Source organism: Pseudomonas sp. LBUM1664, from assembly GCF_059695895.1.
Genome location: NZ_CP166791.1, coordinates 5,021,392 through 5,079,062, shown reverse-complemented (window position 1 = coordinate 5,079,062; position 57,671 = coordinate 5,021,392). Strand labels below are relative to the sequence as shown.

At 60.2% G+C, this 57,671-nt stretch carries 38 protein-coding genes and 1 pseudogene (2 of these 39 only partly in view); 18 read left to right on the top strand and 21 right to left on the bottom strand.

Annotation, left to right across the window (positions count from 1 at the left end; translation table 11 throughout):
• Positions 1-609, top strand: partial view of a hypothetical protein gene (locus ACA047_RS23735; protein WP_497353523.1) — the final stretch only. It extends 789 nt beyond the left edge of the window; 609 of the gene's 1,398 nt are visible here — the last part of the coding sequence; its start codon lies beyond the left edge, outside the window; its stop codon occupies positions 607-609.
• On the opposite strand, the gene ACA047_RS23730 is transcribed toward ACA047_RS23735, so the two are convergent.
• Positions 581-3,709 (bottom strand): transglycosylase domain-containing protein, encoded by a 3,129-nt coding sequence (locus ACA047_RS23730; protein WP_497353521.1) that lies wholly within the window; start codon positions 3,707-3,709, stop codon positions 581-583. The two genes, ACA047_RS23735 and ACA047_RS23730, sit on opposite strands and share 29 nt — an antisense overlap.
• A 360-nt stretch (positions 3,710-4,069) precedes the next feature.
• On the opposite strand from ACA047_RS23730, the pseudogene ACA047_RS23725 reads away from it, so the two are divergent.
• Positions 4,070-4,531 (top strand): annotated as a pseudogene (locus ACA047_RS23725) (REP-associated tyrosine transposase).
• A 485-nt stretch (positions 4,532-5,016) separates the two neighbouring features.
• A complete protein-coding gene (locus ACA047_RS23720) occupies positions 5,017-6,438 on the top strand; it encodes an amino acid permease (RefSeq protein WP_497353519.1) in 1,422 nt (473 codons plus the stop codon).
• 107 nt (positions 6,439-6,545) lie between these two features.
• Here the strand turns inward: ACA047_RS23720 and ACA047_RS23715 are convergent, their stop codons facing one another.
• The 8 genes from ACA047_RS23715 to ACA047_RS23680 form a co-directional block, all read right to left on the bottom strand.
• A complete protein-coding gene (locus tag ACA047_RS23715) occupies positions 6,546-8,813 on the bottom strand; it encodes a glycoside hydrolase family 3 N-terminal domain-containing protein (protein ID WP_497353517.1) in 2,268 nt (755 codons plus the stop codon).
• Positions 8,814-8,847: 34 nt separating this feature from the next.
• Positions 8,848-10,488 (bottom strand): OpgD/OpgG family glucan biosynthesis protein, encoded by a 1,641-nt coding sequence (locus ACA047_RS23710; RefSeq protein WP_497353515.1) that lies wholly within the window; start codon positions 10,486-10,488, stop codon positions 8,848-8,850.
• Between the two features lie 113 nt (positions 10,489-10,601).
• Complete coding sequence (locus ACA047_RS23705) at positions 10,602-12,221, bottom strand: FMN-binding glutamate synthase family protein (protein ID WP_497353513.1); 1,620 nt, start codon at positions 12,219-12,221, stop codon at positions 10,602-10,604.
• Between the two features lie 264 nt (positions 12,222-12,485).
• Positions 12,486-13,892, bottom strand: coding sequence for an ATP-binding protein (locus ACA047_RS23700; RefSeq protein WP_497353511.1), 1,407 nt, complete (start codon positions 13,890-13,892; stop codon positions 12,486-12,488).
• Positions 13,889-15,691: a DAHL domain-containing sensor histidine kinase gene (locus tag ACA047_RS23695; RefSeq protein ID WP_497353509.1), complete on the bottom strand. Its 1,803-nt coding sequence runs from the start codon at positions 15,689-15,691 to the stop codon at positions 13,889-13,891. The genes ACA047_RS23700 and ACA047_RS23695 overlap by 4 nt, the downstream gene beginning before the upstream one ends.
• The gene (locus tag ACA047_RS23690; RefSeq protein WP_497353507.1) at positions 15,688-16,647 is read right to left on the bottom strand and encodes a cytochrome-c peroxidase; all 960 of its coding nucleotides are present in this window, start codon (positions 16,645-16,647) and stop codon (positions 15,688-15,690) included. Before ACA047_RS23690 ends, ACA047_RS23695 begins: the two co-directional genes overlap by 4 nt.
• A 43-nt stretch (positions 16,648-16,690) precedes the next feature.
• A complete protein-coding gene (locus ACA047_RS23685) occupies positions 16,691-18,565 on the bottom strand; it encodes an EAL domain-containing response regulator (protein WP_497353505.1) in 1,875 nt (624 codons plus the stop codon).
• Complete coding sequence (locus ACA047_RS23680) at positions 18,562-20,853, bottom strand: GGDEF/EAL domain-containing response regulator (RefSeq protein WP_497353503.1); 2,292 nt, start codon at positions 20,851-20,853, stop codon at positions 18,562-18,564. Before ACA047_RS23680 ends, ACA047_RS23685 begins: the two co-directional genes overlap by 4 nt.
• A gap of 229 nt (positions 20,854-21,082) precedes the next feature.
• Between ACA047_RS23680 and nosR the strand changes: the two genes are divergently transcribed.
• The 4 genes from nosR to ACA047_RS23660 all read left to right on the top strand — a co-directional run bounded on the left by nosR (position 21,083) and on the right by ACA047_RS23660 (position 24,241).
• Positions 21,083-22,447 carry a response regulator c-di-GMP phosphodiesterase, NosR family gene (gene nosR / locus ACA047_RS23675; protein WP_497353501.1) on the top strand — a complete coding sequence of 455 codons (1,365 nt, stop codon included), beginning with the start codon at positions 21,083-21,085 and terminating at the stop codon, positions 22,445-22,447.
• 214 nt (positions 22,448-22,661) lie between these two features.
• Entirely contained in the window at positions 22,662-23,084 is a 423-nt protein-coding gene (locus ACA047_RS23670) for an NUDIX hydrolase (RefSeq protein ID WP_497353499.1), read from the top strand.
• A gap of 24 nt (positions 23,085-23,108) precedes the next feature.
• Entirely contained in the window at positions 23,109-23,747 is a 639-nt protein-coding gene (locus ACA047_RS23665; RefSeq protein ID WP_497353497.1) for a LysE family translocator, read from the top strand.
• Positions 23,744-24,241, top strand: coding sequence for a GNAT family N-acetyltransferase (locus ACA047_RS23660; RefSeq protein WP_497353495.1), 498 nt, complete (start codon positions 23,744-23,746; stop codon positions 24,239-24,241). The genes ACA047_RS23665 and ACA047_RS23660 overlap by 4 nt, the downstream gene beginning before the upstream one ends.
• Positions 24,242-24,411: 170 nt before the next feature.
• Here the strand turns inward: ACA047_RS23660 and metR are convergent, their stop codons facing one another.
• Positions 24,412-25,329, bottom strand: coding sequence for a transcriptional regulator MetR (metR, locus tag ACA047_RS23655; protein WP_058546066.1), 918 nt, complete (start codon positions 25,327-25,329; stop codon positions 24,412-24,414).
• 108 nt (positions 25,330-25,437) lie between these two features.
• Between metR and metE the strand changes: the two genes are divergently transcribed.
• Both metE and ACA047_RS23645 read left to right on the top strand, forming a co-directional pair.
• A complete protein-coding gene (gene metE / locus ACA047_RS23650) occupies positions 25,438-27,750 on the top strand; it encodes a 5-methyltetrahydropteroyltriglutamate--homocysteine S-methyltransferase (RefSeq protein ID WP_497353492.1) in 2,313 nt (770 codons plus the stop codon).
• 306 nt (positions 27,751-28,056) lie between these two features.
• Positions 28,057-29,076: an alpha/beta fold hydrolase gene (locus ACA047_RS23645; RefSeq protein ID WP_497353490.1), complete on the top strand. Its 1,020-nt coding sequence runs from the start codon at positions 28,057-28,059 to the stop codon at positions 29,074-29,076.
• Between the two features lie 37 nt (positions 29,077-29,113).
• Here ACA047_RS23645 and ACA047_RS23640 read toward each other — a convergent pair whose 3' ends face one another.
• Complete coding sequence (locus tag ACA047_RS23640; RefSeq protein ID WP_497353488.1) at positions 29,114-30,043, bottom strand: AraC family transcriptional regulator; 930 nt, start codon at positions 30,041-30,043, stop codon at positions 29,114-29,116.
• A 329-nt stretch (positions 30,044-30,372) separates the two neighbouring features.
• Between ACA047_RS23640 and ACA047_RS23635 the strand changes: the two genes are divergently transcribed.
• Both ACA047_RS23635 and ACA047_RS23630 read left to right on the top strand, forming a co-directional pair.
• On the top strand, positions 30,373-30,726 hold the full coding sequence (locus ACA047_RS23635) for a putative quinol monooxygenase (RefSeq protein ID WP_497353486.1): 354 nt from the start codon (positions 30,373-30,375) through the stop codon (positions 30,724-30,726).
• 42 nt (positions 30,727-30,768) lie between these two features.
• Positions 30,769-31,014, top strand: coding sequence for a hypothetical protein (locus ACA047_RS23630; protein WP_497353484.1), 246 nt, complete (start codon positions 30,769-30,771; stop codon positions 31,012-31,014).
• A gap of 65 nt (positions 31,015-31,079) precedes the next feature.
• Here the strand turns inward: ACA047_RS23630 and ACA047_RS23625 are convergent, their stop codons facing one another.
• From ACA047_RS23625 to ACA047_RS23590, 8 genes are all read right to left on the bottom strand, one after another.
• Complete coding sequence (locus ACA047_RS23625; RefSeq protein WP_497353482.1) at positions 31,080-31,700, bottom strand: flavin reductase family protein; 621 nt, start codon at positions 31,698-31,700, stop codon at positions 31,080-31,082.
• Positions 31,701-31,897: 197 nt separating this feature from the next.
• Complete coding sequence (locus ACA047_RS23620) at positions 31,898-32,308, bottom strand: heme utilization protein (RefSeq protein WP_497353480.1); 411 nt, start codon at positions 32,306-32,308, stop codon at positions 31,898-31,900.
• 446 nt (positions 32,309-32,754) lie between these two features.
• The gene (locus ACA047_RS23615) at positions 32,755-34,074 is read right to left on the bottom strand and encodes an MFS transporter (protein WP_497353478.1); all 1,320 of its coding nucleotides are present in this window, start codon (positions 34,072-34,074) and stop codon (positions 32,755-32,757) included.
• A gap of 309 nt (positions 34,075-34,383) precedes the next feature.
• Complete coding sequence (locus ACA047_RS23610) at positions 34,384-35,724, bottom strand: sigma-54-dependent transcriptional regulator (protein ID WP_497353476.1); 1,341 nt, start codon at positions 35,722-35,724, stop codon at positions 34,384-34,386.
• Complete coding sequence (locus tag ACA047_RS23605) at positions 35,717-37,483, bottom strand: sensor histidine kinase (RefSeq protein WP_497353474.1); 1,767 nt, start codon at positions 37,481-37,483, stop codon at positions 35,717-35,719. Before ACA047_RS23605 ends, ACA047_RS23610 begins: the two co-directional genes overlap by 8 nt.
• A gap of 135 nt (positions 37,484-37,618) precedes the next feature.
• Positions 37,619-40,348, bottom strand: coding sequence for an RHS repeat-associated core domain-containing protein (locus tag ACA047_RS23600; RefSeq protein WP_497353472.1), 2,730 nt, complete (start codon positions 40,346-40,348; stop codon positions 37,619-37,621).
• A gap of 3 nt (positions 40,349-40,351) precedes the next feature.
• A complete protein-coding gene (locus ACA047_RS23595; protein WP_497353470.1) occupies positions 40,352-44,803 on the bottom strand; it encodes a SpvB/TcaC N-terminal domain-containing protein in 4,452 nt (1,483 codons plus the stop codon).
• A gap of 213 nt (positions 44,804-45,016) precedes the next feature.
• A complete protein-coding gene (locus tag ACA047_RS23590) occupies positions 45,017-46,540 on the bottom strand; it encodes a fumarate hydratase (protein WP_497353468.1) in 1,524 nt (507 codons plus the stop codon).
• A gap of 318 nt (positions 46,541-46,858) precedes the next feature.
• Between ACA047_RS23590 and ACA047_RS23585 the strand changes: the two genes are divergently transcribed.
• Both ACA047_RS23585 and ACA047_RS23580 read left to right on the top strand, forming a co-directional pair.
• Positions 46,859-47,965 carry a GGDEF domain-containing protein gene (locus ACA047_RS23585; protein WP_497353466.1) on the top strand — a complete coding sequence of 369 codons (1,107 nt, stop codon included), beginning with the start codon at positions 46,859-46,861 and terminating at the stop codon, positions 47,963-47,965.
• Positions 47,958-48,893: an iron-sulfur-binding ferredoxin reductase gene (locus ACA047_RS23580; RefSeq protein ID WP_497353464.1), complete on the top strand. Its 936-nt coding sequence runs from the start codon at positions 47,958-47,960 to the stop codon at positions 48,891-48,893. The genes ACA047_RS23585 and ACA047_RS23580 overlap by 8 nt, the downstream gene beginning before the upstream one ends.
• Before the next feature lie 147 nt (positions 48,894-49,040).
• On the opposite strand, the gene pyk is transcribed toward ACA047_RS23580, so the two are convergent.
• Entirely contained in the window at positions 49,041-50,492 is a 1,452-nt protein-coding gene (pyk, locus tag ACA047_RS23575) for a pyruvate kinase (RefSeq protein WP_497353462.1), read from the bottom strand.
• A gap of 262 nt (positions 50,493-50,754) precedes the next feature.
• Here pyk and ACA047_RS23570 point away from each other — a divergent pair, with 262 nt between their 5' ends.
• Positions 50,755-51,129 carry a tetratricopeptide repeat protein gene (locus ACA047_RS23570; RefSeq protein WP_497353460.1) on the top strand — a complete coding sequence of 125 codons (375 nt, stop codon included), beginning with the start codon at positions 50,755-50,757 and terminating at the stop codon, positions 51,127-51,129.
• Between the two features lie 279 nt (positions 51,130-51,408).
• Positions 51,409-51,768 carry a PilZ domain-containing protein gene (locus ACA047_RS23565; protein WP_497353458.1) on the top strand — a complete coding sequence of 120 codons (360 nt, stop codon included), beginning with the start codon at positions 51,409-51,411 and terminating at the stop codon, positions 51,766-51,768.
• A gap of 133 nt (positions 51,769-51,901) precedes the next feature.
• Here the strand turns inward: ACA047_RS23565 and ACA047_RS23560 are convergent, their stop codons facing one another.
• Complete coding sequence (locus ACA047_RS23560) at positions 51,902-52,270, bottom strand: DUF6124 family protein (protein ID WP_497360510.1); 369 nt, start codon at positions 52,268-52,270, stop codon at positions 51,902-51,904.
• Positions 52,271-52,728: 458 nt separating this feature from the next.
• Between ACA047_RS23560 and ACA047_RS23555 the strand changes: the two genes are divergently transcribed.
• The 3 genes from ACA047_RS23555 to ACA047_RS23545 all read left to right on the top strand — a co-directional run.
• A complete protein-coding gene (locus ACA047_RS23555; protein ID WP_497353456.1) occupies positions 52,729-53,469 on the top strand; it encodes a hypothetical protein in 741 nt (246 codons plus the stop codon).
• Positions 53,466-55,931: a hypothetical protein gene (locus ACA047_RS23550; RefSeq protein WP_497353454.1), complete on the top strand. Its 2,466-nt coding sequence runs from the start codon at positions 53,466-53,468 to the stop codon at positions 55,929-55,931. Before ACA047_RS23555 ends, ACA047_RS23550 begins: the two co-directional genes overlap by 4 nt.
• A 127-nt stretch (positions 55,932-56,058) precedes the next feature.
• Positions 56,059-57,671, top strand: the 5' portion of a protein-coding gene (locus ACA047_RS23545; protein ID WP_497353452.1) for a Tc toxin subunit A. 1,960 nt of this gene lie beyond the right edge of the window; the window shows 1,613 of its 3,573 coding nt (coding positions 1-1,613); it begins with the start codon at positions 56,059-56,061; its stop codon lies off the right edge, out of view.

The following is a 57,671-nucleotide window of genomic DNA, read 5'->3' as shown; positions in this document are numbered from 1 at the left end:
AACCCCCTGAAGATGTCGACCGGTCACTACATGGGGACGCTGAACTACACCGTCGGGCCGGGACAGGACTTTGACCTGGGCGATGTCATGATCGCCAATGATTCGGTCATCACACTGAATTTCAACCTAGAGGTTCAGCACACGCTCAAGGTCGAAATTCCCCCCGGCGGCAACCGGGTGGTGCTCGAACCGCAGGGCGGCTGGCAGGCCTGGTTGAACCAGGGGCGCAAGCCGACGCGGTTGTTTCGGGACCAGATGTTCCATATCTCGGCCTCGTCGCGTTTCAAGATGGACCTCGAATGCCAATACGCCGGCGGCGGTAATACCTGCTCGCTGTGGGATGCCGACACCGGTCATCTCGTACCGGTGGAGATCAGCGTCACCTTGCCCCCTGGGTTGACGGATGGTTCGGGCCAATCGGTCAACCGCCGCCGGTTATACCGCGACGGCAGCGGCACCGAGCTGTTCGAGCCAAGCCAGTATTTGGATCGCAAGCCGGGCACCCTGCATTTCGAGATTGTCCGGGACCAGGTAGAGGAGATGCTGCAGGGCGAGGGCGTCAGGACCTACACCGGCAATGTCACGGTGATCTGGGATTCGGAAGTCTAGCTGCCAGCAACGGCTTGCACTGGGTATTGCTGCCCGGTTGCAAGTACGGCGAGAGAAACGGCGCCATGCCTTTGAGCACCTGCACCGGCAAGGCCGAGGTGAATTTGAAGTTCTGCGCCGAAACCCCAGGCACATAGGCGGTGAGGGTGCCGAAATGGCTGTCGCCGATGTAGAACACAAAGGTGGCGGTGCGGTTGATCGACTTGGAACTGAGAATGCGCCCACCCGCGCCGATGGCCTCGATGCGGTTGTCGCCGGTGCCGGTCTTGCCGCCCATGGCCAGCGGTGTGCCGTCGGCCAGTTTGAAACTGCCGGCCACCCGTTTCGCGGTGCCGGCGTCGACCACCTGGGAGAGCGCACCGCGCAAGGCCTGGGCCACTTCCACCGGCATCACCCGCTTGCCGTTATCCGGGTTGCTGACCAGCCGCGTCTCGTAGGGTGTACCGACGGCAAAGTCCAGGCTGTCGACGCGCAGCGCCGGTTGCCGGATGCCGTCGTTGAGGATGGTGCCCACCAGTTCCGCAAGCGCAGCGGGGCGGTCGCCAGAGCTGCCGATGGCGGTGGCCAGCGAAGGCACCAGGTGGTCGAAGGGGTAGCCGACTTTCTGCCAGCGCTGGTGGATATCCAGGAAAGCCTCGATCTCCAGCATGGTCCGGATGCGACTGTCGCGGGCGCTCTTGTGCCGGCTCTTGAACAGCCAGCTGTAGACCTCCTGGCGCTCGAACTCACTGGCTTTGACGATCTGGCTGAATTTGGCATCGGGGTTGTTCAGCAGGTAACCCATCAACCACAGGTCCAACGGGTGGACCTTGGCGATAAAGCCCTGGTCCGGTAGGTCATAGGCGCCGGGGCCGTAGCTCTGATAGAGCCGTTCCAGGCGTTCGTCGGTGAGTTTTTCGGAGCTCTTGACCGATTTGAGGTGCGAGCGCACGAAGAGGTTGAAACTCTCCTGACTGTCACCAGGAAAGAAGTAACGGTGTACGGCGGCCAGCCGGATCGCCGTGGGGTGCATGCTGTCGAGGAAGGTTTCGAGGCGCTGGCCAGTGTCCTTTTTCTGGTACTTCTTCCAGAACTTGAGCAGGAACGAAGTGCCTTCGCGGTCAGCGAACTGGGCCAGGTATTCCTGGCGGCGCGGGTCATTATCGTCCTTGAGCAGCTCGGCGCTGTTGCTGGGACCGGCGTAGGTGGCGTAGCGCACCAGGTCACGCATCAGGCGGATGAACGGCAGGTTGATCGATTCGCGCAGGGCGTCGCGCAACGTGGGGATGCGGCCGTTGTCTTCGTTGCGGAAGTTGTGGAAGGTGTGTAGCCCGCCACCGGTGAAAAACGACTCGGCGGGGCTGGCCGAGTAGGTGCGATCCAGCGCCGCTTCAAGCATTTTTGGCAGGCTGCGGTCGGTGTTCTGAAGCAAATAGTCGACGGCCCAGCGGGACAGACGGTCCTGGTCGGAGATCTCGGTTTTTTTCAACGCCGCCGGGGTCTGCTGGGCATAACGGTCGTGCAGTTCGGCAACGATCTGCAGGTAGGTGGTGAGCACCCGCAGCTTGGCGGTAGAGCCCAGTTCCAGTTTGCTGCCTTCGTTGATATCGAAGGGCTGGTCGGTGCTGTCGGTTTGTACCCGCACGCGCGAACCGTCCGGGGTCAGTTCCAGCAGGGTGAAGCTGTAGCGCACCTGGGTGGTGCTGGTGGGGGTCAGCAGACGTTCGCCCATCAGGCCGATCTCGGCAGCGAACGCCGGGTCGGCCAAGCGCTTGAGGTATTCGGTGGCTTGGGCCTGCAAGTCGCTTTGCAAGGTGCTGGTGGCGGAGAGGTCCAGGCGATCGAGGTCGTACAGCGGACGGTTGAGCAGCGTGGCGAGGCGACTGCGGGCGGCGCTGATGCCTTTGTTGGTTTCGTTGGGCTGGATCGTCGGTTGCTGCACCCAGTCGCGATAACTGACCTTGCTCGCCAGTGTGGCATCGGCCAGGGCGGCATCAATCACACCGTTTTGTGCCAACAGCCGGACGTGGCTGTCGGTCAGGCTTGCCAGTTCATCGCGGCCCTTGGACAGGTAGTGCGACGGGCGGCGCTGGGCGATCATCAGCGACAGCATTTCCCGCAGGGCCAGGCCTTTTTCCGCCAGGCTTTTTGGGTCCGTCGCGGCGCCGGACAAGCGTTCATTGGCCCGGTTGAAGTCGGCGCCGTACCAGACCCGCAAACCTTCAGCCATGCCATGAACTTCACCATGGCCCGGCACGGCGGAGAGCGGCACGCTGTTGAGGTAGTCGCGGATGACCCGCTGCCGCGCCTCGAGGGTTTGTGGGCCGGCCTGATAGGCGCGCACGCTGGCGGAAATCATCTGGCGGATTTTTTCCGCACCCGACACGGTGAGGCCCTCGGGGGAATGGCGATATTTTTCCAACTGCGTCGCCAGCGTGCTGCCCCCGGCGGATTGCCCCGGCAAACTCAACAGCTTGGCCACTTGCGACCACGCCGCCATGCCGAAACGCGGCCAGTCCACCGCCGGGTTGGCCTGAGGGTGCTGGGGGTCGAGCAAAAAGCGGTTCTCGATAAACAGCAGGCTTTGCACCACCACCGGAGGGATCGTTTCGAAACTCGCATACAGCTGCTGCGGGTACTTGAACTGATACACCGGCGCGGCGCGGCAATCGGTGATGGTCAGCCCGGCCTGGATCTTTTCCGTGTAGGGCACGAACAGGCCTTTTTTGACGTAATCCATCAAGGCAGGCGAGAAACGGGCCTGGGCCTGGATCACGTAATCGTGCTTGAGCAACCGCGGCAGGAATTCCCCCAGGGAGCTATAGCCCAACCGCCGGTCGAACGGACCTGCCCCCGGGTAGACGATGGCATCGCTGGGACCCGGTTGCACCGAGTAACTCAGGGACGCGGCGTAATGGCTGATCTCCTTGGCCTGAAACCTGGACGTGCGCATTTCCTTGGCCACAGCCAGACCGACCACCACCACGATAATCAACAGCAACAACCAGAACGCCCGCCAGCCATGCCGCGCGCGGCGATTTTTTTGGGGTAAAGGTGCTTCTTCCATACGTTCAGTCGGGCCCACAGGTTTACTCGAATCGGTTTGCCACAAAGCGCCCATAGTCGACTGATCCATTCACGCAGATTGATCGGACTTGCTTGAAGCTTAGACGGTGGTTGGCGCTGGGGGAGGGGAAATTGTCGGGCAGCCCCATACACGAGCACTTGTTAGATGCCATTGGCCGATGAGCTTTTGTGGCGAGGGAGCTTGCTCCCGCTCGGCTGCGCAGCAGACGCAGGTGCCGCATGGCTGGAGAATGTTCAGCGGCTGAAAAGCGGGGGCGGCTGCGCCACCCAGCGGGAGCAATCTCTGGCCACGGGTACTACGTTGTTTTCGGAAAAGTCGCTCAACCATCATCGCGTCGGATCGTCGCGGGCAGAGCTACCGTAAGTAGGTGCCCCAACCACAGGAAGCCACGGAATGCATCCTCCACGCCCAAACTCTCATCGCTTGCGTCGCGGACGCTCTTCGGAACAGGGGCGAGGCTACCTCGTCACTACGGTCGTTCATCAACGGGCACCTATCTTTAACGACTGGCAACTGGGCCGCCTATTGGTTGCAGAATTGCGCCTGGCTCATGAGCGAGGCCAAGTCAATTCGCTGGCCTGGGTTGTAATGCCGGACCATCTGCATTGGCTGGTACAGCTGGAGCAGGCCCAGCTCACTCAGGTGATGCAAGCGGTCAAATCCCGCAGCACCCTGGCAATCAATCGAGCAAGAAACAGAAAAGGCGCCTTTTAGCAAAGCGGCTTCCATGACCGTGCGATTCGCGATGATGAAGACCTGCTGCCCTTCGCCCGCTACATCATTGCCAATCCGCTTCGGGCTGGGCTGGTGGAACGTATTGGCGATTACCCACTCTGGGATACGACATGGCTCTAGCTGCTCTTGTGGCGAGGGAGCTTGCTCCCGCTGGGGGGCGAAGCCGCCCTCGCTTTTTCAACCAAAAAAAGTTGTCTGTCTGGCCATTGGTGCATCTGCTGCGCAGCCGAGCGGGAGCAAGCTCTCTCGCCACAGGGGGCAGCAGTACCTGGAAGCCTTGTGCTAGAGCCATCGCCCGGTACCCAGGCATGACGCTGCACCATCACTGTGCAATACTCGGCAACGCTGTGAAACGTCTGTAATTCTAGACAAAACATCCCATAAACAGCGCTTTATCTGAGGCTTATCCCTGAATTTACCTGGTTTTACAGTGAGTCTCTCTATCCCTGGCTTTTTATACTGCACGGCCCGCTGATCTTTAGGACTTGTCCTACAGGACGGTCTGCCAACAAGGCAGGCCCGGTTTCGGCAAGGCGACAGGCTTATCGGCCTGTGGCGTTGGAAACTCGGCGGTTAATCCAATAACAAGACGAGGTTGTATCCCTATGCCTGTCGGCAATCATCTGCCCCATGGCGAGACCGCTCAGGGTGGTCCGCTCAAACGTGAGCTCGGTGAGCGGCACATCCGCCTGATGGCGCTCGGCGCCTGCATCGGCGTCGGGCTGTTTCTCGGCTCGGCCAAGGCCATTGAAATGGCCGGCCCGGCGATCATGCTGTCCTACATCATTGGCGGCCTGGCGATTCTGGTGATCATGCGCGCCCTCGGTGAGATGGCGGTGCATAACCCGGTGGCCGGTTCATTCAGTCGTTATGCCCAGGACTACCTCGGCCCGCTGGCAGGTTTCCTGACCGGCTGGAACTACTGGTTCCTGTGGCTGGTGACGTGCGTGGCGGAGATCACCGCGGTGGCGGTGTACATGGGCATTTGGTTCCCCGACGTACCCCGTTGGATCTGGGCCCTGGCGGCCCTGATCAGCATGGGCTCGATCAACCTGATCGCGGTCAAGGCCTTCGGTGAATTCGAATTCTGGTTCGCCCTGATCAAGATCGTGACCATCATCGCCATGGTCATCGGCGGTGTTGGCATCATTGCCTTCGGGTTCGGCAACGACGGCGTGGCCTTGGGCATTTCCAACCTCTGGACCCACGGCGGCTTCATGCCCAACGGCGTGCAAGGTGTGTTGATGTCCCTGCAAATGGTGATGTTTGCTTACCTGGGCGTGGAGATGATCGGCCTGACCGCCGGTGAGGCGAAGAACCCGCGCAAAACCATCCCCAACGCCATCGGCTCGGTGTTCTGGCGGATCCTGCTGTTCTACGTCGGTGCGTTGTTCGTGATTCTGTCGATCTACCCGTGGAACGAGATCGGCACCCAGGGCAGCCCGTTCGTGATGACCTTCGAGCGCCTGGGCATCAAGACCGCCGCCGGTATCATCAACTTTGTGGTGATCACCGCGGCGCTGTCGTCCTGTAACGGCGGTATCTTCAGCACCGGGCGGATGCTCTACAGCCTGGCGCAGAACGGCCAGGCCCCGGCCGGTTTTGCCAAGACCTCGGCCAACGGCGTGCCGCGCCGCGCGTTGTTGCTGTCCATCGCCGCGCTGCTGCTGGGCGTGTTGCTCAATTACCTGGTGCCGGAGAAAGTCTTTGTCTGGGTCACCTCCATCGCCACCTTCGGCGCGATCTGGACCTGGGTAATGATCCTACTGGCCCAGCTCAAATTCCGTAAAAGCCTGAGCGCTTCGCAGCGTGCGGCCCTGACATACCGCATGTGGCTGTACCCGGTCAGTTCGTACCTGGCGCTGGCCTTCCTGGTGTTGGTGGTGGGCCTGATGGCTTATTTCCCGGACACCCGCGTGGCCTTGTACGTAGGCCCGGCGTTCCTGGTGCTGCTGACGGTGCTGTTTTATACCTTCAAGTTGCAACCGACCGGTGATGTGCAGGGTTCGGTGGAGTCTGCTTCGTAAGTCAGCGACGGTATAAAAGCAAAGCCCCGGTCGGAAGAACGGGGCTTTTTTCGACTCTTTGATCGTCATTTTTTTCCGCCAGGTACGGTTGTTTTACCGCACTGCGGTCATCGGCCCCGATTGTGGGTGGCCGGCTGGAGGCCCGTCAGTTGTCCACTTGTCATGACTTCGAAGTCCGCCCGATTATCAGTGGTGGAGCTGCCTCCAACAAACACTTGGAAAGTCCCCTTCTCGACAAACCTCAGAAGGTTATCGCCCTGAAGCCCGAAATCATCCTGACCAAGCAAAAATTCAACTGTCCTTGTTTCACCCGGAGCAAGTTGGACCTTGGAGAAACCACGCAGCGTCCGTACGGGGCGTGTGATGCTCGCGACATTCTGGCGCAAATACAACTGGACGGTTTCTTCGCCGGCGCGTTGGCCACTGTTACGAACCTCCACTTGCACGGTTAATGTCTCATCAAAGTTAAGCCGCCGTTTATTGAGTCTCGGCGCTCCATAAGTGAATGTGGTGTAACTCAGGCCATGGCCGAACGGATAGAGCGGCGTCCAATCTTCGTCCAGGTATTTGGACGTGAAGCCATCTGTTTTGCTCGGTGGTCGCCCGGTGTTCTTATACGCATAGTAAATGGGCACTTGCCCCACCGAGCGTGCAAAGGTGATGGGCAGCTTGCCACTGGGGTTTACATCACCAAACAGCACATCGGCGACCGCATGGCCCATTTCCGATCCCAGAAACCAGGTTTCGAGGATAGCGGGCACCTCTTTGTCCACCACAGGTATGGCCAGCGGGCGGCCGTTCATGAGAATGACCACCACGGGTTTTCCGGTTTTGATCAGTTGGGTCAAAAGTGCGTTCTGCGCCCCCGGCAAACCAAGAGAGGCGCGGCTACGCGCTTCGCCACTCATGTCGGCCGTTTCGCCGAGCACCGTAACCACCGCATTGGCATCGCTGACTGCGTGCTGAGCCTCGTCAATACCAGAGGTGTCGGTGCTTTCGGGAGAAGCTGCGGGGATGTAAACAATGTCCGTTGCGGACGATACGGCGCGCTTTATCCCCTCCAGCACGGTTATCGCCTCGTCGGCACGGCCATCTGCGGGCCAGGAGCCCAAGGTGGATGGGGCGTCGTTCGCCAAGGCTCCGACCACGACGAGCTTGCGGAGATTTTTGGGGAGCGGTAGCAATGCGCCGTCATTTTTTAACAGCACGATGGACTTTTGTGCTGCCTCTCGCGCCAGCGTACGTGTATGCGGCAACAGCATCAGTGCCTTCTCGCGGGTCGGATCGCTATAGCGGTAAGGATCTTCGAACAGACCCAGCCGTTGCTTGGTCTGGAGTACCCGTCGCACCGCATCATCGAGAAGGGATTGCGGGAGTTGGCCGCTGCGCACCAATGTGGGTAACTCTGCGGCGTAATCCCCACTGACCATGTCGATATCAACTGTGGCGTTGAATGCCAATCGGGCGGCGTCGCGCGATGTCGCGGCGACGCCATGCTGCATCAGTTCCTGGATGCCGCTGTAATCGCTGATAACCATGCCTTTGAAGCCCCACTCGTCGCGCAACTTATCCTTGAGTAACCTTCGATTGGCGTGCATCGGCGTGCTGTCTATTTCATTGAACCCGGGCATGATCGTGTCGACTCCGGCCTGTACGGCGGCACGAAACGGTGGGAGGTAGACCTCCTCCAGTGTTCGCTCGGACATCTCGGAAATGTTGTAGTCACGGCCCCCTTCGGCCGCGCCGTAAGCAACGAAATGTTTTGCGGTAGACAGGATTGTCGAAGTGTCGGGGGCGCCGTTGCCGCGAAAACCGCGCACGCGTGAGGCCGCCAGGGCCGCGCCCAGGAAAGGGTCTTCGCCGGCCCCCTCGACCACCCGACCCCAACGCGGGTCCCGCGCAATATCGACCATCGGTGCGTAAGTCCAATGCAAGCCGCTGGCAGTCGCTTCGACGGCGGCGGCCCTGGCGGTTCGTTGTGACAGGTCCGGATCCCAGGCCGACGCCTCGGCCAACGGTACCGGAAAAATGGTACGGAACCCGTGTATCACATCGAAGGAAAACAGCAGCGGAATATGTAAGCGTGAACCCTGGACGGCTTCGCGTTGTAATGTGCGGGTGACTTCGGCGCCATGCACACCCAGCAGGGAACCGGCCTCAGCGATACCAATGGTTTGCTGACCCTTGGTGTCCACGACCGGCCCGGTGGGGGGCACTTGCATGCCCAACTGGGTCAGTTGACCGGCCTTTTCTTCAAGGGTCATTTGTCCGATCAGATGCTCGATAAACGCCGCGTTCTTTTGTTGCTTCTCGGATCGATCATCGCCTTGGGTCGTTGAATGAAGCCAGACAGTGACAATCAACGTACCAAGCATGGCTGCAGCCACAATGCGTACAGGGTCCACCGCATCAGGCCTCTGATACTTGAAGCGGGGCTGTCTGGGTCATGGCCCCTGGCTGGGAGCTGAAGGGATGATACTGATAAAGCCAGGTTTCGCTGAGTGTTTGCTCCCCCAGGCGCAGATACAGGCGCATCTCGACAGGCTCATTTCCCTCGACGCTCAAATCGAATTGAGTGCGCCAGAGGCCCATCTTTTCATTTGGCACAGTTCCTGTAGATACATTCGAAAACTCACCTCTGGAGGCCCATAGCACGGCTTCCGGTCGCACGCTTGAGGCCAGTTTCTCCAACGACGCGCCCATGAACTCCACGACGAATTTGCGCACTCCTTTGGGACGCGGCTGGCCCGGCCGGCCTCCGTTCCCCAGGCGCGTCGCCACGCAGCGTGCCAGATCGGTGGGGTAGGGTTCATCGGCCAGCCAATGCAACCGATACTTAAAGCGGTATGGATTACCGGCCTCGGCGGGCTCCTTGGGCACCCACATGGCGACGATGTTGTCATGGATTTCATCGTCGCTCGGGATTTCCACCAACTGGACGCTACCCTCGCCCCAGTCCCCCAAGGGCTCGACCCATAGGCTGGGGCGGCGCTCATAATTCACGCTGTCCAGGTAATGGTCGAAGGAGCGGTCGCGCTGAAGCAGCCCAAAACCTCGTGGGTTATTGTCTGAAAACGCCGAGGCCATGGTGCGCGAGGGATTGTTAAGCGGTCGCCAGATGCGTTCCCCCGTTCCCGTCCATAGCGCCAGCCCGTCAGAGTCATGAACTTCAGGACGCCAGTCGATAGCCGCAGGCTTGGCCGTTTCGCTGAACCAGTGCATGGAGGTCAGCGGGGCGATGCCGAAGCGATCAATGTTTTGGCGTAGAAACAGCGCGGCCTCGATGTCCATCACCACACCCTTGGTGCGGCTCATCACAAAACGATAAGCGCCACACATGCTGGGGCCATCGAGCAACGCATATATCGTTATGCCTGGCTGACGATCATCGGTGGGTGTCTCGATCCAGAAATGGATGAAGTCAGGAAACTCTTCAGCCTTGCCCGGCTGAGGGGCAACATCGAGCGCTATGCCGCGTGCCGAAATCCCGTATTGGTACTGTTCGCCAATGGCTCGAAAATATGAGGCCCCCAGAAACGCCACCCAGTCGTTTTGCTTCCAATCGAGTTTTTTTTGATCACCCAGCCGGCTCTCCTGAAGGCGTAAACCGGCAAAGCCGCTATCGGGTGCAAGCGCTTGTGCCGGACTGTCGGCGGGTATGTTGAATAAGGTTTTGTCATAGGTGATTGGCTGGGCTAGGCCTTTGGTAATGACATGCATTATGACCGGGACGCGAAAGAATTTGCCCAAATGGAAGAAGCTGACGGGGTACCTGCCAGGGCCGTTGGCGAAGAGCGCGCGGGAGGTATCGAGACGGATCTGAATCCAAGCTTCGTAATCGATTTTCGCTAGCAGGGATTCATTGGGGGAGACGGGCCTGACATACGGTTTCAACGCCGTCTCTTCGGCGAGCTTGATCAGCTTGTCAAAGGTGAAGCGATCGACGTCGTCTGGCTTCGAAACGCCGGCCACGACTGCCGTGGGAATCTTCAACGCGGTCAGGGCCGCGCAAAGCGATGTAAAGCCAACCAGATCGCGCCGAGTCAACATGACGACCTTCCTGTGGGGAGTGAACACCATGGGGAGATGTTCAATCGCCAGGGAACTGCCGTCTACTGTCAGATCTTACAGGTGCGCACAGGCGCAGGCCGGTCAGTTGCCGCTCAAGCCGCGGCAACATCCAGCGGCTCAAAACTGTCCGCCCGCGCCATCTGCCACATCCGCGAATAAAACGCGCCATTCACCTCACCCGTCAGCAATTCACCCGGCTTGAGGAACACATGCAACTGGGAAAACAGCTTGATTTCAGTGGCGGACATGCGTCGCACAAGGTGCTTGGGTTGCAACTGCGAAGGGTGGTCGAGGCCGGCGGCAGCGAGCATTTCGGCCAGTGCCTTGAGGGTGTTGCGGTGGAAGTTGTAGACCCGCTGAGCCTTGTCCGGGACGACCAGGGCGCGCTGGCGCAGGGTGTCTTGAGTGGCAACGCCGGTGGGGCATTTGTTGGTATGGCAGCTTTGGGACTGGATGCAGCCGATGGCGAACATGAAGCCCCGTGCGGCGTTGGCCCAGTCGGCGCCGATGGCCAGTACGCTGGCGATGTCGAAGGCGCTGACGATTTTGCCGCTGGCGCCCAGCTTGATCTTGTCCCGCAGGTTCAGGCCCACCAGGGTGTTGTGCACAAACAGCAGGCCTTCGCGCAATGGCACGCCGATGTGGTCGGTGAATTCCACCGGTGCTGCGCCCGTGCCGCCTTCCTTGCCGTCCACCACGATGAAGTCCGGCAGGATTCCGGTTTCGAGCATGGCCTTGGCGATGCCCATGAACTCCCATGGGTGACCCAGGCAGAATTTGAAGCCTACTGGTTTGCCGCCGGACAATTCACGCAGTTGCTGGACGAACTGCATCAGTTCGATGGGTGTTGCGAACGCGCTGTGGCGCGACGGTGAAACACAATCTTCGCCCATGAGAATGCCACGGGTTTCGGCGATTTCCCGGGTGACCTTGTGCTTGGGCAAAATCCCGCCGTGGCCAGGTTTGGCGCCTTGGCTCATCTTGATTTCAATCATGCGCACCTGTGGGTTCTGCGCCTGGGCGGCGAAGCGCTCCGGGTCGAAGCGACCGTCGCCGGTGCGGCAGCCGAAATAGCCGCTGCCCAGCTCCCAGGTCAGGTCGCCGCCGTGTTCGCGGTGGTAGGGGCTGATGCTGCCTTCACCGGTGTCGTGGGCGAAATTGCCGAGCTTCGCCCCCTGGTTCAACGCCCGGATGGCGTTGGCGCTCAGGGAACCGAAGCTCATGGCCGAGATGTTGAACACCGACGCTGAATACGGCTGGGTGCATTGCGGGCCACCGACGGTTACGCGGAAACCACTGGGGTCGTTCAACGGGGCTGGGCGCATGGAATGACTGATGAATTCGAAGCCGGTCTGGTAAACGTCGATCAAGGTGCCGAATGGTTTGTCGGCGCTTTCGTTCTTGGCCCGGGAGTACACCAGCGAGCGTTGGGCACGGGAGAAGGGCAGGGCGTCGCTGTCGGATTCGAGCAGGTACTGGCGGATCTCCGGGCGGATGCCTTCGACCAGGTAGCGGATATTGCCCAGGATCGGATAGTTGCGCCGCACGGCGTGGCGGCTTTGCAGCAGGTCGAACAGCCCCAGCAGACTTAACAGCCCAGTCACCAGCGCAATCGGCCAGAGCCAGTCGTATTCCAGAAACGGCAGGCTGGCGAGGGTGAAAATCACACAGCCTACAAAGAAGGCGTAACGGCTCAGCAAAGACAGGCTCATACGGTTTCCTTGGGTTTGAGCGTTGGGTGGGGCAACGCGGTACTGGCAGACACGGCCCCTGTGGGGGCCGTACCGAGGGACATTCTGCGCTGGCAGCGAAACGGCGGGCAACTGTGGCGAGGGGATTTATCTGCGCTGTTGTGGGAGCAAGGCTTGCCCGCGAGGGGGTGATGCGGTCTTTCAGAAACCGAGGCGCCTGTTGCGCGAGCAAGCTTTGCTCCCACAGGTCCCACAGCTTCTACAGCCCCCTCGTCACAGTTGTGCTCAGCCTGCCTGTTTCATCTGGCGCACCGGCAATTGCACGCGGAACGTGGTGCCGACGCCGACTTCGCTGCGTACGGTTATCTCGCCGTTGTGTTTTTTCACGATGCCGTAGGACAGCGACAGCCCAAGCCCTGTGCCCTGGCCGACGGGCTTGGTGGTGAAGAACGGGTCGAAGATTTTTTGCAGTGTTTCTGGCGGGATGCCCGAGCCGTTATCGGAGACTTCGATCCACACGGTTTCACCCTCGACGCCGTTGCTCAGGGTGATGGTGCCGCGCTCGGGGCCGAGGGCCTGGGCGGCGTTGACGATCAGGTTCATGATCACCTGGTTGATCTGCGACGGCAGGCATTCGACTTCCGGCAATGGGGTGTATTGCTTGACCACGTCGGCCTTGTACTTGATTTCATTGGCGACGATGTTCAACGTCGAATCCATGCCTTGCTGCAAATTGGCCAACTGCCATTCCTGGGTGGAGTCGACGCGAGAGAAGTCCTTGAGGTCCTTGACGATCTGCCCGACCCGGGCGATGCCGTCCTTGGATTCCTTGATCAGCAGCGGAATGTCTTCAATGAGGAAGTCGAGCTCCACCTGATCGCGCAGCGTCTTCAAATGCACCACCAGCTCCGGCGAGGTGATGGCTTCCTCGGCACTGCCGTAGGCCTGGAGCATTTCCTGAAGTTTGCCAAAGTAGCCGCCCAACGCCCCCAGGTTGGAAGAAATGAAACCAATCGGGTTGTTGATTTCGTGGGCCACCCCGGCCGCCAACTGGCCCAGCGAGGCGAGTTTTTCCGATTGCACCAACTGGGTTTCCAGCATCTTGCGTTCGTCGATTTCCATTTGCAGCAGGGCGCTGGCCTGTTTGAAGGCCTGGGTCCGTTGTTCCACCAGGTCCTCGAGCTTGTTCATTTTCAGCTGCGCGCGGGAGGTCATTTCCCATTTGGTGGTCAGGGTGTTGGCCATCTGCTGGACTTCGATGTTGTCGAAGGGTTTTTTCAGGATCAGCAGCCGGTCGTGACCGTTCAGGCGGTCCAGCAGTTCATCCCAGGAATAATCCGAATAGGCGGTGCAGACCACCACTTGCAACAGCGGGTCGCGCTTCCAGAGTTCTTCGATGGTCTTGGCGCCATCCCAACCCTCGGGCATGCGCATGTCGACGAAAGCCAAGGCATAAGGCCGCTCCTTCGCTGCCGCCTCCAGCAATTTATTCAGCCCTTCCTGGCCGCCGTAGGCCGAGTCAAGTTCAAACACTGTGCCGACAGGTTTCGGTGCGTCGCCGAACAGCGCGCTTTCCATGTCTTGCAGATCGGCATTGCTCTCATCCTGCGGGGTGAGGATCTTGCGAAAATCGTCATGAATGGCGGGCGTATCGTCGATCAATAGAATGCGGCGGTTACTCAGGCTGTTCATGGTTCTCCTTCCGCGAGTGTCAGAGGCAATTGCAATACGAACGTCGCCCCTGTGCCTGGCCCCTCACTGTGGGCGGTGAGGTGGCCGTTCATTTCAATGGCCGCCAGTGCGCAGCTGTGCAGGCCGAACCCGTGGCCTTCTTTACGAGTGGTAAAACCGTGGGCGAAGATGCGCGTCATGTTTTGCTCGGGTATGCCTTCGCCTTCATCCTTGACGCTGATCTGCAAGGTTTCGTTGTCTACGACCGTGGCCTGCAGGGTCATGTTCCGGGCATGGTTGGAAACCCCCGCCATGGCGTATTTGGCGTTGCTGATCAGGTTGATCAGAATCAGCAGCAAGCGGTGCTTGTCGCCCATGATCCGCGGTACATTCCCATATTCCTTGATCACCGTCACGTGGTGGCGAGTTAGGGCACCAGAGTTCATGCGCAGGGCATCTTCGAGCAATTCGCTGACCACCAGGGGTTCCATCAGGCTGTTGGCGCCGGCGTAGGATTGCTGGGTGGAGACGATGTCCTTGATGTGGTCCACGCTCTTGCTCAATTGAGCCAGTTCGTCGGTAAGGCCTTGTTGCTCGAGCGCGATCGCTTCTACCAGTTGGTTGAGGTAGCCGGGTAGCAGCTTGCCTTTTTCGTCTTCGGTGAGGAAATACCCCAGGTTGTGGGAGTGTTCGTTAATCAGTTGCATCGCCTTGCCCAGCCCCAGGGCCTTACTGCTGCGCAGTTTGCGGCTGATCAGGTCGGCGGAGATGTTCACGCTGTTGAGCACATTGCCCACATTGTGCAATACGTTGGTAGCGATTTCCGCCATACCGGCCTGGCGGGCTGCGTCCATCAACTCGCTCTGGGTGTCCTTGAGCTCGCGGGTGCGCTCATCGACCCGTTGTTCCAGTTCATCGTTGGCGGTTTGCAGGGCTCTGTTGACCCGCTTGATCTCGGCGAAGCTGCCCATCAGCCGGATCGCCAGCCAGATCAGGATCATCACCAGGAACATGGCGAACACCAACAGGAGAATATGGTTGCGCTGGTGGTTCGCGGCGGCTTTCTCCTGATCCTTGTCGAGCAGGCTGGTGATGGTGTCCAGCTGACCGGCCACGGGGACCGCCGCGATGCCCAGCAACAGTTCATTGACCTTCGGTTGTTCGCGCAGGATGAGCCCGATGTGCTTGCGCAGGATTTCGACGGAGTTACGAAGGCCCTCGGGCAAACGCTCCTTGTTGATGTCCAGCTTGTTCAAGCCCAGCAGCACTTCGGCGGCTATTTCACTGGTGCTGACCTGAGCGAATTCCATGCTGCTGAGCAACAGGTCGTACGTGTCGATGGCAACGTTCTGCAATTGCAGTCTGTCCGTATCGGACAGCTGGGCAAACTGACTCTGGATGTCGTCCTCGGCGGTGGGCAGGAAGGCCATGGAGTTGCGCAGCAACGCATTGTGGGATTTGAACTGTTCCACCAAACGGGTTTTTTCCTTGATCGCCTTCAGGTATTCGTCGCGTTCGCTCTCCCAGAGTGAACGTGCGTGGCGTCCCGGAACCGATTCAATGACGTCGAGGCGCTCCCAGAGGATTGTCATCTCGTGCAGGGGCGAGACCAGGGGATCGTAATTGTGGCTCAGGGCGATCCGGGCTTTGAGTACTTCGTTGTCCCAGATGGCGTCCTGCTGTTTGAGCAGGCGGATCAGGTCCCGGGATTCAATATACGAGGCGGCCTGCTGCGCACCCGATTTGATGTACATGAACAACAGGATCGAAGCCAGCAACACGCCGATGAACACCAGGCCAAGGCGACGGAGGGTTGTCATAGGGGCTTGCCCTCCCATTCGCCGGTCAAGGTCTTGAGAAATTCGACGATCAGTTCCGTATCGTTCTTCACGGGCTCACGGCCCAACTGGTACTTGAACATCACCTCCACCGCGCGTTCCAGCGTCGGCGCAGAACCGGCATGAAAGTAGGGGGCCGTGACGGCAACGTTGCGCAGGCTGGGTACCTTGAAAACCTGACGGTCTGCTTCATCGCCGGTGATGTTGAAGCGCCCTTCGTCGGCCTGGGTGGGGTTGCCCCGGTCCTTGATGTAGTCGCCCATGATGCCGAACTTCTGAAACATGTTGCCGCCGATGTTTACACCCTGGTGGCAAGCAATGCAGCCGTACGCCTTGAAACGCTCGTAACCGAATTTTTCCCGGGGCGTCAGGATGTCGGTGTTGCCCAGCAGATACTGGTCGAAGCGCGATTTGGGGGTTAGCAGGGTGCGTTCGTAATCGGCCAGGGCGCCTTGGATATTGGGCTTGGTCACCCCGTCGGGGTAGGCATTGTCAAAGTCCTTGGCATAGCCCGGGTCATCGGCGATGCGTTTGACCACCGCTTCCCAGGTGTTGCCCATTTCCGTGGGGCTGGTCACGACGATGTGCACCTGTTCTTCCAAGGTGTCGACGCGCCCGTCCCAGAACTGGTGGAAGTTCAGGCTGGCGTTGAACACAGTGGGCGTATTGAGCTCCACCGGTTTGCCGTCGAAGCCCAGGGAAAGCCGTTTGTCGTCGGCACCGCCCTTATCCAGGCGATGGCAACTGGCGCAGGACAAGGTGTTGTTGACTGACAGCCGTGGATCATTGAACAGCCGCTGCCCCAACTGGACGCGCTTGGGGTCCAGGGTTGGAACGGGAGGTAGGGGTTTGAGCGGTTCGTCCAGTGGCTCGGCTCGGGCGGTCACGCTTAATCCCACGAGCAGGCCGAGAGCCAGAATCAGTCCATGTGACGCCATGGGATGCTTTCCTTGAAACTTTTGGTTTATGGAGCTCAGGTGTTCACAAAAACGGGTTCTGGCGTGTTTCCCATTCGACCATCCATGCGGCGAAGGCTTGCGGCTCCACTGGCTTGCTGAAGTAGTACCCCTGGGCCTCCTCGCACTGGTGAAGCTTGAGGAATTCCAATTGCTCGAGGGTTTCCACACCTTCGGCGATGATGTGCAGGTTCAGGCTCTTGCCCAGGCTGATGATGGTACTCACCAGTTTCGCGTCGTTACTGTCGATGCTCAGGTCGCCGACGAATGATTGGTCGATCTTCAGCACATCCACCGGAAATTTCTGAAGGTAGCTCAGGCTTGAGTAACCGGTGCCAAAGTCGTCGATGGCCAGCCGTATCCCCAGCTGCTTGATGGCCTTGAGGATGGCGACGGTGGTGTCGACGTTCTGCATCAGCACGCTTTCGGTGATCTCCAGTTCTAACTGTGTCGGGTCGAGTCCGGTTTCCTTGAGGGTGCGGGCGATGCCTTCGACAAAGCCGCGTTGGCGAAAGTCGATGGTCGAGATGTTCACCGACAGGTAGAGCGGCCGCATTCCCTGGGCTTGCCAGCGGCAGGCCTGCTGGCACGCTTCCTGGAGCACCCATTGGCTTAGCGGCACGATCAGTCCGCTGTCCTCGGCCACCGGGATGAAGTCCGACGGGAAAACCAAACCCTGGCCTGGCCGGTTCCAGCGCACCAACGCTTCGACACCAACCACTTTGCCACTCGTCAGGTCGAGTTTGGGCTGGTAATGCAGCACGAACTCCTTGCGTTGCAGGGCCAGGCGCAGGCCGGACTCGATGGTCTGTTGCTGGCGGGCCCGGCGGTTCATGTCTTCGGTGAAAAAACGGTAGTCGTTGGGGCCGGCTTCCTTGACGTTGCGCATTGCCGTCTCGGCTTTCTTGATCAGCGCCACGGCATCGAAACCGTCGTTCGGATACACGCTGATGCCCAGGCTTGCGGTGACGGTCAGGTCGTGGCCGTCGATGGGTTGGGGAGTGCTGATGGTTGTCAGCAGTTTTTCGGCCACGCCTTTGGTCTGCTGCGCGTCGACAACGTCCCCCAGCAGCACCACGAATTCATCGGAACCGTAGCGAAACACCGAATCGGATTCACGCACCACCGTGGTCAGCGCCCGTGCCACCCGCTTGAGCATTTCATCGCCCACTGGATGCCCCAGCGCGTTATTGATGCGCTTGAAGCGATCCAGGCCGATGAACATCACCGCCAGTTGCCGGTCATGCCGGCGGCACTGGGCCATGGCTTGGGTCAGGCGATCGCCGAGCAACATGCTGTTGGGCAGCTCGGTGAGCACGTCGTATTGCAGCAGGTGGGACACTTTGAGCAATTCCTGGACCCGCTCTTCAATCGTTCGCTCCAGGCTGCGCATTTTTCTTGCCGCATCCTGGGCCAGTTGCCATTTCCAGGTCATGGCACTGGCCATCTGGCGGATTTCCAGAGTGTCGAACGGCTTTTTGAGGATCAGCAACTGGTCGTCGAACTCGATACGTTCGGACATGGTTTCCCAGGAGTAATCCGAGTACGCCGTGCACAAGGCGATTTGCAGCCGCGGGTCGGCTTCCCACAGGCGCTCGATGGTTTGCAGGCCGTCCCAGCCCGGCGGCATGCGCATGTCGGCGAACACCAGGGCGTAGGGCTGGCCCTCGGCCTGGGCACGCTTGACCAATTCCAGCGCCTCTTCACCCTGATAGGCCGAATCGATCTGAAATTGCAGCCGGTTGACCTGCGGCGTACCGAACAGCAGGCTCTCGGTGTCGTCCAGAGAATCATCGTTACCGACGCTGGGGCTGAGGATTTTGCGAAAGTCCTGATGGATCGCCGGCGTGTCATCCACCACCAGAATTCGTCTGTTCGCGGGTACCGCCAAAGGGTTCATGGGTTGCTCTCCGATAGCTGGCTCGCAGGCCGGGTCCAGTGGTCCGTCACGGGAACGATGGTGCCGGCCTTGAGCAGTTCGGCCGCCTGGCCGCTGTCGACCACGGTGCTGAAGTAATGCCCCTGAGCCTGCATCGGCCCGCCGCTGGTCATCAGCGTGGTGCGTTGTTCCTGAGTCTCGACGCCTTCGGCAATGATCCCGATGCCCACATCCCGGGCGAAGTTGATGATCGCCCGCAGGGTCGTGGCGTTCTCGGGGTCGTCGTTGGCACTGTCGAGAAACCGCTGGGCGAGTTTTAGGTGGTTGACCCGGTAGGTCTTGAGGTAATCGAACGAAGAGTACTCCGTGCCGAAATCATCGATGGCGATCTGCACGCCCAGTTCGCACAGGCGCGGCAGCACGTCGTTGTGGGTCCACTTGGTCTGGGCCAGGGTGGCTTCGGTGACGTCGAAGCGCAGGTCCCAGGGGGCCAGTTCCCAGCGCGCGGTCGTGCGCAGCACGTCGTAGATCAGCTCCGGACCGGTCTTGAGCTGGGTCAGGGACAGGTCGATGGCGATCACCGGGGGCGCCATGTCCTGGTCGCGCCACTGGCGCATCTGTTGGCAGGCCTGGTCCAGCACCCAATGCCCGAGACCAACGATGATCCCGGTCTTTTCGGCGGTCGGCATGAACGCCGACGGTTCCAGCCAGCCACGTTGAGGGTGCTTCCAGCGCACCTGCACGCCCATGCCGAGAATTTTGCCGGTGCTCAGATCGACCTCCGGCAGGTAATGCAATTGCAGCTCGTTGTTCTCAATGGCCTGGCGCAGGTCGCTGGCCAGTTCGACCCGGTCCGTCACTTCCTGGTTAATTTCTTCGTTATGGAAATGGTACTGGTTACGGCCCTTTTCCTTGGACCGGTACAGGGCCATGTCGGACTGCGCCATCAGGCTGTCGGCACTCAGGCTCTGAGGAGTGTAGAGGGCGATGCCGATGCTCACGGAGATCCGCACGTCGTTGCCGTCCAGGGAGTAGGGCACCACCAGGGCGTCGCGGATCTTCGCCGCCAGCGTGGCGCAGTGGGTCACCTCATGGACGTCCAGCTGCAGGATGGCAAACTCGTCGCCGCCCAGGCGCGCCACCACGTCGTTTTCCCGAGTACAGCCCTTGATGCGCGCGGCGACTTCCTGCAGCAGCAGGTCACCGATGGGATGGCCCAGGGTGTCGTTGATTCGTTTGAAGTGGTCCAGGTCCAGGTAAAACATCGCAAACGGCGTCGCCCCCCGGCGAGCCGCGGCGAAGGCCTGATGCAGGCGTTCGATCATGGTGGCGCGGTTGGCCAGCCCGGTCAGGCCGTCGGTGCGGGCCAGCAGGGCGATTTTCTCTTCGGCCAGTTTGCGTTCGGTGATATCGAGGATGATCCCTTCCACTTCCAGCAACAGGCCCTGCTCGTTGCGCACCGGAATGTAGCGATTCTCGACCCAGCGGAACGTGCCGTCGCCGGTGCGCATGCGAAATTCGATGGAAGCCCCGGCCGTGTCGCGGTCCAGGACGCGCACCATGGCGTCGTCGATTTTGCTCTGGTCGTCCGGGTGGATCAGGGTTTTTGCCCAGTCCGTTGAACTGACCAATTGTGCCGCGACATGACCGAACTTGGTGATGTTGTGGGACATGTACATCAAGGGAAACGGCGGTTCGCCTCGCAGGCGATACAGGATGGTCGGGCTGTTTTGCACGATGATGTTGGCGTCGGCCAGTTCCCGGGTACGCTCCTCCACCGCCTGCTCGAGCATGTCCATTTTCAGCGCCGCGTCTTCGGTCATCTGCCATTTGACGGTCAAGGCACTGGCCATCTGGCGGATTTCGATGGCGTCGAAGGGTTTTTTCAGGATGAGCAACCGGTCGCCCAGGTCGAGGCGATCGGAGATGTCTTCCCAGGAATAATCCGAGTAAGCAGTGCACAGGGCCACTTGCAGCTTGGGATCGACGCGCCACAGGCGTTCGATGGTCTCAAGGCCGTCCCAGCCTGGGGGCATGCGCATGTCAATGAAGGCCATGGCGAAGGGCTGCCCCTGGGCCAGCGCCGACTCCACTTTATTCAGGGCTTCCATGCCCTGGAAGGCCGAATCGAGCACGAAGCTCTGGATGGAAACCGCCACCGGCGCGCCGAACAGGGCCTCTTCGGCGCTGCTCAGGCTATCCTCGGGAAGCGCCTGGGGGCTGAGGATTTTTCGAAAATCCTCGTGAATGGTCGGGGTGTCGTCGACGATCAGGATCCGCCGATTGGTTCTCTCCATCGGCAGGCTCATGGCCGTGCACCGTTGTGATGCGGACTATAGAACCGTGGGAACATCTGATATCCCTTTCTATTGGCATGAGTATTCTGGCCTGTACTTGGCCCTTCATGAGGTACAGCATAGTCGTCTCATCGGGATGCGCTCGGCCGGTGAGGGCAAATTGTGTCTAAATCTACGCAATCTACTAGCCTGAATTTTGGGGGTAGCGTAGAACAGTTGACGTTAATAGGAGGGGGCCGCAATGGAAGATCAATCGCCGGACGTTCCGGTAATTAAGCCGACGGTGCTGTTGGTCGACGACGAAGAGTCGATTCTCAATAGTCTGCGCCGGTTATTGCGCAGCCAACCGTATGAAATCCTGCTGGCCGACAGCGGTGCCAGGGCCCTGGAAATCCTCAAGGAGCGGCCGGTCGATCTGGTAATGACCGACGCGCGCATGCCCAACATGGATGGCGCCACGCTGTTGTCGCAGATTCGCAAACTGTATCCATCGACCTTGCGCATCCTGCTCACCGGTTACGCCGACGTGGACATGATGACCAAGGCCATCAACGAGGGGCAGCTCTACCGCTACCTCAGCAAGCCCTGGAACGACGACGAACTGGTGCAGGCCCTGCGCCAGGCGCTGGCCCACCAGCATTCCGAAAGCGAGCGACAGCGCCTCGAAGCGCTGAACCGCGAGCAGAACCAGCAACTCAAGACCCTCAACGCCACCCTGGAAAAACGCGTGGCGTCGCGCACCTCTGAGTTGCAGCAGACCGCCGACATGCTCGACCTGGCCTATGACGAGCTCAAGCGCAGTTATGTAACCAGCACCGAAGTGTTTTCGTTGATCGCCAACCTGCGCCTGCCCAAGACCAAGCAGACCAACCGGCAGATCATCGAGCTGATCCGTGTCTACAGCCGGCTGCACTTCCTGGACGAGTCCACCGACCGCGACCTGACCATGGCCGCGGCGCTCTACAACATCGGCAAGCTGAGCTGGACCGACAATATGATGGTCACGCCCGCCGACATGCTGCACCACACCGAACTGGAGCTGTACCGCGCCTATCCGAAGCAGAGCGAATCGCTGCTGATGACCCTGGATCCGATGAAGGACGCGGCCCGGATCATCCGCCATCACCAGGAGCGCTGGGACGGTAGCGGTTTCCCCGAGCATCTGCGCGGTGAAGCCATTCCGTTCGGTTCGCGGCTGTTGAAACTGGCGGTGGACTTCATCGAACTGCAGCGCGGGTTGATTCTCGAGCGGCAGATGAACAGCGACGAAGCGCTGGTCTACATCCGCAAATACGCCGGCAAGCTGTACGACCCGGACATGATCGAGGACTTCATCAAGGCCTGTGGCGAATACCTGGACGATGTGACCCTGTCCGACCCGTCGGTGCAGGTCATGACTACCCGGGACCTGGCGGCTGGCATGATCCTGGCGCGCAACCTCAACGCCGATAACGGCATGCTCCTGCTGAACGCCGGCAAGATCCTGAGCGGCCCGCTGGTGGAAAAACTCATCGCTTTCGAAGCGATGGAAGGGGCCCGGTACAGCGTGTTCGTCAAAATTCCCGAGGAGGCAGACCCGGCGGTGCCCAAGCCGATTTTGGGCTGAGGCCGCTCCAACTGCGATGCAATTCAATTGTGGGAGCGGGCTTGTTCGCGATAGCGGAGTGTCGGTTGATTTATTTCTAACTGATACACCGCTATCGCGAGCAGGCTCGCTCCCACATTGATATGTGTGTTGATCCTGATACTTGGGCCATGCTTTGCTCCCGCCGCTGCGGTCTGTAATCTCCCTGGCATTTCTTGCTCAAGGCGTTGTACCTATGACCACTTGCCCCTTGCTCATTCGAATCGCCGCCGCCCTGTTGATCGGGCCGGATGGCCGGACCCTGCTGGTGCGCAAACGTGGCACCCAGGCCTTCATGCAGCCCGGTGGCAAGATCGAAGCCCATGAACAACCGGTCCAGGCCCTGGCCCGTGAGCTGGAAGAAGAGCTTGGGCTGAAGATCGATCCGACCCAGGCCCGTTACCTGGGCCCGTTCAGCGCTCCGGCCGCCAACGAGCCGGGTTATGTCGTACAGGCTGAAGTGTTTTTGCTGACAATCGATGCCCCGGTGTCTCCCGCCGCCGAGATTGAAGAGGTTTGCTGGATCGACCCGGCCGGCGACAGCGATCTGTTGCTGGCGCCGTTGACAGGCGAGGTGATTCTGCCGTTTTATCGAGCCTCACAGCCCGTAACGTGCTGACCCAAGACTCAAGGATTGATGCTCATGATTCCATTGCCGGACCTACTGATATTCGCCGCCGCCGCGTTGCTCATGGTGCTCACGCCCGGTCCGAACATGATCTACCTGATATCCCGCTCGATCTGCCAGGGCCGCAAGGCCGGTGTCATTTCCTTGCTGGGGGTAGTGGCGGGCTTTTTCGTGCATATGTTCGCGGCAGCAGCGGGGCTGACGGCGGTGTTCCTGGCGGTGCCCATGGCCTATGAAATACTGAAATGGGCCGGTGCGTTGTACCTGCTGTGGCTGGCCTGGCAAGCGGTGAAGCCCGGCGCGCGTTCGCCGTTCCAGGCCCAGCAGTTGCCGGCGGACTCGACGCGCAAATTGATCACCATGGGGTTTCTCACCAGCGCACTGAATCCGAAGATCGCGGTGTTTTACCTCTCGGTGTTCCCGCAGTTCATCAGCCCGGAACACGGCTCGCTGTTCACCCAAAGTATCATCCTGGGGCTGACCCAGATCAGCGTCAGTTTCAGCGTCAACCTGCTGATTGCCTTGTTCGCCGGGGGCATTGCCTCGTGGTTCGTCCACAACCCCACTTGGCTCGCGGCCCAGCGTTATTTCATGGGCTTTGTGCTCGGCGCCCTGGCGCTGCGCCTGATGCTTGAGCAACGGCGTACAGCGTGAGCATTCGACGGCTGAGAGCGGGCGATGCCCAGGCGTATCGCCAATTGATGCTCCAGGCGTATGCGCTGCACCCGCAGGCGTTCACCTCCAGCGTCGGTGAGCGGGCAGCGATGCCCATCAACTGGTGGGAGTCACGCCTGACCAGCAAGCTTGATGTGCTGCTGGGGGCGTTTGTGGAGGATGAACTGGTCGGTATTGTCGGGCTGTCCCTGGAGCCCCGGGAGAAAGCCCGGCACAAGGTGACACTGTTCGGCATGTACGTCGCCGATGCCCATCGCCACGGCGGGCTGGGTTACCAATTGGTCCAGGCCGCCCTCGACGAAGCCCGTCGCCATGCCTTTTTACGCCTGGTGCAACTGACCGTCACCGCCGGCAACGACCCGGCCCTGAAGCTCTACCAGCGCTGCGGTTTCGTGCAATACGGCCTCGAGCCGCTGGCGATACGCGTGGGCGAGGACTACCTCGACAAAATCCACATGTGGCGAGAGCTCTAAAACCACCGCAGACTCCCTGTGGAACTTGCACATCCAACATCAATGCAAGCTGATTCACCGCTATCGCGAGCAGGCTCGCTCCCACATTCGATCTGTTGTGAACCCAAATTTTATGCCCACCAAAGATCCCGTGTGGGAGCGAACCTGCTCGCGATGGGGGCGACTCGGTGTCAGCGCACGGCACTGACACCGTCGAGTGTGGAGAACGACGTGTCCTTGGCCGTCAACAGAAAGTCGCGCATGTACGGTGCGTCGAGCATGTCGGTCCGAACCGCGGCGTACAGCGTGGCGAACAGGCCTTTCTCCCCCAGCCGCTTGGCCTTCACATAGCCCCGCGAGCTGTATTCATGCAGCGCCCAGTGGGGCATGCCGCACACGCCTCGGCCGCTGGCCACCAGTTGCATCATCATCACCGTCAGCTCGGACGTGCGCACCTGGGCCGGTTCGATGTCGGCCGGTTCCAGGAAGCGGGTGAAGATGTCCAGGCGATCGCGCTCCACCGGATAGGTGATCAGGGTTTCGCTGATCAGGTCTTCAGGCACGATGTAGGGCTTGCCCGCCAGTCGATGCTGGTTGGCTACGGCGAGCATCGCTTCGTAGGTGAACAGCGGCACGTAAGTGATGCCGGCCAGTTCCAGCGGGTCGGAGGTCACCACCAGGTCCAGGTCGCCGCGGGCCAGGGCCGGCAACGGGGCAAAGGCGAAGCCCGAGGCCAGGTCCAGTTCGACTTCCGGCCAGGCGTCGCGGAACTGGTCGATGGTCGGCATCAGCCACTGAAAGCAACTGTGGCATTCGATAGCCATGTGCAAACGCCCGGCGGTGCCGCCGGCCAGGCGCGCAATGTCCCGTTCGGCGCCGCGCAGTAACGGCAGGGCGGCATCGGCCAGTTGCAGCAAGCGCAGGCCGGCGCTGGTGAACCGGACCGGTTTGGTCTTGCGCACGAACAATTGCATCCCCAGGCGCTCCTCCAATTCCTTGAACTGGTGGGAGAGGGCGGACTGGGTCAGGTGCAGGCGTTCGGCGGCTTCGACCAGGCTGTCGGCTTCGCGCAGGGCATGCAAGGTCTTGAGGTGACGGAGTTCAAGCACCGGGGTGGCTCCATGAGGAAAACTTGTGATCAACACGAAAAGGTTGAGTTTGTCTCATGTAGGTCGAACTGTCGACAATGGCGCCATCTTTATAGGAGGACACACACCATGGCTCTGGCCCACACCCTTGGTTTTCCACGCATCGGCGCTGATCGCGAACTGAAAAAAGCCCTCGAAGCCTACTGGAAGGGCGACCTGACCTCGGTCGCACTGCAAGCGGTAGGCCGTGAGCTGCGGGCCCGGCACTGGCAACTGCAGAAAGACGCCGGCATCGACCTGCTGCCCGTCGGTGACTTTGCCTGGTACGACCAAGTGCTCAGCCACTCCTTGACCCTGGGCGTCGTCCCGGAGCGATTCCACAGCACTTTGAGCCCCCAGGGCCGGCCGACCCTCGACACTTTGTTCGCCATGGCCCGTGGCGCCACCGTTGCCTGTTGCAATGCCGATCACGGCCAGGTCCAACACGCTCAAGAACTGACCAAGTGGTTCGACACCAACTATCACTACCTGGTCCCGGAGTTTTGCGCCGATCAGACCTTCGCCCTGAGCTGGGAACAACTGTTCGACGAAGTGGACGAGGCCCATGCCCTGGGGCATCAGGTCAAACCGGTGATCATCGGCCCGCTGACTTATCTGTGGCTGGGCAAGGCCAAGGGCGACGATTTCGACAAGCTCGACCTGCTGGAGCGCCTGCTGCCGATCTACGGTGAAATCCTCAATCGCCTCAAGACCCAGGGCGTGGAGTGGGTGCAGATCGATGAACCGATCCTCACCCTCGACCTGCCACTGGCTTGGAAAAGCGCGTTCGAGCGGGCTTATCACATCCTCCAGTATTCGCCGCTGAAAAAACTGGTGGCGACCTACTTCAGTGGCCTGCAAGACAACCTCGGCCTGGCGGTGAGCCTGCCGGTGGACGGCCTGCACATCGACGCGGTGCGTGCGCCGGAGCAACTGGGCCAGGTGCTGGATCGCCTGCCAACCTACAAGATTCTGTCGGTAGGCCTGGTCAATGGTCGCAACGTCTGGCGCTGCGAATTGGAGCAGGCGCTGGCACAGTTGCAACCCGCCCAGGAACGTTTCGGCGACAACCTCTGGGTCAGTACCTCTTGCTCGTTGCTGCACAGCCCGGTGGACCTGGAGCGTGAAGACCGCCTCGACCCCGAACTCAAGAGCTGGCTGGCCTTCGCCGTGCAAAAGTGCGGTGAAGTGGCGGTGTTGCGCGATGCACTCAACGATCCGCAGGCCCCCGGTGTGCAGCGAGCCTTGGCCGAAAGCCGTGAAGTGCAGGCCCGTCGCGCCGGTTCATCGCGCATTCACAAACCCGAGGTCCAGGCCCGCCTGGCGGCAATCGGGCCCCAGGACAGCCAGCGACGCTCGCCTTTTGCCCGGCGTATCGAACAACAACGTGCGCGGCTGAAATTACCGGCCTTTCCCACCACCTCTATTGGCTCCTTCCCGCAGACCCCGGCGATTCGCCTGGCGCGCCAGGCCTACAAGCAAGGCAAGCTGTCGACCAATGACTATCAGGACGCCATGCACACCGAAATTCGCCATGCCGTGCAGATCCAGGAGCGCCTGGGCCTGGATGTGCTGGTCCATGGTGAAGCCGAGCGCAACGACATGGTGGAATACTTCGCCGAGCAACTGGACGGCTACGCCTTCACCCGTTTCGGCTGGGTCCAGAGCTACGGTTCGCGGTGCGTGAAACCGGCGATCATCTACGGTGACATCAGCCGGCCGAAGGCCATGACCGTCCACTGGATTCGTTACGCGCAAAGCCTGACTGACAAGGTCATGAAAGGCATGCTCACCGGCCCTGTGACCATGCTGATGTGGTCGTTCCCCCGTGAAGACGTGTCGCGCCAGGTTCAGGCACAGCAACTGGCCCTGGCCCTGCGTGACGAAGTGGTGGATCTGGAAAAAGCCGGAATCAAGATCGTGCAGATCGACGAGGCTGCGTTTCGCGAAGGGTTGCCGCTGCGTCGTGCGCAATGGCAGGAATATCTGGATTGGGCGGTGCAAGCGTTCCGCTTGAGCGCGTCTGGGGTGGGCGACGAAACCCAGATCCACACCCACATGTGCTACAGCGAATTCAACGATGTGATCCAGGCCATCGCGGCCATGGACGCCGACGTCATCACTATCGAAACCTCGCGTTCGGACATGGAGTTGCTGGAGGCGTTCGAAGCGTTCGACTACCCGAACGATATTGGCCCGGGTGTCTACGACATCCACTCGCCACGGGTGCCGGACACAGCCGAGATGGTCGCGTTGCTGAGCAAAGCGGTGAAGCGGATTCCCGCCGAGCGGCTGTGGGTCAACCCCGATTGCGGGCTGAAAACCCGGGCGTGGCCGGAGACTGAAGCGGCGCTGGTGAACATGGTGGCGGCGGCGCGGCAGTTGCGTAGTCAGTTGGCTTGAAGAGCCGGGTGTTTTTGTAGACGAACACCGCACCTGTGGCGAGGGAGCTTGCTCGCGCTGGAGCGCGAAGCGGTCCCAAGAGTCTTTATCCTCTGAATTTGATCAAGGCTTGAAGTTTTGGGGCTGCTGCGCAGCCCAGCGGGAGCAAGCTCCCTCGCCACAGGAATGGCGTTTGTCGTTGGTTTTAGGCTGGCACGGCAACCACTCGGCAATCTTCATCAAACTGTCACGTAACTGTGGCAGCGCGCTTGAACAAACTTCATCAGACTCGCGCTCTACTGGGGTTCTGCGTTTTGGTGTTTCTTCATGCGTGTATTTATTTTTCTGGCCGCGTTGTTATTCGGCCTGCCGTCGTTTGCGGCTTCTCGCTGTGATGTCAATGTTGCGACCCAACGGGTCGATCTGGATCAGGTAAGCCTGGCGTACCAGAGCATTGGTCGCGCCTCCGATCCGGCGTTGCTGTTGGTGATGGGGTTAGGGGGGCAGTTGATCCATTGGCCGGACGAAGTGGTGGTTGCCCTGTGCGAGCAAGGCTTTCGGGTGATCCGCTACGACAACCGGGACGTGGGCTTGTCTTCTTGGCGCCAGGCACCGGGCAGCGCCAACCTGACCTTTGAAGCCTTGCGCTACAAACTCGGCTTGCCCGTGGCCGCGCCTTATACCTTGACCGACATGGCCGAAGACGGGCTGGGGCTGATGGACGCGTTGCAGGTGCAAAACTTCCATGTATTGGGGGTGAGCATGGGCGGGATGATTGCCCAGCACATAGCGGCCATGGCTCCGCAGCGGGTCGAAAGCCTGACGTTGGTCATGACCAGTTCCGGCGCCGAAGGCTTGCCGGCGCCCAGCGCAGCGCTGGTGCAATTGTTGTCCCGACGCAGTGCGCCGAATCGCGAAATGGCACTGGAACAGCAGGCTGATCTGTTGGCTGCCCTGGGAAGTCCCCTGGTGGTCGATGACCGCCAGATGCTGTTGCATCAGGCCGCCCTGGCCTATGACCGCGCCTTCAACCCCGAAGGCGTGAAGCGCCAGATCATGGCGATCCTGGCCGAGCCGAGCCGGGTGACGCTGCTCAATCAACTGCGGGTGCCGACCCTCGTCGTTCACGGCACCGCTGACCCGTTGCTGCCGGTCATGCATGGTGTGCATCTGGCCGCGCACATCCAGGGCAGCCAATTGAAGTTGATCCCGGGCCTGGCCCATCGCTTTCAGGATGCGTTCAAGGCGCCGTTGCTGGCGGCGGTGTTGCCCTATCTGCAACAGCACCGCGAAGACACGTCGCACTGGGCACAGATCGATTCGACAACGGCGCCTAACCTGCTCTGAAAAGGCTTCTAAGGATGCTGTTCGTTAAAAATCCTGATCAAACCGTCAACCGCAACCGCGCCAAGTCCCGCAACGGCGGCGCCCCGAACAGCCGGCTGTACTCGCGGCTGAATTGCGAAGGGCTTTCATAACCCACCCGATACCCCGCCGCCGAGGCCTCCAGGCCTTCGGCCAGCATCAGCCGACGGGCTTCCTGCAAGCGCAGTTGCTTCTGGTATTGCAGCGGGCTCATGGCTGTCATCGCCTTGAAGCGGTGATGCAGGGTCGAGACACTGAGGTTCACTTCCCGGGCCAGGTCATCAATGCGCAACGGCTGTTCGAAATGGCTGTTGAGCCATTTGATCGCCTGGCTGATGCGATGGCTCTGACTGTTGGCGATGGCAATTTCGTACAGCCGATAGCCCTGGGGACTGCGCAGTAGGCGGTACATAATCTCCCGGCGTATCAGCGGCGCGAGCATGGCGATGTCTTTCGGGCTGTCCAACAGTCGCGTCAGGCGCAGCACGGCGTCGAGCATCGGTGTGTCCAGGCGTTCGACATACAGGCCACGACCGGCGGGACGGGTCGGTACACCCAGTGGGCCGGCGTCGGCGATCAGTGCGGTGATTTCCGCCGGGTCGATGTTCAGGCGCAGCGCCAGAGTCGGACGCTCGGGCGAAACGTTGGCGATGCACCCGCTCAACGGCATGGAGACCGAGACCACCAAATAATTGAGCGGGTCGTAGTTGAACAGTTCGTCTGCCAGGCGCACCTGTTTGTTGCCCTGGGCCATGATGCACAGCGCCGGTTGTGCCAGCACCGCTGTGAGGCCATGAGGCTGGCTATGGCGCGACAGAATCAGTGAGCCGATGGCCGTGGCATAGTTGCCATCTTCGCTGGTATTACGGTCGATGATCGACGCCAGTTCAGTGCGCTGTTGTTCCAGATAAGTGTCCAGCGGGACGTGGACGTGATCGAGCGGCGCCATGCCGAAATCCTCGGGTGATAGGGGATCGATGAACAAAGCTTATGTTTGTGCAAGGCGCAGCGGTAGCCACATCCTGTTGAAAGCTTGCCTGATCCTGCACGGCGTGCCGGGCTGCAACAGTGCAATGTCGGCGAAACTTGCTTGAAACCTTTTGTTTCATCTTCCGGGGATTCAGCCGGGTCGAACGCGGACGTTGTCCCGCTTGTGCGCAGGATTGTGCAATGGGTCGGCAGGAATCGACTAACGAACCTGGCGTCGCGACGCTTAACCTTGGATCCTGTCGCAGCCCGTCCCCGGCTGCACAACGGGATTACCTGGGAGGGTTGAACATGACTACACAGATCCCCGTCAGTCACATGGCTTTTGTGCGAGCCCGTGCCGCTTGCTCCAAGCAACTGGGCGCGCGCCTGAGTACCCTGATCGCGCCTTCGCGCCAAGCCCCCGGTTGCCTGCACTTTGCCTTGCAGCATTCGCAATGCGACGCCGATTTGTGGCTGGTGTCCGGGCTTTGGGTCAATCAGCAGACGATGGACGCCTACTTCAATTCCCCAGCCATGGGGATTTTCGCCGAGCTGGTGCAGGAGCTGGTGGTGAGCAGCCTGGATTTCCATACCTTCCGGGACGTGTCCGCTGCGCAGGCGACCGAAGGGTGTTTGGCGAAGGTACACAAACTGGCCGGATGAAGGTTTAATGACCGTCATTTTCCATCGCCAGGATGCGCAGATATGGCACGTAAAGCCTTTGAAACCTTTGAAGCTGTTTCCGCAGTCGTTCCCCGGGAGGGCGGCGGTTATTACGCGGCCATCGCCACCAAAGCCATCGGCGGCTCCGGTGCGCCGCGCTTTAATAAATTGCTGGAAGAGCAGACGTTCAAAACCGCCACTGACGCCGATGATGCGGCTGCAAAGGAACTGACCCGTCTCAAGGGCGTCGACGATGAGGGCGGGCTGGTCTGGAAGCTGCGAGATTAACGCTGTGGGAGCAAGGCTTGCTCCCACAGGTAAACTCTTTGCCACAGGGTGTGGTGTGCAACCTATTATTGAGGGCGATGCATCTTGAACAGTGCCTCAGGCCCCAGCTGGAAATAATCCGCCGGCCCGCCGCCGCGCAGAATCGGCTCGGCGGCGACGGTGTCGTAGATCCCATCTTTCAATAGCCACTTGGCGATATGCACGGCGACCACTTCGCCGAGGATCAGCCAGCTCGGCACCAACGCCTTATCCGCCCGCTGCAACTGAATGATCTGCGTGACCTTGCATTCGAAGGACACTGGGCTTTGGGCCACTCGCGGCACCTGGATCACCCGTGACGCCGCTGGCGTCAAACCCGCCAGTTCGAACTCGTTGACCTGTGGCGCGACCATTGCGCAGCTCTGGTTCATCTGTTCGGCCAGCGGGCGTGTGGCCAGGTTCCAGGCGAACTCACCGGTCTGTTCGATGTTGTTCAGGCTGTCTTTGCGCCCGATGCTGGAGAAACCGATGATCGGTGGGGTGTAGTTGAAGGCGTTGAAGAAGCTATAGGGCGCCAGGTTCAGGCGGCCTTCGGCGTCGTGGGAGGAAATCCAGCCGATAGGGCGTGGGCCGACGATGGCATTGAACGGGTCGTGGGGCAGGCGATGGCCTTGGGCGGGTTCGTAGTAGTGGATATCGTCGGGCATGGCTGGTGAGGGTCCTGGGTTTGGATTGAAACGGGATTTGAGGATAGTGCAGGGGCTAGCTGTTTTTGTCAGCACCGTAGAACCCGCTCCCACATTGATTGGGGCGGTGATGAAACCTGTGTCTGCCTTCTTTTCCATGACCCAGAAATAACTAAGCCCGGCCGAAGCCGGGCTGTGAGGGGTGTCTTTGTGGGGGATTAGCTGATGGCGGCAGTGCCAGTGTGGTCGAAGCCATCTTCAGCAACAGCGTTGGAGCCAGTGCGGTTGAAGCCATCTTCAGCAACAGCGTTGGAGCCGGTGCGGTTGAAGCCATCTTCAGCAACAGCGTTGGAGCCGGTGCGGTTGAAGCCATCTTCAGCAACAGCGTTGGAGCCGGTGCGGTTGAAGCCATCTTCAGCAACAGCGTTGGAGCCGGTGCGGTTGAAGCCATCTTCAGCGACAGCGTTGGAACCAGTGCGGTTGAAGCCATCAGCGGCGACGGTGGCAGTGCTGGTGCGGTCGTAGCCATCGGCGGCAACAGCCGAGCCGGTGCGGTTGAAGCCGTCTGCGGCAAAGGTGTTGGCGGCCAGCACGGACAGGGTCAGGGCGAGGATCAGTTTGGTTTTCATGGTTGTAACTCCAGTTTTCGTTGGCGGTGTGGTGTGTCTTGCATGGGTTTCATGCTACTCCAACTAAATTGATTGAAAAGTGCAAAATAATGCTAAAAACAATCGATTAAGTAGATGTTAAGGGCGACGCATTTAATCGCTTCCCAGTGGGAGCGAACGTCGCGCAGGTAATCGATCAGGTGAGTTCAGGGTGCAGCGCCAGCATTAATCGAGGATTAACCGCTGTTTTGGCTTGTGTGACAGTTTTTTCATACACGCTGTATGGCGCCCGGCGCTTGGTTTCTGGCCGTGGGGCAGACTGGCATTGTCGTTGGCGGTGTTGGCGGGGATTTTACGGGTGATGATTGCCGCGCCGTCGCTCCCACAGGTCCAGCGCAAATCCTGTGGGAGCGAGCCTGCTCGCGAGGGGCCATCACCGTCACCGTTGCAGTGACGGTCCAACCCTGTCAGTCCGTCACGATCCGCGAATGCTTGCGGGTGTCTTTCATGGTCACGTAGACCAGAAGCGATACGGCGATGCACGCCGTCACGTACCAGTAGTAACCGGTTTCCATGCCGATGCTCTTGAACCACAGCGCGATGTATTCAGCGGTACCGCCGAAGATCGATACGGTCAAGGCATACGGCAGGCCGACGCCCAAGGCGCGGATTTCGGTAGGGAACAGTTCGGCTTTCACCACGGCGTTGATCGAGGTGTAGCCGCTGACGATGATCAGGGCGGCCATGATCAGGAAGAACGCGCCCCACCAGGTCTGGATGGTGTGCAGGGTGGTGAGGATCGGCACGGTGCACAGCGTTCCCAGGATGCCGAAGGCAATCAGGATTGGCCGGCGACCGACCTTGTCCGACAGACTGCCGATCACCGGTTGCAGGCACATGAACAGGAACAGCGTGGCGGCGGAAATGGTGGTGGAGTCGGAGATGCTCATGCCGACGGTGTTCACCAGGTATTTCTGCATGTAGGTGGTGTAGGTGTAGAACGCCAGGGTGCCGCCCATGGTCAGGCCGACCACCGTCATCAGCTCTTTGGGGTGACGCATCAAGGTGCGCATGGCGCTTTCCTTGGACTTTTCTTTCTTGGTGAACGACTCGGTTTCTTCCATGCCGCGACGCAGGTACAGCGCTACCACTGCGCACAGCGCGCCAATGGCGAACGGAATGCGCCAGCCCCAGGCATACAGCTGTTCGGTGGTGAGGAATTGTTGCAGCACGATCAGCACGCCGAGGGCGATGAGCTGGCCCGAGATCAGGGTCACGTACTGGAAGCTGGAGAAGAAGCCGCGACGTTCCTTGGTCGCCATCTCGCTCAGGTAGGTCGCCGACGTGCCGTACTCGCCGCCTACCGACAGGCCTTGAAGCAAGCGGGCAAACACCAGCAGGATCGGGGCGCCGACGCCGATGGTTTCGTAGCCGGGGCTCAGGGCGATGATCAGCGAGCCAAAGCACATCAGCAGCACCGAGGCCATCAACGCCGCCTTGCGACCGGCGCGGTCAGCGTACAGGCCCATCAGCCAGCCACCGATCGGTCGCATCAAAAAGCCCACGGCGAAGATCGCGGCGGTGTTGAGCAACTGGGCGGTGGTGTCGCCCTTGGGGAAAAAGACTTTGGCGAAGTACAACGAGAAAGCGGCGTAGACGTACCAGTCATACCACTCGACCATGTTGCCGACCGAACCGCTGAAAATCGATTTGATCCGGCTGGCGGTGGTTCTTTTACGGGCGGGCGCGACAGTCAACCCAAGGGGCAGGGCGTTGGAGTTATCCATTGAAGGATCCTTCATTTAATTGTTTTTGTGGAGCGCGTGTGAACGCAGCCTGACAGGGCTATAGCAGGAGCTATGCCATGTGCTGGAGGGCCGGTTTAGAGGGGTTTTCAGCGTTGGGTGAGCGGAAAGCCGCTTGTTCTGAATCGGGGGTGAGCGGGAATCCGCTTATCCGTGGAGAAATGCGTTATCTGGGCTGGCCTCATCGCGAGCAAGCTCAGCTCCCACATTTTGACCTGCGTACACATAACCCCTGTGGGAGCCGAACTTGCTCGCGATGAGGCCGGGACAGGGACAGAAAATTCAGCTGTCCTACAAAAACATCTCCCGACTCAACCCATGCCGCTGCAGCTTTTCATTGAAGGTGCGGCGTGGCAGTTGCAGCTCTTCGAGCACCGCCTTCACGTCACCTCTGTGTCGCGTCAGGGCGGCGCGCAGGCACTGGGCTTCGAAGGCTTCCTGCTGAGCGGCGAGGGACTGGCCGGGCTCCGTATCCAGGGCATGCGGTTGATCGAGCCCCAGCACCTGGCGTTCGGCGACGTTGGCCAGTTCACGCACGTTGCCCGGCCAGTTGTGGCTGAGCAGATGGCTCAATTGCGGGCCGCTCAGGGGCGCGGCGGGGCGGCCCAAGCGTTCGGCGGCGCTGTGGGTGAAGTGTTCGAACAGCAGTGGAATGTCCTCGCGCCGTTCACGCAGTGGCGGTAGGCGCAGCTCGGCAACGTTCAGGCGATAGGCCAGGTCTTCGCGAAAACGCCCGGCCCGGGCTTCGTCCAGCAGGTCGGGCTTGGTGGCGGCGATGATGCGCAGGTCCACGTTGATGCTCTGGTTGGAACCCAGGCGTTCAAGTTTCTGCTCCTGCAACACCCGCAGCAGCTTGACCTGCTGGGCCAGGGGCATGCTTTCGATTTCATCGAGAAACAGCGTGCCGCCGTCGGCGTATTCGAGTTTGCCGATGCGCTTGCCCTGGGCGCCGGTGAAGGCGCCGCTTTCATGGCCGAACAGTTCCGCCTCGAACAGCGGTTCGGGAATGGCCGCGCAGTTCAACGCCACGAAAGGCTTGTTCGCCCTTGGGCCGAAGTCGTGCAGGCAACGGGCGACCAGTTCTTTGCCGCTGCCGGTTTCGCCACGGATCAACACGTTGACCGGCAGTGTTGCCAGGTCCAGCACCTGGCGCCGCAGGTTTTGCAGCGCGCGCGAAACCCCCAGCAGCGTCCCGTCGAGCCGGGCCTTGGCGTCGGCCTGTTCATGCAAGCGACGGTTCTCCAGCACCAGGGAACGCTTGTCCAAGGCCCGGCGCAGGCTGCCGAGCAGGGCTTCGGGGCTGAAGGGTTTTTCCAGAAAGTCATAGGCGCCGTCGCGCATGGCTTCCACGGCCATCGGCACGTCGCCATGGCCGGTCAACAGAATCACCGGCAGGTCCGGGTCGCGCCGCCGCACTTCGGCCAACAGCTCCAGGCCACTGAGCCCGGGCATGCGCACATCGCTGAGAATCACGCCGGGAAAATGCCCCGGCAGCTGCGCCAGGCATTCTTCAGCGCGGCTGAACAGTTGCACGTCGAACCCCGACAGGCTCAGCCATTGCTCGACGGCGCTGCGGATGCTGCCTTCGTCATCGACGATGATGACCTTGTTCAGTGGGGAATGGCTAAGCATGCAACTGCGCCTCCTGATCGATGGGCAAGGTCACGCAGAACACCGCGCCGTTCTCATGGTTCTCCGCCGTCAGCCGCCCGCCGGATTCGTGAATGATTGCAAACGAAACCGCCAGCCCCAGGCCCAGGCCATCGCCCACCGCCTTGGTGGTGAAGAACGGATCGAACACCTGGGCCAGGTGTTCTTCGGCGATCCCGCTGCCGCTGTCACTGACCGTCAAGCGCCACAATTGATCATCGGCTTCCAGGCGAACTTCCAGGCGTTTGAGGGGCTGGCCGGCCATGGCGTCGAGGGCATTGCGCAGCAGGTTGATCAACACCTGTTCGAGGCGGATCGCATCGCCACGCACCCACGCCGGGCGGGTCAGGTGCAGCACGGTGCTGACCTGTTCGTCGCGCAGGCGGGTGTCCAGCAGTTGCAATGCCTGGTCCACCACCGCCGCCAGGTCCAGGCGTTCGCGCAGGCCGCTGGGGCTTTTGCGGGCGAAGGTTTTCAGGTGCCCGGTGAGGGCGGCCATGCGCGTCAGCATGTCGTCCACCGGTTTTAGGGCCTTGTAGGCATCGTCGACCCGGCCGTGATCCAGCAGCAGGCGCAACGTTGCCAATTGCATGCGCTGGGCGGTCAGCGGTTGGTTGATTTCATGGGCCAGGGCCGCCGACATCTGCCCCAGGGCCGCGAGCTTGGCCGACTGCACCAGGCCGTCCTGGGCCGTGCGCAAGTCCCGGGTGCGTTCTTCCACCAACCGTTCGAGTTCTTCGCGGCTGCGCTGGCGCAGTTTCGCCAAGCGCCAGCGTTGGTTAAGAAACAGCAGCAGGAACACCAGCGCCAGCCATAGCCCGGCGGCGGCGATCCCGGCGTTGCGCCGGTCTTCGAAGGCGATCTGCGGCTGGCGCAGCAGGTGCAGCGTCCAGCCTTCGGCGCTCAAGGGCAGGGATTCCCACAGGTAATCCGCCGGACCCTCGGGGGCCTCGACCCGGGCCAGATGACTGTTGTCGTCAAAGCGCCGCAGCGGTTCATAGGCCAGGGGTTGCAACGGCTGCTTGTCGTATTGGCGAGTAGCCTTGAGTTCGGCGCGGTCGCTGTCGGCCAGCGGTTGCAAGTGGCGATAGCGCCAGCCCGGTCGGTTGGCGATGAAGATGATCCCTTTGGCATCGCTGACCAGCAGGGTGTCGCTGCCCAGGCGCCATTCGCGCTCAAGCTCCGGAAACTCCAGCTTCACCACCATCGCGCCAAGAAACTCGCCGTTGTCGCCGGTCACTGCGCTGGAGAGGAAGTAACCCGGGATGCCGCTGGTCACGCCCACCGCATAAAACCGCCCGGTGCCCTGGGTGCGGGTCTGGAGGAAATACGGACGAAAACCATAGTTGTGCCCGACATAACTGCTGGGCAGCCGCCAGTTGCTGGCCGCCACGGCCAGGCCGGTGTGGTCGAGCAGCTCCAACGTGGAAGACTGTGCGGCGCCGTTGATCTGTTCCAGTTTGCGATTCAACCCATCCTGCTGCTCCGCACTGACCGGCCCCTTGAGGGCCGCGCGCAACTCCGGGTCCAGCGCCAAAACGGCGGGCAAAGCGCGGTAGCGTTCGATCAAGGTCTGCAACGAATTGGCGTACAACGCCAGTTGCTGGTTGGCACGGTTCGCGTCTTCCTCCAGGGCCTGGCGTTCGGCGTGGCGCACGGCCAGGGTGGCGGCAAGGGCGGCGCCAACAAGGATCAGAGTGATGGCAAGGAACAGGCGCAAGGTTCGGGGAGTCGGCAGCATGCAGGCGCAAACCGGTAGAAGTCGGAGGTCGCACCATAGCATGTAGCCCAAGGGGAACGACAAGGGGGAGCCAGGACGATGCCAATCAACTGACAGGTATCATTTTCCGGCTCCGCTTTCCCTGCATTCGAAGGTTCAGAGCCGCGTGGAGGCATTGCGTATCGCAGTCCGACTCCGTGAGCCTCTTTGCATGACGCGGCTGCCATTGGACGCTTGAGAATCGACAGAGGCTTGCCGCGCCAACGCTCCGCTCGTGCTGTGGCTTGCTGGCCTCAGTCGGGTGATTTTCTCAAGCATGCCCATTGTTCGCCAGGTAATACCAATCAACTCTTCGACTTCCATCACCTGTTCACGCAGTGAGTTCTGCGCCTTTTCTGTCACGTCTTCTTGTAGGCGTTGATCCGCAATCAACGCGTCGATGGTATCTATCCACTTGCCGGCCTGGGTTTTTCTCTCGGTCTTGCCCTTTGTCCCCCTTAGCTCGTCGACATAGCCTCCTACCACAGGGCCTAGTATGGCGCCGGCCAATGCTGTTGCGGCGGTTATTGCGGTGACCGCCATGGCGTACCTGCGGTTGACCCTTTGCGTAACTTCGCTGGGTGGGGTTAAGCCATCGCCCTCCGGGTCCCAAGTGCTGGCAATTGACCAGGCGGGATTAAACATAGTGCCGTACACCGTCACTTGCGCGACGGCACTGAGCACCGTTGAAACGATTGCCGCATTGGCGGGGCTTGATGTGCCGACCGGAAGCAATGCTAACCCGACTCTGGAGTCGACCGCTGCCAAAGCCATTCGCTTGGTCCATGCTTGCCACGTCTCATCGGGCTTGGGCGGCATTGGGGGAGGAGTCGGAGGTGACTGTTGTGCAGATGAGTCAATGCTGCCCACGATGCCACTGTCGATTGAACTTACCCGTGAGAGTGACGGGCTCATTTGAATTGTAGTTTGTGCCGGTGCCGTAGGGGGCAGCACTTTTATTGCGCCTTGTTCATCAATGAAATTGACCGGATTGTTTCCCACGAACGCATACCTGTTCAGCCCATCCACATCCCCCGCCGGGTCTGCGCTGACCCAACGCTGCAACCACGGCGCGTAGTAGCGCGCACCGTAGTAATACAGCCCGCTGGTATCCATTTCCTTGCCTGAATATCGCAGGGTCTTGTAGTCGACTTCAATGCTTGAACGGGCGGCCTGCCAGGCGGTGCCGCCGAAGGGGTAGTAATGCTCGAGGCTGATCAAATCGCCGTGGCGGTCCAGTTCCAGGGTGCTGGAGCCCAGGTGATCGTCGAGGTTGTAGCGCAGTTGGTCGGCTTCGATGCCGCCCGGTTGGCCGGCTTCCCAGTGCAGGCAACGGACACGGCCGTAGGCCAATGCACAACTGATTATGTGCAGTTCTTCGCCGGTGCTGCTCGTGCGGAGCTCAAGGCCCGGCAAGTAGTGCGTTTCGCGTAAAGTGCTTAGTGTGGTGTGGGTCTTGATGACCCGCTCGCCCCGGCTGTAAAGGTAGGTTTCATCATCCTCGGCCAAGTCATTATTGCGTTTGAGGAGCGTGACTTTGCTGAGCTGGTTCCGGGCATTCCACACCAGTGGCTGTGCACCGCGTTGCAAATACAGCTGGTTGCCGTGGGCATCGAACAGCGCGTCGAAAATTGGTTCCGGGTCGCCATCCGCCCAGCGCACGCCGCGGTTGCTGTGGGGGTCGACACGTAGCGTCTGCGTGTAATTGTTGCCGGCGCGAACATGCCGCAGTTGGGTCAGGTTGTTGCCGTTGTCGTAGTCAAAAAATTGGGTGTAGTTGAAGCGATGGCTGGGGTCGATGGGGACTATTGGTGTCGGTAAACCGGGTTGCAGGTGCGGTGTAGCACCTTCGAAGCCGCTGGCGCTGATCAAGCGGTAGAGCGAGTCGTAGGTGAAGTCGCGATGACCGTCCACGCGCTGGTTGGCAAAGTACAAAGTGGTCAGCGTCTGGTCTTCAATGCGCAGCACGTTGCCCATGGGGTCGTAGAAATACGCCAGGTGCTGACGCAGGTCGTCGCCAGGTTTGCCTGCTTTGAGTGTGCTCAGCCGATCATTGGTCGGGTCATAGGTCCAGCGGCTGATCACGCCGTTGGCGGCATCCTGCCGTTCGATCTGACCGGCCGCGTTGTAATGGGCATCCAGCAGAATCGGCTGGGGTGTGGTGTGTCCCCTGAGTTGCAGGTCCACCTGTTTGAGCTGCCCGGCGATGTCCCGACGAAAGTATTGCCGGTGGCCGCCGGCGTCAGTTTGGCTCACGGGCGTACCGAGAGCGTCGAAGGTTTGCCCGGTGGTGTAGGAAGGGCCGCTGGTAAAAACGCGCATCTGGCGCAGCGGTTCGCCCAACAGGCCATAACTGTCGAAGTGCAGAGCGCCCGAGGGATCGACCTGCTCCAACAACTGGCCGCGCAGGTTGTGAACGGCATCGGCCGTGGCGTCAGCGTAGGTGAAGGTGTCGACTCCGACCTGGCCGTTCTCCTCCAGGGCCACCGGGCGCAGTTGAGGGTCGTAGGCCACACGCCAATGATTGCCGCGCTCATCCCAACGCTGCAGGGTTTCACCCGCCAGTCCCGGCAACGCCAGGCGCCATCCGGCGTCGACGCTGTCGGTATGCAACGGGCTCCCGCTGAGATTGTAGAGGGTGGTCTGGTTGGGTTTGGGGGCGTGGCCGAAAAGGCGTGGGTCCCATTGCTCGGTGATGTGGCCGATGATGTTGTGGCGTTGCCGGGAAATCAGCGCCTCGGCGGAGGCCGAGGCCTGGCTGCGCAAGTAGTCCACGCGCCGGACGGGGCCTGCTCGTCCGTCGAACACTGCCAGGCTTGGCGTATTCCTGTGAACCGGGCTGCTCACTTGTCAGACTCCCGGGTCCGTGTCGTTGTAATCATGGGCACATTGGTACCAGGGGTGATGGGCATGCCAGGCTTCATGGCCCTTGGCATTGATGACCTTGACCAGGCGCCCTGACGGATCGTAGAACTGCTGGTCGTGGTAGCCGTGCTCGCGCAGCGAGGCGTCGTTGATGTAGTGCCAGGCATCGGCGAAGTAAGGCCGATAGAGCCGCGTGACCAGCCCTTTGTTGTTGTACTCGACCCGTTCACTGACGCGCCAGCGCGGGTTGGCCAGGCGCTGGATCGGTTTCCCTTCTTCATCCAGCATCAGCGAACCGTCATCCGCTACCGCATAGGCCGCCCCGGGCTCGACCCGCTGCTTGGTTTGCAGGGCACGGCCGAAACCGTCGATGGCCCTGATGGTGATGCGGATCTGTTGCGAGAGGTCGTCCGGGTAGCGGTCGGCGCTCAGCACAACGCTGTGAACCGGCTCCTGCGGCGTGGCCTGGATCAGCGTCCACAGCTGCTCTTGGGCGTCGGTGCGCGTGGCGAGCCGGGCCAGGCGAATGCGGGCCGAGGCGCGGATGTGGCCGCTGGGCAGCAAATAACGGGCGCTGACCCACTCGTTAAACTGTGTAGACGTCACCAGAGCGGCATCGATCTTGCCCATCCAGCTGTGTTCGTCGGAGCGCACGGCACTGGCGATCCTGCCCAAGGTGTCCTTGGGATGGTCGATGGCGTGACCCGGCGACAGATCATCGGGCGGCAGGTAAGTGTCGATGGGGTCGAAGCCAACCGGCATGCCGCCTTCGCTGCCATGAGAGGTGCCGCCCAAGGGAACGCCGGCCGGGCCATACAACGCTTCCTGGATGTTGTCATTGGCGTCGACGATTTTGTGCGGCAACAACGAGTGGTAATCGTATTCGACCCGGGTCGCGCAGCCGTCCGGCAGTGTAATGGCGATGCTCATCAGGTGGTACGCGTCGTACTCGACCGTTGTGATGCCGTGGCTTTGGGTTTCTTGCAGGGCGATGATCTGGAAGAAACCGTCAAGCGCGTCGTAAGTGGCGAAATCGACTTTTTTGGACCAGAGATTTTTATCGTCGTCCGCGAACGGATCTTCGGGCAGGAACAGTGTCATGGGCTCAAAGCCAATCGTTTCCAGTTGCTCGCGAATATCGAAGGGCGCAGGCACGGCGGCGTAGGCGTCCAGCGCCTGCTTGTCGAACTCCGCCACTTCCAGTGGAGCAGTCAACGCCTGGAAGGCGATTTCGCCTTCATCGTTAAGCAGGTAGTTCTGTTCCTGAAGCGTGATCAATTGTCGTGCGGCGGTCCATTCTGTTGATTGGTGATGCATGACAAAGCTTTCATAGCTGATCTCACCAGGGTTCAGCCCGTCAGGTAACGTGCCTTTGGGGCGTTGCAGCCCGTTGCCTCGAACGCGCCAGGGTAGGCCCAGCCGCTGGCGCTGTCCGATGTCGTCGAGCAGGTGCAGGTGCTCGGCCCGGTGCTCGACGATGTGGTACACCTGCTGCTGATCGTCATGAGCATCGCGCCACCAGGTGTTCTCGTCTTCATCTTCGAAGGGAGGGGAGTCGAGCGCGGTGAGGCGTCGGGCGTAATGAACAGCGAAGCCATGGACACGCTGACCGTAGAGGTTCCAGCCCAGGTTGATGTTGTGCTGGATTTTTGGGTCATTGGTGAAACCGTCGTATTGATAGCTGATGGTTTCAAGGTCCAGCACCAGCAAGCTTTTGTGGCCGGTATGGGGTTGGCGCAGCAGGTAGCGCTGTTGTGTCACGGTGTACGGCCCTACCGTGTCGGTCGCTTCGGCGCGGTGAACTTCACTGCGCAACACATGGCCGCCCAGGGCATAGGCCATTTCCCGGGCGGTGTCCGGGTCGGGTGTGATGATCTCGTCGAACTCGTCACCTTCGTGGAATCGGGCCAGCAGCGTGCGGCCCAACCGCGGAGCTTCGCTGTCACCGTTGAAACAGTCCTTGAGGGGCTGGTCGACGGCGCGGCCAGTGTGAAACCAGGTCTTGACCAGCACCGGTGCGGTGAAGCCGGGGTCCTCCGTGTCCTCGGGCATTTCGCTGCCACGCTGATACAAGCGGCCGAAGCCGCGGAACTCACGGTGATAGCTGTCGTAGTCACCTTCGAAATAGGTAAAAAGCTGGCTCCGGCAATTGCCGGTGATTTCGTCCAGCTGCTCCTGCCGCGCCACCACTGGCAGGGCCATGGGCAGGTAGCAAACGGGTTGCTCAAGGTTTTCCAGTCGCTGTTTTTTTTCGTCCAGCCAGAACTGCGCGCTGCTGCGATAGGTCAGGCGAGTGCCGCAGCCCATGTTGTTGTTCATGGCGCTGAGCAGATAGGGTCGCTGCGCGACGAAGTCATAGCGCCAATGCGCCGGTTTCATATCGGGCTGCCCATGGGGCATGCTCAGGATCAGGCTGGCGCAACCCAGGCCTTGCAGGTCCGCCAAGGTGACCTGGCACAGGTTGTCGTAGCGCAGGCCTTCGGGCCATGGCACCACGACAGGTTCCTGTTCCAGGCCATTGCCGCCACGATTAAGGTAGATCTCGAAACAGTCGCTCTTGAGGTAGATCAGCGCGGGCGCCCCGGATCCGTCCAAGTCGGCGATGCGCACCCGGCCGGCATCGAACTCGGCGTAAGTGAAGGGCAGGGGGCTCATGACAAAACCTTCGCCTAGACGCCCATGGCCCAGGTTCGGCCAACACTTGATTTCATCGAAGCGGATACGACACAACTCGGTGCTGTCGCTGCCCAGCAGATTGCCGAACATCACCAGCTCGTTGCGCGCGTTACTGAACAAGGGCAGGACGCTCTCCGGTTTGAGGAGCACCTCATGGGGCACCTCCACGCCAGGGGCGAACCCCTCTTCGCGAAGGTTGGCGTACAGCCGCACGCTCTTGGGCCCGATCATGACCAGGGAGCGCAAGCCGTCGCCGGCCATATCGCTCAGTTGCGCGGCGGGGTGCAGGAACTCCGTCGGGAAACGGTCGAAGGACGTGAAGGTCGACCAACTGCGGTCCGGGTTGAGGGTATAGAAGCCACTCATTCCCGGCTGGGAGATGATCCAGTTGAGGCGACCGCTGCCGGTCAGGTCGGTCAGTACCTGCATCGCCGCCGAGTTGTCAGAGGCGAGCGGGATGCTCGGCAAAAGTGACCATGGGCCGTAACTGATTTCATTGTCATCGGCCGCGCCGCGCTCGGGTTCGCGGTAATACCAGCCATCGGTGTAATGGCAGAGGAAGCCCGGAACGCCTTCGCCGTAAAGGTCGACGCACTGGTAGCGCTGAGGGGCTTCGAGGGCGGGCATCGTTTCGAGGGCAAAGAAGGTTTCGGGTACCAGGTTGAGCTCAAAATCGTTGTACTGCAGTTCGACGGGGGGCATGTTTTCGAACCGGCCCTCGGCGTCCCAGGTTTGATAATGGGCGGCGGTCAGCAGGTTGTAGCCCAGCGTGGTGGCGGTATATTCGAGCACCAGCCGCTGCACCAATGCAGGTTCGGTACCGGCTGTGGCGGGGAAGTGGTGGAACATCAGCACCTGCTGGCACAAGCGCCGTGTACCGACCTCAAAACCCTGCTGGTAGGCGTGGATGGGGTCGCTACGCTGCTGCCAATTGTCTTCTTTCGGAGCCACCCAGGCAGGTTTTTCCTCAAGCTCAACGGTGCGTTGCCCATAGTCGAACAGCAGATGAAAGTGCCAGTCCAGGGTGGCGGGATCTTCCTCTTCGAAGCAGTAAAAGGTCTCGCTGGCCGTGGCATTGCCGTAACACACTCGCCGCAGGTAGCGTTGGGCGCGGTAATCGTGAGGGCCGTCAGACGGGGAGGGATCGGCCACGTACTCGTAGAAGATGTGCTCGCCCAATGGGCTGACCTCCTCCAGTAACAACCATTCGACGATGCGTGACGGGTCTTGCGGGTCGAAAATGCGCGACGCTTCGGTTTTGCCGTAGCAATACAGGTGCCCATTGCTCCCTTGAACCCGCCAGAACGGCGCTTGGCCGCCTTCGGGCGTCCACAGCTCATAGAGATCGAACGCGCTTTCAATCCTGGGGTAATAGCGCACCACCTTTGACAAGGTTCCGCTGCCCGATCCCGCCAGCGTGCGGATGACCTGGCCTGCATCGTCGAGGTCGGGCCAGCAATCAACCCCCCTGGCAACCATCACATCGTCATCGAGATAATGCGGCACGCCTTTGCTGGTTTTACGGGCGATGCTGGCGACAGACAGCTGCATACCGATGCCGAACGGGCCGTTGCCGCTTTGGCTGTTGTAGTGCAGGGCCAGCATCGGCGTCAGGTGGCGTGCGCTGGACAAGGGCAGCGGCAATGCAAAGGAGGCGGCCCCTCGCGTGCCGACGGGGCCGAGTCTGTTGCCAACAGTGGCGATGGATGCACTGCGGGCAATAGACGGTGTATCGATCTGGAGGGGCGCTTGATCTGCCATTGCGGGTCATCTCTTATTAGCCAACACCAAGGCGAAAACCTGGCAAAGCCTGAGCATGACGACAAAGGGGCGATGCGTAACCTGTCAGATCTGACAGGTGGGCGGGCATGCCGACGGACGGCTGTGCCGTAGGAGCTATCGAGTACAACGAGCACAAAAAAAGGCCAGTGGGTTTGTCACCCACCGGCCTTTTTCACAGCCACGAAATGCCTGTTATTGCACTTCTACCGCCAGGCTTTCACTGATTTTTTTCTGCCAGATGGCCGGGCCGGTGATGTGCACCGATTCGCCTTTGCTATCGACCGCAACGGTCACCGGCATGTCCTTGACCTCGAACTCGTAGATCGCTTCCATCCCCAGCTCGGCGAACGCCAGGACCTTGGATTTTCGAATCGCCTGAGCCACCAGGTAAGCGGCACCGCCAACGGCCATCAGGTAAACAGCCTTGTTGTCCTTGATCGCTTCGATGGCGGTCGGGCCGCGCTCGGATTTGCCGATCATGCCCAACAAGCCGGTCTGCTCGAGGATCTGGCGAGTGAACTTGTCCATCCGCGTGGCGGTGGTCGGGCCGGCCGGGCCCACCACTTCGTCACCCACCGGGTCGACCGGGCCGACGTAGTAGATGAAGCGACCCTTGAGGTCCACCGGCAAGGTTTCACCCTTGTTCAGCATTTCCACCATGCGTTTGTGCGCCGCGTCGCGACCGGTGAGCATCTTACCGTTGAGCAGCACGGTTTCGCCCGGTTTCCAGCTCTGCACTTCTTCCGGAGTCAGGGTGTCGAGGTTCACGCGGCGAGCCGATGGGCCGGCTTCCCAGACGATTTCCGGGTAGGCGTCCAAGGGTGGCGCTTGCAGCGAAGCGGGGCCTGTGCCGTCCAGCACGAAGTGGGCGTGACGGGTGGCGGCGCAGTTGGGGATCATGCACACCGGCAGGGAAGCGGCGTGGGTCGGGTAGTCCATGATCTTCACGTCGAGCACGGTGGTCAGGCCACCGAGGCCCTGGGCGCCAATGCCCAACTGGTTAACCTTCTCGAACAGCTCCAGGCGCATTTCTTCGATACGGTTCTGCGGGCCGCGCGCCTTGAGCTCGTGGATGTCGATGGATTCCATCAACACTTCTTTGGCCATGACGGCGGCTTTCTCGGCGGTGCCGCCGATGCCGATACCCAGCATGCCCGGTGGGCACCAGCCGGCGCCCATGGTCGGAACGGTCTTGAGTACCCAGTCGACAATTGAGTCGGACGGGTTGAGCATGGCCATCTTCGACTTGTTCTCGGAACCGCCGCCCTTGGCCGCCACGTCCACTTCCACGGTGTTACCCGGGACGATGGAGTAGTGGATGACCGCCGGGGTGTTGTCCTTGGTGTTTTTGCGTGCACCCGCCGGGTCGGCGAGGATCGACGCGCGCAGGACGTTTTCCGGCAGGTTGTAGGCGCGACGCACGCCCTCGTTGATCATGTCGTCCAGGCTCATGGTCGCGCCATCCCAACGCACGTCCATGCCCACGCGCACGAACACGGTCACGATGCCGGTGTCCTGGCAGATCGGCCGATGGCCGGTGGCGCACATGCGCGAGTTGATCAGGATCTGCGCCATGGAGTCACGGGCCGCTGGCGATTCTTCGCGCAGGTAGGCTTCGTGCATCGCCTGGATGAAATCCACGGGGTGGTAGTAGGAGATGAACTGCAGGGCGTCGGCAACGCTCTGAATCAGGTCATCTTGCTTGATCACGGTCATGAGTCGCGCTCCTCTCTAAAGACGGGAACATTCAATAAGGTGCCACCCGTTTGGGTGCATCGGTCGACGGATGGCACCTCTTAAGGCACGCCGGACATGCTGGCGCGACGCTAAAAAGGCGCGGCAGTATATCGCGCATCGTGGGCGGTGTGGCTAGCGCCAGAGCGTCAAGCAAATGCGTCATTTTGGGCCATTGCTTTGACGCCATTTTTCTGCTCCAGAATTGAATGGTCATTTGGCGAGCACGCCACTAAAGTGGCGTCTGGCCTGTAGCGTAGGACGCCTCCTGTCAGTTCCTTTCCCATGGTGAGTCAACGATTGACCCATAACGCCATTCAACGTCTTTTGCTGAAACGCTTCGCCTTGGCAGCCGCGACTTACGCGCTGGCACTGGTGTTGTTGTGGCTGGCATTTTTCAGTGGTCATTACCTCGATTCGTTGCGCGATGTCATCATCGGCAGCGTGTTGGTGGTGCTGTGCCAGGCTGGGCTGTTCGCGTTATTTATCACTGACCGCAACCTGCGGTTCGCCGACCCCAGCCTCACTGAAATACAGGTATTGATTGGCCTGGCCTGGCAGACCTGGATGATGGCGCATCTGGACCAGGCTCGTGGCGTGTTCCTGGTGTTCTATGTGCTGATCCTGCTGTTCGGGCTGTTTCACTTGTCGCGCCGGGCCTTCGTGCGCTGCGCGTCCCTGGTGTTCATCAGCTTCAGCGGCATTACCCTCTGGGACGGCTACTTCTTTCGGTTGCCCGACCCCACGCTGGCCGGATTGCAGGTGTGCGTGCTGTTTATCGTGCTGGTGTGGCTGGTGTTTTACGCCCGCTACGTCCAGACCTCACGCCAGCGCATGCGTCAGCGGCGGTTTGCCTTGCAGGCGCATCAGGACACGCTGCGCGGCATGATGCGCCAGCTTGAAGACCTGGTCGCCACCGACGAACTGACCGGTCTGTTCAACCGCCGGCACTTTCTGCGCCTGGCTTCCCGTGAGCTCAACACCCTCAGGCCCAGCGTTGCCCATGGCCTGGCCTTGATCGATCTCGACCATTTCAAGCGCATTAACGACCTGTACGGCCACGCCGCCGGCGATCAGGTGCTCCAGGCGTTTGCCAGTGTCGCCACGGCCTGCCTGCGCGAAGGTGATGTGCTGGCCCGTTATGGCGGCGAAGAATTTGTCATGCTGCTGCCCGCTTGCGATCCCTCGCGCCTGACGGCCTGTTGCGAGCGGTTGCGGCTGGCGTTTACCGAAGTCGAGCTGATTGGCCTGCAGGTGGCCTCCCTCAGCCTGTCGGCGGGCATGACCATGCTGGAAATGGGCGATGACCTGGACAACGCATTGCAGCGTGCCGACCAGGCCCTGTACCGTGCCAAGCGCGACGGTCGCAATCGTTGTGCCGCCGCCTGGGAGAACCGCGATGCCTGAACTGACAGTTGCCGACCGGCAGTGGACGGTGGCGGCCGGCAGCAACCTGTTGGACGCGTTGAATCAGTCTGGCGTGCCGGTGCCTTACAGTTGTCGTGCCGGCAGCTGTCATGCTTGTCTGGTGCAATGCGTGGGCGGCGATGTGCGTGACAGTCGGCCCGACGCCTTGAGCCCGACGCAGCGCGATCAGGGTTGGCGGTTAGCGTGCCAATGCCAGGTGGTCGAGGACGTGCAGATCCACACCTTCGACCCGCAACGCGACGGCCAGGCCGCCCAGGTGGCGGCGGTGGATTGGCTGGGCCCTTGCGTGCTGCGCTTGCGCGTCACACCTGAGCGGGCGCTGCGTTACCAGGCCGGGCAGCATATGGTGCTGTGGGCCGGCGACGTCGCCCGACCGTATTCCCTGGCGAGCTTGCCCGAGGAAGATCGCTTCCTGGAATTTCACCTCGATTGCCGTGAGCCCGGCCAATTCATCGATGCGGCCAGGCAGATGAGAGTGGGCGACCCGATCCGCCTTGGCGAACTGCGCGGCGGTGCCCTGCATTACGACCTCGACTGGCGCGACAAACCGCTGTGGCTGCTCGCCGCCGGTACCGGCCTGGCGCCGCTGTTTGGCCTCCTGCGCCAAGCCCTGCATCAGCACCACCAAGGCGCGATTCGCCTTATTCACGTGGCCCATGATGCCGCCGGGCATTACCTGGCCAAACCCTTGGCGGCGCTGGCGGCCAAGCACCAAAACCTCACCGTCGAGCTGCTGACCTCGGTCGAGACGCCGCCCGCGTTGGCGCAACTGCGGCTGGTTTCCCGGCAAACCCAGGCCTTGCTCTGCGGCCATCCCGACCGGGTCGAGGCCTTTGCCAAACGCTTATACCTGGCCGGCCTGCCGCGTAACCAACTGTTGGCCGATGTCTTCCTGCCCCGTGGTTGAACGCTGATCTTCAGGCGCGAGACCGAGATCAATGTGGGAGCGGGCTTGCTCGCGATGACGCCAGATCAGGCCATACATCCCCAGAAGTAGAAACCAAAAACCCCGCCATTCACATGGCGGGGCTTTTGTTTTTCAGCAACCGGTCACTCAGACCATGGGGTCGCCAACGTGCAGGATTTTCATCCCGTTGGTGCCGCCGATGGTGTGGTAGCTGTCGCCCTTGGTCAGGATGACCCAGTCGCCGGTTTTCACCACGCCGCGCTTGACCAGTTCATCCACCGCCGCCTGGCTGACTTCGCCCGGTTGCAGTGCGGCCGGGTCGAATGGCACGGTGTAGACGCCACGGAACATGGCGGCGCGGGCCTGGGTTTCGCGGTGCGGGGAGAACGCGTAGATCGGCACCGAGGAACGGATGCGCGACATGATCAGCGGCGTGTAGCCGCTTTCGGTCAGGGCGATAATCGCCTTCACGCCCGGGAAGTGGTTGGCGGTGTACATCGTCGCCAGGGCAATGCTCTCGTCGCAACGCTCGAAGGTCTTGCCGATGCGGTGGCTGGAGGTCTTGCTGGTAGGATGCTTTTCAGCGCCCAGGCAGATGCGCGCCATGGCTTGCACCGCTTCGAGCGGATAGAGGCCGGCGGCGCTTTCGGCCGAGAGCATCACGGCGTCGGTGTAGTCGAGCACCGCGTTGGCTACGTCGGACACTTCGGCGCGGGTCGGCATCGGGTTCTGGATCATCGACTCCATCATCTGGGTCGCGACGATCACCGCTTTGTTGTGGCGGCGTGCGTGCAGAATGATCTTCTTCTGAATGCCCACCAACTCGGCGTCGCCGATTTCCACGCCCAAGTCGCCACGGGCCACCATCACGGCGTCGGAGGCCTGGATCAGGCCGTCGAGGGTTTCATCGTTGGCCACGGCTTCGGCGCGTTCGATCTTGGCCACCAGCCAGGCAGTACCGCCGGCTTCGTCGCGCAGTTGACGGGCGTATTCCATGTCGGCGGCGTCACGGGGGAAGGACACGGCCAGGTAGTCGACTTCCATTTCCGCGGCCAGTTTGATGTCGGCCTTGTCTTTTTCGGTCAGGGCCGGCGCCGTCAGGCCACCGCCGCGACGGTTGATGCCTTTATGGTCCGACAGCGGACCGCCGATGATCACGGTGCAGTGCAGTTCGGTAGCGGTGGCGGTGTCGACGCGCATCACTACGCGGCCGTCGTCGAGCAGCAGCTCGTCGCCCACGCCGCAATCCTTGACCAGGTCCGGGTAGTCTATGCCGACCACCTGCTGGTTGCCTTCGGTCAGCGGATGGCTGGTGGAGAAGGTGAACTTGTCACCGATCTTCAGCTCGATGCGCTTGTTGGCGAATTTGGCGATACGGATCTTCGGGCCTTGCAGGTCACCCAGCAGGGCGACGAAGCGGCCGTGCTTGGCGGCCAGGTCGCGCACCAGCTTGGCACGAGCCTTGTGCTCGTCGGGGGTGCCGTGGGAAAAGTTCAGACGGGCAACGTCCAGGCCAGCCAGAATCAGCTGTTCAAGAATTTCCGGCGAATTACTGGCCGGGCCAAGGGTAGCGACGATTTTGGTGCGACGGACGGACATGCAAAACTCCTCAAGTTCAAGCGCCAGCGAAGGCTACTATGCTCTTTGGGTGTAGTCATTGTTCATATGCACTACTTTTTCGTTTGTTTTTCGAAATGAACATTCTTGAAAATTTTCACACCTTGTAAGCACTAAAGCCGAACATTGCCCTTGTGGCGAGGGAGCAAGCTCCCTCGCCACAGTGTTCTCTGCGGGAAGCGCTTTCAAACTGAAGATTTTCCCAGCCAGGTCGATACAGAACTCAAGACAGGAGAACCTCCCCATGCGATTCGTGCTTTTTGTAGCCCTGGCCCTGAGCGTCACGGGCTGCACCCGTTGGTCGATGAACCATCACCTGAACCTGGCCTACAAGGCCTTTGACCGTGGCAATTGCGAGCAGGTGATGCTCGAGCTGTCCCAGGTTGACCGTGCCAGCCGTGCCCGCCGCTATGTACAGCCGGAAGTCTCGATGCTGCGCGGCCAGTGCCTGGAACGGCAAAAGCTGTTTGTCGATGCGGCGCAGACCTACCAGTTCATCATCGCGCAATACCCCAACAGCGAATACGCATTCCGCGCTCGCGCCCGGCTCGAAACCTTGCAGAGCCTGGGCCATTACCCGACCCGCAGCGCTTCGGCGATCCGTCCCACTGCGCTTTGATACCGTTCGTCAACCGCGGCCAGGACACACCACTTCGTATCATTAAAGCCGGATGAAAGACGTTGTGCTGGACTGGCTGTCGCCAAACCTTGAGCTATATTGTACAAGTTGTTATTAGATCTGAATCTCTAATCTACAGGGGCACCTGTGACCGGCAGCATTAGAGCCAAGGCGCTTGCAAGTGTCTGGCACCGGGATCGGGGAGAGCGGGCCGGTTTGTGCTCGTTCCGAAGTATTCGGTTGCCCCTGTCCGGGGTCGTTCAAAAAGCGATGCAAGACATGTACAAAAAACGGCGAATCGAACGGCACCAGTTGCCGTATTTCCTGAAAGTATTCAACGGCGTCAACGACAGACCTATCGGTTTTCTGGGCAACGTTTCCGAAGATGGCCTGATGCTGATCAGCCATTTGCCGTTGATGGTCGGCGCGGTCTTCGATCTGCACTTGAAAATCCCCGCTGATGAAGGGCCGCAGCAAAACATCAAGTTGAAGGCCAGTTGCCTGTGGTGTCACGAAGACGTAACGCCGCAGCATTACGACGCCGGTTTCAGCCTGCACCGGGCGCCGCCGGAGTACGGGCAACTGGTGAGCGCCTTGCAACAATATTTCAGTTTTCATACGTTGTCGGCATCGGCTTAAGAACACAGCTCCCACAGAATCGGCGGTGTATGCGGGACTTGCGACCACCCTCGACCCAATGTGGGAGCGAGCCTGCTCGCGATAGCTATCTCAAGTACCCCATCGCCATCAAGCTGTGCTCCCACCCTTCAGATCAGCGCTGAATCGTCGCTTCGTTATCCAGCAGCTTCTCCAGCAATAACACCCCCATCTCGCCCATCTGGTGAATCGCCAAGGCCAGGTTGCGCGGGGCACCTTCCAAGTCTTCCGACAAGTCCAGGATCAGCGTGCTCACCGAGCAGAAGGTTTCGTAGCTGTGGGCGAGCATGCCTTCGGGATCGGCGTCGGGCGCGACGATGAAGTAATCCAGTTGTTTGTCGGTTTTCTTGTCGGGTTGCCCGTTGTTGGGCTTGAGGTAGTAGTCCAGGGCTCTTTGGGCGGCTTGGTCGAGCTTTTCGGGGTCGAGGGTTTCGTGGGGGGATAGCGGGTTGGTGTGGGGTGGGTTGGGCGTCGGTTTGATCATCATCGTCATCCTGTAAATGGGCTGCCACCGACTCGCGACTAAACGAGAGGTGGCGGCTGAACGCAGGTTAGTCGACCGGGAGGATAACGAAAAACCGGCGCGCCCGAGGGCGCCCTGCGCACAGCCACCATTAAGTACGGGGATAGGGGAACCCGCCTGGATGATGCTTATGCACTTCGTTATACCTCCCGGGCGACTAAACCCGATCGCTGGATATCAGCGACACGAATCAAGTTACGGGGCAAGGCCAAGGCGCACAAGCCGGCGGATTCTGGCGGAACTGTAGTCCATTGCGCAAGGCGCTGTAGTCACTCTCTCCTTTCCTACACCGGATGTTTCCGCTTGTCGGCACTGTCAGATCTGACAGGTGTTTGAACAGGCCAGATGTCTTCACACTGGCGCTCAATACTTCCGTTTAACGACCTTGCTAACGGTAGCTGTTTATTGAGGAACTGATCATGAGCACTGACGATGGTTTTGAAAATAACGACCCGGCAGGGGCGCTAGAAGAAAATAATAATACGGCTAAAGGTGATAGTGCTCATGAGTTGGCAAGCGGTTTATCCTCCGGCGCAACGGCTAATGAAACTATAGTTATCCACGCCACTAAGGACGGTTACTGGGCAGAACTTGAGGTGGAGTACGGTTGGCTACCAAATGGTAGGCAATTTTTTGCAAAGACGCTGCAATACAGGGCGGAATCTAATGGCAGAGATGAAGGTAATATTCATTTTGGCATTGACAGTGAAAGCGCGGGGTCTTCGGGCTGGCACGAGATACTGCATGACGGGGCTATTCAGAATGGCGCGTGGCACCCTATTGATGCGTCGCTCTCGGTAGAAGGGAATGCTTCCCATGGAAGAATATTTTTCAGTTTTATTTATGATAGAAAGGGTACGGGCGATGTTAATCTCGAAACAATCCAGACAGTAAATTTTCGTCCCGCGATCCCAATAATAGATCCGCTGGATACTATAATGGCCCAGCAGTTCCGTATTACAGGAAGCAACGGTATACCTGGTCTCTCTCACGGGATCCGGATTTATAATATTAGTAATGATGAGTATATTACCGCTGGGGAATACGGTGTCGGTGATAGCTGGTCGGCAGACATAGAGATGCCTGCCGGGTTAGATACTTTGACGTTCTACGCCAAGCAAGTAATAGGGGGGCGGTATCCGAAAAATCGAATGTTGTGACAGTTAAACTCATTCTGACGACGCTTGATTCTCCCGCGAATAACGCCCTGTTACCCAACAAAGTTGAATTTGGCGGAACAGGAAGTCCAGGTGTTAAAGTTGCGGTAGTTAAAGCAGATAATCATGCTTCCGCTCTGACTGAAACGGTCGAAGTAACAAGCAGCAAGAGCTGGACGGCCAAGGCCATTGTTGACTTACCCAACGGAACTGCATCCGTACAAGCTGAATATCAATTAAGCGACAGCACCAAAGGCTATACACCTTCGCGCACTTTCCGCGTTGTGGCCGCACCGGTCATCACCGCCTCAACCACCGACCAGCCGATGAGCTTCACTGTATCCGGAACAAATGGCCTACAGGGTGGCAAAGTAGAAGTGTTTATCGACCCTGGAACTAGAAAAGTCGGTAAAGGCGACATCGGGTCGGACGGTCCCTGGAGCGTCGGGGTAACAATGCAGGAGGCAGGTCCCATTAATCTGGTGGCAGAGCAGATAGTCAGCGGCGTCCGCTCACAACGCAGTGCCGCTCGAGCATTCAACATAAAACCCCCGGCACTGAGTTCTATTAGCGTGAACTACCCCGGCAATGACACCGTGAGATTTTCGGGGCCGGGTTACGTCACTGGCAAGGTCGAGATTCATGTTGATAAAAACGCTTCCTCTGTGGTCGACACCATCGTTTCAAGCAGCGGAAGTTGGGCCGTTGACTGGCCCGATCAACCTCCAAAAGAACTCCAGATGTATGCCCGACAAAGTGTTCCCGATGGGTTAGGGACAGGAGGCCGGATTTACTCTGAGTGGACTGATATCGCTGTCAAAATACCCGTCCCGGTGCCCACCCTAACGGCCCGGGAAGGCACGGACCGTCAACCGGAGTTTTCCGGTATCGGTCACGGGTGGACAGGACAACCGGCGGCGACGATCAAGGTGCTACGTGACGGTACCTTGGCGCCTGGCGTGCTCTCCGCCACAGTCAGCAACGGTGGCTGGTCAAGCAAGGCAACCGTTGCCTGGATTCCGGGCACCTATACCATTCAAGCCCAGCAGGTGTTCGACGGGATGGAGTCTGCGTTGACCACCGGGGTTTCGTTGATCATCAGGGCCCCGTTACCCACGGTAGCTGTCGCGACCAACGGCTTGAAGCCAGACTTCTCCGGCACCTGTTTAGAAGGTGCAGAGGTGAACTTGGGGTTCACCGGGGATACAGGCAGGCCCTATGAGGCGACGGAAACAACAACAAACTGGGCCTTTACTCGCGAGCAGGGTTTTATGCCTGGCTCCTATACGGTCAGGGTGACACAAAGCATCGGCGGCCAGACTTCCAACGAGGCGTCCGCGTCGTTCGATGTGCCTGTGTTGCAGCCGATCATCGAATCGCCGGAGGAGGGTGAGGAAGTCGATCACAACCCTGTCATCGCGGGCACCGCCGGTGTACCGGGCGCGGTGATGGAGGTGTTTGATAACTTGACGGATAAGTTGTTGGGCAGTGTCGATGTGACAGACGATGCATGGTCAATGGCTCTTCAGAATTATCCGTTTGGCTTATACACGGTGTATGCCATTCAAAAGTACGGAGTGCTCTCATCCGTTAAAAGCGAGACGCGTTCCTTCAAGGTGATTCTGTTCCCACCGACCATTGACAATCCCGAACCAGACGTGCGCATCGCACGCTCGTTCAGACTCGACGGTCATGCCCGCCCACACCTGAATACTTTGGCGCGGGTTGAATTGTGGCTCAAGGATGCGAGCGAGCCTTTGGCCTCCTTCCGGGCCAGGGAAGACGGTTACTGGTGGTACGACGCCCAATTGCCATTGGGTGCCGATACTGTACGCGCCAGGCAATTTTTTGCGGGTGAAGAATCCCTCTTCACTGTCGAACGTGGATTCACCGTCGTTCCATCCGTACCGCTCATCGAGTCGCCAACACAGCTGCAGCACATTGGCCCCACGGTGACGATTTCAGGGCATGGGTATGTCGGCGATCAGGTTGAGGTGGCCGGGAGCGATGCGCCTGAAACCCTTCTGGGGACGACCCAGGTGCAAGCGAACGGTACCTGGTCGCTTGAGTTGCACATCGACAAGCCGGCCGGCCCGTACTCATTGATCGTGCAGCAAGAGTGCGAGGGGTATCGCTCCGGCTGGAGCGCGCCGCATCCGGTGACGTTGCTTTCCGGCGCGCCGACCTTTACGGCGCCAGAGGCCGGACGCTGGGTCACGGGCACGCCGCGTTTTGAAGGTACAGGCGAGACCGGCAAAACCATTGAAGTGTCGCACTGGTACGACTCCAGGGAAGTTGTCACGCAGGACGACGTGGGGACCGACGGTGCCTGGACGGCTTCGCCCGCTGTTTCGTTGGCTCCCGGCCCCCACTGGATGAAGGCCCGGCACGACGGTTCGCACTCGGGCGACAGCAGTCGTTTTGATGTGATGCCGAACGAAGAAGATTCCGGCGACGACCGGTAGCGACGAAGGTGCGCCTACTGTCAGATCTGACAGTAGGCGTGCCGCTTGTTTTGCCTTCCAATAACAGGTGTAACAGGCCGTTGCTCATTGGCAATGGTCGCATCCCTTATTTAAGCGGGGCACTACGATGAAGGATTCTCCGGATGGCATCGCCAGGCGCTTCTGCCAAGAGCTTTTGAGTGAGCGCAACGCTGAGCAGTTGTCCGGTCTTGAGCAATATTTTGAGGCGGGTGGTTCGGTGTGTGCGCTGGCCCGCAAAGGCGCGGCGGGTCTGGTGAGTGAGTTCGAGCTGCAAAGCGAAGATGCCCAGGCACTCGCGTTGCGCCTTAACGGTTTGGCGACCTGGGTGCTGCGCCGCTTCATCGAAGAGCAACTGACCAGCCCGGAGCCGCTCCCCGCGCACCAACGCCAAGGGTTGCTGGGATTGGTCGGCGGGCCGACCTACAAGGGGCTCTTCGACCCTAACTTTGCTCAGATGTGCCCGTCGGATGCGATCGAGGCTATTCATTCGCCCGTGGCCTATGCGGTGTGGCTTAAGCACTGGTCTGAGAGTCGACTCCGGCCTTCCGAACCCACCAGCGCCTACCCCCTCAAGGACCGGCGCAGAGACTTGGGCCAGTTGCGCATTGATCCGGTGACGGCCCATGGTGTTGTGTCTTCGGTCGAGGTGGTCAGTGCCGTGCTGGAAAAATCGATCGAGGATTCTCTTGGCCCTATCCAGAGTCTGAACGAGGAACTGAGCAAGCGGCGTTACCCCAATGGTCTGCCGTTCCACGACCCTTGGGTCAGGATGGATGAGTTGACCCGGGATTTAGGCATGTCCGTTGGCTCGGTGGTGAGGTTGTGCGATCCCCTGTCCCCTTATTTCTTGCGTGCGCGGCCGTGGGGGGAAAGGTCCGATTCTTCACTCACCCAAGCGGCACGGCTCAGTCCCAGTTTGCGGAGGGTATTGACGGAGGATCCTAATTTTCCGGTGGAAGAGGTGGAGGTGGAGGAGGACGACGAGACGGTGCTGTACTTCAAGAATAATTACGGGACGGTGGGTCTCGAATGGCTAAACCTGACTCAGGTCGCTTACTTCAACCGAAGAACCAAATTGACTCGGCCTGGGCTGGAAGGCTTGCTGTCGGTTGAGCTGTTCGCCCCCACCGTGTCTATACATGCTCCTGAATTTGGTAATGGGCAGGTTACGCCAGGGCATGCGGGCTCGGTGTTCATCAATGATGGGCCAGATGCCACCTCGATGTATATCTACTACTCCGGCTTGGAGGCTGCCAATAGGATCTACGAAACTTCAGAGGACAGATTTGACCGCCTCAACCGCAAGATCCGCCTGGACAATGCGTTGCAATTGCCCAGCCATGAAACAGACGCGTTGCTCAAAGCGATCATCGACGCCGAACGTTCAGCGCCCGATACCGGTTATTGGATCACAGACAATACCGTTCGAGCCCTGGGACTCTTTCAAGTCGCCAGAGAGTACTACCAGTGCCCGGCCGAAGATTTCGCCGTGTTCATGGGGGATATTTCGATCTTCGGCCGTGGTGCTGAGCGCTCGCAGTTCGACCGGGTGTTCAACAAGGACACGCTGTCGACGCCTCCTCTGCTGCTGGATGACACTGAGTTTGCGCTGGTACCGGTAACCGAAGCGGACGCGCTCACGGTGGTGCAGATTTGCAGCGGCTTGAACATCGACCTGGCGACGTATTTCACCCTGGCCCCGTTGATCGCCAGTGCACA

Bases quoted from the DNA above. Each gene is read 5' to 3' on its own strand.
- ACA047_RS23730 (WP_497353521.1), bottom strand. From the start codon at position 3,709: ATGGGCGCTTTGTGGCAAACCGATTCGAGTAAACCTGTGGGCCCGACT.
- ACA047_RS23720 (WP_497353519.1), top strand. From the start codon at position 5,017: ATGCCTGTCGGCAATCATCTGCCCCATGGCGAGACCGCTCAGGGTGGT.
- ACA047_RS23715 (WP_497353517.1), bottom strand. From the start codon at position 8,813: ATGCTTGGTACGTTGATTGTCACTGTCTGGCTTCATTCAACGACCCAA.
- ACA047_RS23710 (WP_497353515.1), bottom strand. From the start codon at position 10,488: ATGTTGACTCGGCGCGATCTGGTTGGCTTTACATCGCTTTGCGCGGCC.
- ACA047_RS23705 (WP_497353513.1), bottom strand. From the start codon at position 12,221: ATGAGCCTGTCTTTGCTGAGCCGTTACGCCTTCTTTGTAGGCTGTGTG.
- ACA047_RS23700 (WP_497353511.1), bottom strand. From the start codon at position 13,892: ATGAACAGCCTGAGTAACCGCCGCATTCTATTGATCGACGATACGCCC.
- ACA047_RS23695 (WP_497353509.1), bottom strand. From the start codon at position 15,691: ATGACAACCCTCCGTCGCCTTGGCCTGGTGTTCATCGGCGTGTTGCTG.
- ACA047_RS23690 (WP_497353507.1), bottom strand. From the start codon at position 16,647: ATGGCGTCACATGGACTGATTCTGGCTCTCGGCCTGCTCGTGGGATTA.
- ACA047_RS23685 (WP_497353505.1), bottom strand. From the start codon at position 18,565: ATGAACCCTTTGGCGGTACCCGCGAACAGACGAATTCTGGTGGTGGAT.
- ACA047_RS23680 (WP_497353503.1), bottom strand. From the start codon at position 20,853: ATGAGCCTGCCGATGGAGAGAACCAATCGGCGGATCCTGATCGTCGAC.
- nosR (WP_497353501.1), top strand. From the start codon at position 21,083: ATGGAAGATCAATCGCCGGACGTTCCGGTAATTAAGCCGACGGTGCTG.
- ACA047_RS23670 (WP_497353499.1), top strand. From the start codon at position 22,662: ATGACCACTTGCCCCTTGCTCATTCGAATCGCCGCCGCCCTGTTGATC.
- ACA047_RS23665 (WP_497353497.1), top strand. From the start codon at position 23,109: ATGATTCCATTGCCGGACCTACTGATATTCGCCGCCGCCGCGTTGCTC.
- metE (WP_497353492.1), top strand. From the start codon at position 25,438: ATGGCTCTGGCCCACACCCTTGGTTTTCCACGCATCGGCGCTGATCGC.
- ACA047_RS23645 (WP_497353490.1), top strand. From the start codon at position 28,057: ATGCGTGTATTTATTTTTCTGGCCGCGTTGTTATTCGGCCTGCCGTCG.
- ACA047_RS23640 (WP_497353488.1), bottom strand. From the start codon at position 30,043: ATGGCGCCGCTCGATCACGTCCACGTCCCGCTGGACACTTATCTGGAA.
- ACA047_RS23635 (WP_497353486.1), top strand. From the start codon at position 30,373: ATGACTACACAGATCCCCGTCAGTCACATGGCTTTTGTGCGAGCCCGT.
- ACA047_RS23630 (WP_497353484.1), top strand. From the start codon at position 30,769: ATGGCACGTAAAGCCTTTGAAACCTTTGAAGCTGTTTCCGCAGTCGTT.
- ACA047_RS23625 (WP_497353482.1), bottom strand. From the start codon at position 31,700: ATGCCCGACGATATCCACTACTACGAACCCGCCCAAGGCCATCGCCTG.
- ACA047_RS23620 (WP_497353480.1), bottom strand. From the start codon at position 32,308: ATGAAAACCAAACTGATCCTCGCCCTGACCCTGTCCGTGCTGGCCGCC.
- ACA047_RS23615 (WP_497353478.1), bottom strand. From the start codon at position 34,074: ATGGATAACTCCAACGCCCTGCCCCTTGGGTTGACTGTCGCGCCCGCC.
- ACA047_RS23610 (WP_497353476.1), bottom strand. From the start codon at position 35,724: ATGCTTAGCCATTCCCCACTGAACAAGGTCATCATCGTCGATGACGAA.
- ACA047_RS23605 (WP_497353474.1), bottom strand. From the start codon at position 37,483: ATGCTGCCGACTCCCCGAACCTTGCGCCTGTTCCTTGCCATCACTCTG.
- ACA047_RS23595 (WP_497353470.1), bottom strand. From the start codon at position 44,803: ATGGCAGATCAAGCGCCCCTCCAGATCGATACACCGTCTATTGCCCGC.
- ACA047_RS23590 (WP_497353468.1), bottom strand. From the start codon at position 46,540: ATGACCGTGATCAAGCAAGATGACCTGATTCAGAGCGTTGCCGACGCC.
- ACA047_RS23580 (WP_497353464.1), top strand. From the start codon at position 47,958: ATGCCTGAACTGACAGTTGCCGACCGGCAGTGGACGGTGGCGGCCGGC.
- pyk (WP_497353462.1), bottom strand. From the start codon at position 50,492: ATGTCCGTCCGTCGCACCAAAATCGTCGCTACCCTTGGCCCGGCCAGT.
- ACA047_RS23570 (WP_497353460.1), top strand. From the start codon at position 50,755: ATGCGATTCGTGCTTTTTGTAGCCCTGGCCCTGAGCGTCACGGGCTGC.
- ACA047_RS23565 (WP_497353458.1), top strand. From the start codon at position 51,409: ATGTACAAAAAACGGCGAATCGAACGGCACCAGTTGCCGTATTTCCTG.
- ACA047_RS23560 (WP_497360510.1), bottom strand. From the start codon at position 52,270: ATGATCAAACCGACGCCCAACCCACCCCACACCAACCCGCTATCCCCC.
- ACA047_RS23555 (WP_497353456.1), top strand. From the start codon at position 52,729: ATGAGCACTGACGATGGTTTTGAAAATAACGACCCGGCAGGGGCGCTA.